This is a genomic window from Kineococcus haloalkalitolerans (assembly GCF_050871905.1).
In the GTDB taxonomy this organism is placed as follows: Bacteria; Actinomycetota; Actinomycetes; order Actinomycetales; family Kineococcaceae; genus Kineococcus.
Map to the genome: position 1 here is coordinate 1 of NZ_JBJLSH010000019.1, position 57,671 is coordinate 57,671.

Consider the following 57,671-nt stretch of genomic DNA (forward strand, 5'->3'; position numbering starts at 1 on the left):
GCCCCGACGCCGCCGGCGTCGGGGCGGGGGCCCGCTGCCGTTAGACTCGTCCAGGTTGCCTCGGCGAGGGACGGCGCACGCGCCTCCGTGATCGACGCGGTGGACGCGCCCGCGCGCCCCCCGGGGCCTGCCCGCGTCCACCACCACCCGAGGAGAACCCCGTGGCCGAGACCCAGATGACCGCCGAGAAGCGCACCGAGTTCGGCAAGGGCGCCGCCCGCCGCATCCGCCGCGCCGACAAGATCCCCGCCGTCGTGTACGGCCACGGCGAGGCCCCGATCCACGTCACCCTGCCCGGGCACCAGACGATGATGGCGCTCAAGCACGCCAACGCCCTGTTCGACATCGACCTGGACGGGCAGAAGCACCTGACCCTGCCCAAGGACGTCCAGCGCGACCCGATCAAGGGCTTCATCGAGCACGTCGACCTGCTCGTCGTGCGCCGCGGTGAGAAGGTCGTCGTCGACGTCCCGCTGCACCTGGCCGGCGAGGCCGCCGCGAACACGATCGTCAACCAGGAGCTGACGACCCTGTCTGTCGAGGCCGAGGCCACCCACCTGCCCGAGTCCCTCGAGGTGTCCGTCGAGGGCCTCGAGGCCGGTGGCCAGGTCGCCGCCGGCGACGTCACCCTGCCCGCGGGCGCCGCGCTGGCCGGCGACGCCGAGCAGCTGGTCGTCGTCGTGCAGGCCGCCGCCAGCGCCGCCCAGGTCGAGGCCGAGCTGGAGGCCGCCGAGGCCGAGGCCGGCATCGTCCGCGAGGAGTCCTCCGAGGAGTCGGCGGAGTCCGCGGACGCGACGGACGCTCCCGCGGCCTCCGACGAGTCCTGAGCCGGCTGGCGGGGATCGTCGAGCGGCTGCGGGCGCGGGAGGCAGCGGTGCCGGGCACCTGGCTCGTCGTCGGTCTCGGCAACCCCGGGACCGAGTACGAGCGCACCCGGCACAACGTCGGGCAGGTGGTGCTCGCCGAGCTGGCCTCCCGCGCGTCCGCGCCGCTGAAGCGGCACCGCACCGGGGCCCGGGTCGCCGAGGTGCGCCTCGGCACCGGCCCCGGCGGGGTGCCGGGGCCGAGGGCCGTCCTGGCCGCGCCGACGTCCTGGATGAACCTCTCCGGCGGCCCGGTCGCCGGGCTGGCGAAGTACTACGACGTCGACCTGGACCACCTCGTGCTCGTCCACGACGAGCTGGACGTGCCCTTCGGGGAGGTCCGGTTGAAGAAGGGCGGGGGAGAGGGCGGGCACAACGGCCTGCGCTCGACGTCGAAGTCCCTCGGCGGCAAGGACTACCTGCGCGTGCGGGTGGGCATCGGCCGCCCGCCGGGCCGGCAGGACCCGGCCGACTTCGTGCTCAAGGAGTTCTCCTCCACCGAGCGCAAGGAGCTGCCGTTCCTGGTCGACGACGCCGCCGACGCGGTCGAGCAGCTCGTGCTGGAGGGGCTGGAGGCGGCGCAGCAGCGCTTCCACGCACCGCGCTGAGGCCGGACCGCGGAGAACGACGAGGGGGCCGGTCGGGACAGCTGTCCCGACCGGCCCCCCTCGTCGTGCGGTGGGCGCCTCAGTGCTGGCGCGCGGGCTTGCGGCGGCCGGCCACGACCATGGCGGCGCCGCCGAGGACGAGCACCGAGCCGGCGGCGGCCCAGGGCAGGACGTCGGCGCCGGTGTAGGCCAGCTCGTCGCCGGAGGAGGCGACGGCGCCGGGGGTGGTGCCCCCGGTCGACGGGGCCACGGACGGAGTCACGGTCTGCGACACCGACGGGGTCGGCGTGGCGGGCGCGTAGTCGGTGACGTCGGCCGACGCAGCACCGGCGGTGCCGGCGAGTGCGGCGAGCGAGAGCGCCCCGGCAGCTGCCAGGCGAGCGGTGGTCTTGCGCACGGTGGGTCCCCCCCAGTCGTTCCGAGCCCGCGCCGACCACGGTGATCAGCGAGGCGGCCCCCAGGATGACGGAACGTCACCCGTGAGTCCAGCTGATCGACCACGTCCGGGGAGTTGTGTCACTCTCCGTGCCGTTCACCCCACGTTCGGCCGAACCGTCACGCGGCGTCACCTCACGGGACGAGGCACGACCCGGTCGTGACGACCGGCGCGGTGGCCGTCGCCGGCCCCGACACCTCGCGCGGCAGGTCCTGCGCGGGCCCGCGCAGCTGCCAGCGCACGACCACCGGGACGCCCGGCGGCAGGTCCACCGTCAGCCGCACCAGCCGCCAGCCGTGCTCGGTGTCCACGGCCGTCGGCACCGGCGCGCCGTCCACGCTGGCCCCGTCCAGCCCCAGCCACGGCGGCACCCACAGCGAGACGACGTCCTGGGCCGTGCGCTCGTCCGCGGCCGTGCGGGCGGTGGCGTTGCGCATGTACCCGGGCACCTCCTCCGGGACCGTGTTGACCAGCGTCAGCTGCAGCGCGCCGACGGCCTCGCCGGTCACGGACGCGCAGGGCGGCTGCACCTCGAGCGCCGGCTGCACCCAGTACTCCAGCTTCGAGGGCGCCGTGTTCGTCAGCGCCAGGTGCGCGCGGCCGCCCGCCAGCGCCGGGTCGCCCAGCACGTGCGCCACCCCGGCCGCCACGAGGGCCTCCTGCTCGGCGGGCACCGAGCTCCACACCGCCAGGTGGCCGCTGGCGACGGCCTCGCGCGCGCCCGCCGCCGCGCTCGTGGACAGCCCGTCGGCCAGCACCGCCTCGAACGCCGCCGCCGAGGTCACGGCCAGGAACGCCTTGCGGGCGTCCTGGTCGCCCTCGTAGCGCACGTACGCCTCGCGCATCAGCACGTCCGGCAGGTCCGCCGTCGCCACCTGCCCGAAGGGACCGAGGTCCAGCGGCTCGTGGTCCGGCCCCAGCAGCTGCGACAGGCCCACCGGGTCGACGAAGACGACCGCGTCCGGGCGCGGCAGGCCCGCGTCCACGACCAGGTCGGCGGCCAGCCGCCCGGCGTCGTCGGCCTGCGCGCCCAGGGTGACGTTCTGCACCCGCCCGGCGTCGGCGCCGTAGAGGGCCACGTACTCCTCGCCCAGCACCGACGGGTCCGCGCGCGCGGCGTACAGGTCGTTGTCCGAGCCCGTGCTCATCAGGTCGATGCGGCCGCCGTCCACGCGCAGGTAGGCGTAGGCGCCGAAGATCCCCTGCACGGGCCGCGGCTCGGCGGGGTTGGTGAAGGCGACCAGGTAGGTGCGCGGGCCGTCCGCGCCCAGCATCGACGGCAGCTGCGGCACCACGTCGGCGGCCGTCGTCAGCGGACCCTCGACCTGGCCGAGCATCCGCTCCACCGGCTCCAGCCGGCTGCTGATGGAGCGCAGCACGTCCTCGCCGGTCCCGGCGGCCAGCACGGCGCGGGCCCGCTGCACGCGCTCGGCGTAGTCGGTGACGAGGGGGGACAGCTCGCGCACCGCGTCCACGTCGACCGTGCGGTCCGCCGAGACCAGCCCCTCGCCCAGCACGTCGTGGGCCAGGTCCAGCCCGTCCGGCAGCGGCTCGGTCAGCAGGGCCGCGGCCCGCGACCCGGCGCCCACGGCGCTCAGCTGCTCGCCCACCCACGGCACCGCCTGCGCCGCCCGCCACGGCCACTGGCCGGTGGCGCGCGCGGCCGTCCGGGCGTCCGCGGCGACGTCCCCGGCCACCACCGAGGCGCCCGCGAAGTCCTGGGCGCGCACGGCGTCCTCCAGCTGCGGTGCCGCCGCGGCCACCCGCTGCAGGGCGCGGCCGGCCTGCACGCCGCTGACCGCGACGGCGGCCACCCAGGCGGCGAGGAGCAGCAGGAGCAGGAGCAGGAGCAGGCGCAGCGGGGCGAGCCGGCGGCGGCGCAGGCGGCGCCGGCGCGCGCCCGGGCTCTCCTCCCACTCGCCGTCGGTGCCGCGGGCGTCGTCGCCCGCGGCGCCGGGCAGGTACGGGACGGGCACGGGGCGACCCTACGGAGTCGGCGACCGGACCGGGCGCACCCGGCGCCACCCGCGCGAGGCGTCCACCGCACCCGCCCGGGGCGTCCACCGGGCCCGCCCGCGCCGCCGGCGTCCCGCGAGCGGGCGACCGTGTCGGGGGCCGGACGTAGGCTGGACGCCGTCCTCGTGGCGCCCCGCGCCGGGCCCCGCACCCTGCACGTCCTCCCCGGAGAACCCGTGAGCCTGACCGGCCTGCTCGACGCCCTGCGCCCCGAACCCGCCGTCTCCGCGGCCGTCGAGGCCGCGCGCGAGGGCGCCACGAGCGCGCTCGACGTCGTCGCCCCGCTCGGGGTGCGCCCCGCGCTGCTGGCCGCGCTGGCCGCCGAGCGCCCGCTGCTCGTGGTCACCGCCACCGGCCGCGAGTGCGAGGACCTGGCCACCTGGCTGCGCTGCTACCTGCCGCAGGCCTCCGTGGCGGAGTTCCCCGCCTGGGAGACGCTGCCGCACGAGCGGCTGTCCCCGCGCAGCGACACCGTCGCCCAGCGCCTGTCCGTGCTGCGCCGCCTGGTCCACCCCGCGCCCGGGGACCCGGGGGCGGGCGAGGTCCGCGTCGTCGTCGCGCCCGTGCGCGCCGTGCTGCAGCCGCTGGTCAAGGGGCTGGCCGACCTGGAGCCGGTGCGGCTGCGCGCCGGGGACGAGGTCGGCCTGGACGCGTGCGTCGAGGCGCTGGCCGCTGCCGCCTACGCGCGCGTGGACATGGTCGAGCGCCGCGGCGAGTTCGCCGTGCGCGGCGGCATCCTCGACGTCTTCCCGCCCACCCGCCCGCACCCGGTGCGCGTGGAGTTCTTCGGCGACGAGGTCGAGGAGGTCCGCTCCTTCTCCGTGGCCGACCAGCGCTCGCTGGAGGTCGAGCCGGACGGCGTGTGGGCCCCGCCGTGCCGCGAGCTGCTGCTGACCGACGCCGTGCGCGAGCGCGCCCGCGCCCTGGCCGGTGAGCTGCCGGGGGTGGCCGACGTCCTGGCCAAGCTGGCCGAGGGCATCGCCGTGGAGGGCATGGAGTCGCTGGCCCCCGTCCTCGTGGACGGCGTGGAGCCGCTGCTGGACGTCCTGCCGCGCGGCACCCACGTCGTGCTCGCCGAGCCGGAGAAGGTCCGCGCCCGCGCCCACGACCTCGTCGCCACCGGCGCGGAGTTCCTCGACGCCGCCTGGGGCAGCGCCGCCGCCGGCGGGCAGACGCCCGTGGACCTGGGCGCCTCCTCCTTCTGGACGCTGGCGCAGGTGCGCGCGCACGCCGAGTCCACCGGCCGGCCGTGGTGGTCGGTCACCAGCCTGGTGCCCGACGACGACCTGCGGGACCTGGAGGACGTGCGCGTGCTGCGCGTCGGCGCGCGCGACGTGGTCAGCTACCGCGGGGAGACCGAGAAGGCGCTGGCCGACCTGCGCGCGCTGGCCGGCGACGGCTGGCGCATCGTCGTGACCACCGAGGGGCACGGCCCCGCCAAGCGGCTCGTCGAGGTCCTCTCCGGCGAGGACGTGCCCACCCGCCTCGTCGACGACCTCGTCGAGGCTCCCGAGCAGGCCCTCGTGCAGGTCACCACGGCCGGCGTCGAGCACGGCTTCGTCCACGAGGGCCTGCGCCTGGCGCTGGTCACCGAGGCCGACATCACCGGTGTGGGCGGGCAGTCCACCAAGGACATGCGCCGGATGGCCCCGCGCCGGCGGCGCAACGCCGTCGACCCGCTGTCCCTGCGCCCGGGCGACTTCGTCGTGCACGAGCAGCACGGCATCGGCCGGTTCGTGGAGATGGTGCAGCGCACCATCGGCGGCGCGACCCGCGAGTACCTCGTCCTGGAGTACGCCTCCAGCAAGCGCGGCCAGCCCGGCGACCGGCTCTTCGTGCCCACCGACACCCTCGACCAGGTCACCCGCTACACCGGCGGGGAGACCCCGACGCTGTCGAAGATGGGCGGCGCGGACTGGGCGAAGACGAAGTCCAAGGCCCGCCGGGCGGTCAAGCAGATCGCCGGCGACCTCATCAAGCTGTACTCCGCGCGGATGGCGACCAAGGGCCACGCCTTCGGGCAGGACACCCCCTGGCAGCGGGAGCTGGAGGACGCCTTCCCCTACGTGGAGACGCCCGACCAGCTGGCCAGCATCGACGAGGTGAAGGCCGACATGATGAAGCCGGTCCCCATGGACCGGCTCGTGTGCGGCGACGTCGGCTACGGCAAGACGGAGATCGCGCTGCGGGCGGCGTTCAAGGCCGTGCAGGACGGCAAGCAGGTCGCGGTCCTCGTGCCCACGACGCTGCTCGTGCAGCAGCACTACAAGACGTTCGCCGAGCGGTACGCCCAGTTCCCCGTCGCGGTGAAGCCGCTGTCGCGGTTCACGCCGGCCGCGGAGGCGAAGGAGACGATCGCCGGGCTGGCCGACGGCTCCGTCGACGTCGTCATCGGCACCCACCGCCTCATCAGCGGCGAGGTGAAGTTCAAGGACCTCGGTCTCGTCGTCGTCGACGAGGAGCAGCGCTTCGGCGTGGAGCACAAGGAGTCCCTGAAGACGCTGCGCACCAACGTCGACGTCCTCGCGATGAGCGCCACCCCCATCCCGCGCACCCTGGAGATGGCCGTCACCGGCATCCGCGAGATGTCGACCCTGGCGACCCCGCCGGAGGAGCGCCACCCCGTGCTGACCTACGTGGGCGGGCAGGAGGACAAGCAGATCGCCGCCGCGATCCGCCGCGAGCTGCTGCGCGAGGGGCAGGTCTTCTACATCCACAACCGCGTGCAGTCCATCGAGCGGACCGCCGCGCGGCTGAAGGAGCTCGTGCCCGAGGCGCGCATCGCCACCGCCCACGGGCAGATGGGCGAGCACCGCCTGGAGCAGGTCGTCGTGGACTTCTGGGAGAAGCGGTTCGACGTCCTGGTCTGCACCACGATCGTCGAGACCGGCCTGGACATCTCCAACGCCAACACCCTGATCGTCGAGCGCGCCGACACGATGGGCCTGTCGCAGCTGCACCAGCTGCGCGGGCGCGTGGGCCGCGGCCGCGAGCGCGCCTACGCCTACTTCCTGTTCCCGCCGGAGAAGCCGCTCACCGAGACCGCCCACGACCGCCTGGCCACCATCGCCCAGCACACCGACCTCGGCTCCGGCATGGCCGTGGCGATGAAGGACCTGGAGATCCGCGGCGCGGGCAACATGCTCGGCGGCGAGCAGTCCGGGCACATCGCCGGGGTCGGCTTCGACCTGTACATGCGGATGGTGGCCGACGCCGTGGCCGACGTGCGCCGGCAGGTGCCGGGCGCCGAGGACGACAGCGAGCCCGAGCCCACCGAGGTGAAGATCGAGCTGCCCGTCGACGCGCACCTGCCGCACGACTACGTGCCCAGCGAGCGCCTGCGCCTGGAGGCCTACCGCCGGCTGGCGGCCGTGGACTCCGACGCCGACCTCGACGAGCTGCGCGCCGAGCTCGTCGACCGCTACGGCGAGCTCCCGCAGCCGGTGCTCAACCTCTTCGAGGTCGCCCGGTTCCGGATCGTCGCCCGCGCCGGCGGGCTGCGCGAGGTCAGCCTGCAGGGCAAGCAGGTGCGCTTCGCGCCGATCGACCTGCCCGAGTCGCGCGAGCTGCGCCTCAAGCGCCTGTACCCGGGCACGGTCCTCAAGCCGCAGCTGTCCGTGGCGCTGGTGCCCGCGCCGATGACCGCCCGGATCGGCGGCCAGCCGCTGCGCGACGCCGCGGTGCTGGCGTGGGCGCGCGAGTTCGTCGCCGCCGTGCTGCTGGAGCAGCCGGCGGCCGTCGCGGCGGCGGGGGCGCGCTGACGTGGCTGCCCCCGTCCCCGAGGGTCCCGGCGCGCCCGCCGGCTCGGCGCTGCTGGAGCTCGTCGCCGTCATGGACCGGCTGCGCTCCCCGGGCGGGTGCCCGTGGGACGCGCGGCAGACCCACACCTCGCTGCTGCGGTACCTCGTGGAGGAGACCTACGAGGTCGTCGACGCCGTCGAGGGCGGCGACCGCGACGAGCTGCGCGAGGAGCTGGGCGACCTGCTGCTGCAGGTGGTCTTCCACGCGCGCGTCGCCGCCGAGGCCCCCGACGGCTTCGACATCGACGACGTGGCCGCCGGGATCGTCGCCAAGCTCGTGCGCCGGCACCCGCACGTCTTCGCCGGCGAGGCGGCCGCCGAGGACCTGCAGGCGCGCTGGGACGCCATCAAGGCGACCGAGAAGGCGCGCGCCAGCGTCCTGGACGGCGTGCCCCTGCACCTGCCGGCGCTCGCCCGCGCCGACAAGGTCCTCGGCCGCCTGGAGCGCGCCGGGCTCGAGCAGCCCGCCGCCCCGGGACCGGGAGCCGACGAGCGCGCGGTGGGCCGGGACCTGCTGGACCTCGTGCGCCGCGCCCGCGCCGCCGGCGTCGACCCGGAGGCCGCGCTGCGCACCACCGTCCGCGAGCTGGAGGCGGACGCCCGCGCCCGCGAGGCCGACGGCGGCTGACGGCGGTCCCGCGCTGGGCCCACCCCGGGGCTCGTCCCGCTAGGGTCGCCGCCCGTGACGACGACGCACGTGCTGGGCATCGACATCGGCGGCACCAAGATCGCCGCCGGGCTGGTCGGGGAGGACGGCGAGCTGACCGCCGCCCGCGAGGTGCCCACCGACGCGGGCGACCCGGCCGCCGTCGCGCGGGCGCTGGACGGGCTCGTCGACGACGTCCTCGCGCAGGCGCGCGAGCAGGGCCTCGAGGTCGCCGACGTCGTCGGCATCGGCTCGGCCGGGCCCGTGGACACCCGCCGCGGCACCGTGCACCCGGTCAACATCCCCTCCCTGCGCGGCTTCGGCCTCGTCGAGGCCGTCGCCGGCCGCGCCGGCGCCGTCCTCGGGCGGCCCGTGCGCGCCGAGCTGGCCCAGGACGGGCAGTGCTTCGCCGCCGCCGAGCAGTGGCGCGGCGCCGCCGCCGGCGCGCCCGCCGTCCTGGGCGTCGTCGTCTCCACCGGCATCGGCGCCGGCGTCGTCCTCGACGGCCGCGTCCTGGCCGGCAAGAGCGGCAACGCCGGGTTCCTCAGCCACGTCGGGGTGCAGCTCGACGGTGCCGTCCTGGAGGGCTCGGGCGCCCGCGGCGTCGTGGAGGCCTACGCCTCCGGCCCCTCGATGGTGGCGGCCGCGCGCCGGCGCGGCTGGCGGCCCGGCGAGGACGCCGACGCGAAGCGGCTGACCGCCGACGCCGCCGGCGGCGACCCGCTGGCGCTCGCCGTCATCGCCGACGGCACCCGGGCGCTGGCCTCGTCGTTCCTGTCCGCCGCGGCGCTGCTGGACCTCACCGACGTCGTCGTCGGCGGCGGTGTCGCCAGCGCCGGGGAGGTGGTGATGGCGCCGCTGCGCGCCGCCTACGCCGAGCTGGCCGTGTACCCGCACCTGGCCGACGTGCGGATCAGCGCCTCCCGCCTGCCGCGCACCAGCGGGCTGGTCGGCGCCGGCCGCCTGGGCTGGTCGGCGCTGGCGGGCGACGGGGCGCTGGGGCGCTGAGCGGGCGACGCTAGGCTCGGGCGCGAAGAACCGTCGTCGAGTGCGAGGAGCGCACGTGGCCACCATCGAGGCCGTCGGAGCTCGCGAGATCCTGGATTCCCGCGGCAACCCCACCGTCGAGGTCGAGGTCCTCCTCGACGACGGGACCTTCGCCCGCGCCGCCGTCCCCTCGGGCGCGTCGACCGGGGCGTACGAGGCCGTCGAGCGCCGGGACGGCGACTCCGGCCGCTACCTCGGCAAGGGCGTGGAGCAGGCCGTCGAGGCCGTCATCGAGGAGGTCGGGCCCGCGCTGGTGGGGCACGACGCGCACGAGCAGCGCCTCGTCGACCAGGCGATGCTCGACCTGGACGGCACCCCCAACAAGGGCCGTCTGGGCGCCAACGCCGTCCTCGGCGTCTCGCTGGCCGTCGCCAAGGCCGCCGCGGCGTCCGCGGACCTGCCGCTGTTCCGCTACCTGGGCGGCCCCAACGCCCACGTGCTGCCGGTGCCGATGATGAACATCGTCAACGGCGGCGCCCACGCCGACACCGGCGTCGCGATCCAGGAGTTCATGATCGCCCCCGTCGGCGCGTCCTCCTTCCGCGAGGCGCTGCGCTGGGGCACCGAGACGTACCACGCGCTGAAGTCGGTGCTGAAGTCCCGCGGCCTGGCCACCGGCCTGGGCGACGAGGGCGGTTTCGCCCCCGACCTGCCCAGCAACCGCGACGCGCTGGACCTCATCGCCAGCGCCGTGGAGAAGGCCGGGTTCTCCCTGGGCACCGACATCGCGCTCGCGCTCGACGTCGCGGCCACCGAGTTCCACTCCGAGGCCGGCTACGCCTTCGAGGGCGAGACCCGCAGCGCCGAGTGGCTCACCGAGTACTACACGGGCCTGGCGGGCGACTACCCGCTGGTGTCCATCGAGGACCCGCTGTCCGAGGACGACTGGGCCGGCTGGACCGCGCTCACCGCCGCGATCGGCGACCGCGTGCAGATCGTCGGCGACGACCTGTTCGTCACCAACCCCGAGCGCCTGCAGCGCGGCATCGACGAGCGCGCCGGCAACGCGCTGCTCGTGAAGGTGAACCAGATCGGCTCGCTCACCGAGACGCTGGACGCCGTGGACCTGGCGCACCGCAACGGGTTCCGCACGATGATGAGCCACCGCTCGGGCGAGACCGAGGACACCACGATCGCCGACCTCGCGGTCGCGGTGGGCTCCGGGCAGATCAAGACCGGCGCCCCCGCGCGCTCCGAGCGCGTGGCCAAGTACAACCAGCTGCTGCGCATCGAGGAGGAGCTGGACGACGCCGCGCGCTACGCGGGCGCCGGCGCCTTCCCCCGCGCCGGGCGCGCCTGACGCGCTGACGCCGCAGGTCGAGGGAGTCTGGTCGTCATGGCGACGCGACGACCCACCGCGCCCCGCAGCTCCGCCGCGTCCCGCACCGCCGCCCGCCCCGGCGGCGGTGCGGGACGCGGCGGCGGGGGCCCCGCCCCGGCCCCGCGCGCCCCCCCCCCCGCCCGCCCCCCCCCCGCCCCCACCCCCCCACCCCCCCCCGCCCCGCCCCCGCGCCCCCCCCCCCCGCCCTCAGCCGCCCCCCCCCTCGTCCCCGCCCCCGCGCCCCCGGGCCCCCCCCGCCCGCCCGGGGACGGGCCGCTCCGTCGTCCGGGGCACCGGGTTCAGGGCACCAGCACCAGGCGGGCCGCGGCGGCCCCCGCGGCCTGGCGGGCCCACGCGGTCGCCGCGTCCGCCAGCGGCACCGCCTCGTGCGGGACGGACAGCTCGCCGCGCGCGGACAGCGCCGCGACCTCGGCGACGCCCGCCGAGCGCTCGGCGGGCGTCAGCTCCAGGTTCGTCCAGCCCAGCACGCGCAGGGACCGCCCGCGCAGGACACCGGACTCCAGCGCGGCCGTCGGCGACGCGGAACCGCCCAGGTTCACCAGGCGCCCGCCCGGGGCGAGGGCGCGGCAGGCGGCCACCGCGGCCGGGCCGAACAGCGTGTCCACGACGAGGTCGACGTCCCCGCCGGCGGCGTCGCGGAACCGGCGGGCCAGCTCGTCGACCTCGCCGGTGTCCAGGGCCACGACGGCGTCGGCGCCCGCGGCCCGCGCCCGCTCGCGCGCCCCGGCCGAGCGGGCCGCGGCCACCACGGTCCCCGCCCCGGCCAGGCGCGCCAGCTGCACGGCCGCCTGGCCGACGGTGCCGCCCGCGCCCAGCACGAGCACCCGCTCGCCGGCCCCCAGGCCGCCGCGCCGGTGCAGAGCGGCCGAGGCGGCCACCGCCGACAGCCCGAGCGCCGCCACCCGCACCGGGTCGGCGCCGTCGGGCAGGTCGACGAGGTCGTCACGGGCGACCGCCGCGCGCTCGGCCATGCTGCCGTCGCCGGGCGCGGTGCCGGCGGGAGTGGGGAACCAGACGGTGCGCCCCTCCACCCGTCCCACCCCCTGCACACCCGGCACGTACGGGGTGGCGGGCACCCCCAGGTAGGAGGTGCCCGAGGCGCACAGCAGGTCCAGCGGGGTCACGGGCGCGGCCAGCACCTCCACGAGCACCTGGCCGGGACCGGGCACGGGGTCCGGGTGCTCCAGCGCGTCGGGCGCCTGGCCGGGCGCGCGCAGGACGACGGCGCGCATCACGTCGCGATGTCCGGGTACGGCAGGCTCAGGTGCGCCAGGGCCCGCGCGTACGCCAGCTGGTAGGCCAGGGGTTCGTCGTGGTCGCGCTCGAACATCGCGATGAACAGCGTCAGCGTGAGGAACGGGTGCGCGCCCATCTCGAACAGGGCGACGTGGTCGTGGGTGGCCAGCGCCTCCCGCTCGGCCGGCTCGAACGCCAGCCACGTCGTGCGCTCGGGGCCGGTGCAGCCCAGCAGCTCCCCGGCCCGCTCGGCCTCCCACCAGTCGACGGTGGCGCGGGGCTCCTCGCGGTAGCGCTCGACCAGCTCGGGGTCGCGGTCGACGGTGAACAGGAACTTGTCGACGAGGTAGCGGCTCACGACGGCTCCCCCTCCGGGTACCAGGTGAAGTACGCCTCCATGGTGTGGAAGAGGTCGACGGTGCCGACGTGCTGGGCCTTCGCGCCCTCGCCGGCCACACCCATCATGAGCATGAAGTCCATGAACCCGTGGGTGGCGTTGCCGGGGGCGTGCAGGCTGTCCAGCGTCACCTCCGACAGGCAGCCCTCGATGTCGCCGGTGGAGATCCACTCCACCGCACGGCGGTCGAACTCCGGGTCGGGCCCGTGCGGGCCGAACTGGCGGGGGCCGCCCAGCTCCAGCGACAGGTGCCCGGTGCCGATGACGGCGACCCGCTTGTCCGAGGGCCAGGACTCGACCATCTCGCGGATCGCCCGGCCCAGCTGCACGAACCGCTTCGGCTGCGGCAGCGGCGGGGCGAAGATGTTCGTGTAGACCGGCACGATCGGCAGGTCGTTCTGCGGGCGCAGCGTGATGATGGGGCAGGTGACGCTGTGGTCGACGCGCAGCTCGTTGCTGAACGCCAGGTCGAACCCGGCGTCCAGGCCGTTCCGCAGCAGGTGCCCGGACAGGTCGCGGTCGCCGCGCAACAGCATCCGCGGCATCCCGAACTCGCGCTCCTCGTTGTACCAGTTCGCGTCGTACTTCTCGGCGTGCCCGACGAGGAACTGGGGCATGTTGCCCAGCCACAGCTGGTGGAAGTGGTCGGAGCCGACCATGACGAGCACGTCGGGGCGGGCTCGGGTCAGCGTCTCGCGGAACGCCTCGACCTCGCGGATCCACTCCGCGGCGAAGGAGGGCCGCTGCTCCAGCGGCATCGTGCTCGTGCGGTAGTAGAAGGGGTGGTGGGTCGACGCGACGACGGCGACCAGTCGGGCCATCGGGACCTCCTCGTCCAGCGGGGCGGGTTCAGGGGTGCGGCAGCGGGTCGGGCGGGACGGCACGGGTGGCGCCGTCCACGGACAGGAACACCCGCTGCGCGACGGGGTTCCGCAGCTCCTCGGCGAGCTGGCCGACGAGGCCCGCGGTGCGGGCCAGCAGCGCGAAGCCCCGCAGCAGCTCCAGCGGCAGCCCCAGGTCGGCCAGCGCGGCGCCGCAGACGCCGGCGCCGTTCAGGGGCAGGGTGCGGCCCAGCACCCGCGGGTGGGCGCGGCCGACGGCGGCGAACAGCGCCAGGTGGGGACCGGCCACGCCCTCCTCGTCGGCGATCTGGAACATCCGCGGGGTGCGGGGGTCGCCCTCCTTGTGCAGGTGGTGGCCCAGCCCGGGCACGAACCGCCCGGCCTCGCGCTGCCGGCGCACGACGTCCTCCGCCAGGTCGTCCCAGGCGGCGTCGTCGCCGGGCAGCTCGTCCAGACCGGTCAGGACGTCGTGCAGGAACCGGCCGGTGTCCTCGGTGACGCCGAGGAACCGGGAACCGCCGCCGAGGAGCCCGGCGGCCAGCGCGCCCTGCACCGAGTCCGGCGCGGACAGGAACGTCAGCCGCGCCGTGATGGCGGTGGGGGTGAACCCGTGGTCGGCCAGCGCGGCCAGCACGGCCTCGAACACCCGCACCTCCCCGCGCGAGGGGCGGCGCTGGGCCGCCAGCCAGAACGCCAGCTCCCCGAAACCCACCTCGCCCATGACGTCGCGGGCCAGGTCGTGGCCCAGCAGCGTGATGGTGCGCAGGTCCGCGGCGCCCAGCGCGGTCGGGTAGCCGTCCGCCTCAGCCACGGCCGCTCCCCTCCCCCGCGGTACCGGCGGGGTTCCCCGACCGGTTGCCGGCGGGAGCGCTCAGCCAGCGGCGCAGCTCCTCGCCGTGCTCGTCCAGCCCGGGCGGGGGAAGCCGGTAGGAGGCCGGGGTGCCCGAGAACCGGATCGGGTGGCGGGTCGTGGGCACGGCCGCGTCCCCCTCGCCGACCTCGACGACGGGGTCGAGGCCGAACCGCTCGGCCATCGCGAAACCCCCGTCGATCGTGTTGATGGGCCCGCAGGGCACGCCGGCGGCCACCAGCAGGTCGAACCAGTCCAGCGCCGGGCGGGTGCGCAGCCGCTCCACCAACAGCGGGCGCAGCTCCTCGCGCCGCCGCGTCCGGTCGGCGTTGCGGGCGAAGCGCGGGTCGTCGGCCAGCTCCGGCACGCCGAGCACCTCGCACAGCCGGCGGAACTGCCGGTCGTTGGCGGCGGTGACGATCAGCTCGGTGTCCGCGGTCGGCAACGGCTCGTAGGGGAACACGCTGGGGTGGGCGTTGCCCATCCGCAGCGGCACGACGCCCCCGGCGACGTAGGCGGAGCTGTGGTTGACCAGCCCCGTCAGCGCCGAGGACAGCAGGTTCACCTCCACGTGCTGGCCGCGGCCGGTGATCTCGCGGTGGCGCAGGGCGGCGAGCACGCCGATGGTGGCGTGGTTGCCGGCCATCACGTCGAACACGGAGATCCCCGCGCGGAACGGCGGGCCCTCCGGGTCGCCCGTCAGGCTCATGAGGCCGGAGATCGCCTGCACCATGAGGTCGTAGCCGGGCACGTCGCGCCCGGCGCCGGTGCCGAACCCCGTGATGGAGGCGTACACGATCCCGGGGTTCTCCGCGCTGACCGTCTCGTGGTCGAGGCCGAACTTCGCCATCCCGCCGGGCTTGAAGTTCTCCACCAGCACGTCCGCGCGCCGGGCCAGCTCGCGGGCGGCAGCGGCGTCGTCCGGCTCGCGCAGGTCCAGCGCGATCGAGCGCTTGCCGCGGTTGACGCCCAGGTAGTACGTGGAGACCTCCCCGCGCTGCGGCGGCGTCCACGAGCGGGTCTCGTCACCGGCCGGGCCCTCCACCTTGACGACGTCGGCGCCCATGTCGGCCAGCAGCATCGTGGCGTAGGGGCCGGCCAGGACGCGGGAGAAGTCCGCGACCAGCAGGCCGGCCAGGGGGCCGGTCGGGACGCCGTCCCGGGGGTCCGTGGTGCTCACCGCGCCACCACCTCTCCGTGGTCCGCTGTACGGACGACTGTCCGCTCTCCGGCAGTGTGCGCCGGAGGGGGGCGGCGGTCAAGAGGGGCGCACGACCTCCGGCAGGCTGCCGCGGCGCGCGAAGTCCGCGCTGATGGCCTCCCCCGCCTCCCGCAGCACCGGCAGGTGCTCGGACAGCAGGCGCTCCAGCGACGTCTCCGCCGCGTGCGCGTTGACGTTCACGGCCGCCACGACCTCGCCGTCCGCGCCGCGCAGCGGCACCGCCACCGAGCGGATCCCCAGCGCCAGCTGCTCGTCGGTGACCGCCCAGCCGCGCTCGCGCACCTCGCGCAGCGCGGCGCGGCGCTCGGCGGCGTCCGGGTGCCAGCGCGGCTCGACGCCCGAGCGGCTCGGCTGCGCCAGCAGCGCCTCCACCTCCGCCTCGTCCAGCGCGGCCAGCAGCACCTTGCCCAGCGACGTCGCCAGCGCGGGGAAGCGGGTGCCCACGGTCGCGGCCAGCGTGACGATGCGCGGGACCGCCACCCGCGCGACGTAGACGACGTCCGGTCCGTCCAGCTGCGCGATCGAGCAGGACTCCCCCGTGCGCCGCGACAGCTCCTCCAGGTGCGGGCGGGCCACGTCCCACAGGCCCGTGGCCGCCACGTGCGCCACGCCCAGCTCGAGCACGCGCGGGGTCAGGGTGAAACCCCGCTCGAGCGCGCGCACGTACCCCAGCTCCTGCAGCGTCAGCAGGATCCGGCGCGCCGTCGGCCGGGCCAGCCCCGTCGCCGCCGCCACCTCGGTGAGCGACATGGCGGGGCGGTCCCGGCCGAACGCCGCGATGACCTCCAGCCCGCGGGCGAGCGCCTCGATGAAGTCGGGCCCGGTCCCCTCGCGCGGCACGGGCGCACGCTACACGCGCGCCCGCGCCAGGCGTGACGTCCGGTTCACGCGCCGTGCGTGGCCGCGGTGCGGAAGTCCGTGTACGTGTACGGGTTGTCCAGCACGTCCGTCGTCGGCACCTCGGGGTTCATCCCCCGCTCCCACGCCTCCGGACCCAGGGCCGAGCGCAGGTGCTCCACGGTCGCCTCCACGGTGCGGCGCACCGCCGGCAGGTCCACGCCCACCAGTTCGTGCTCGTGCTTGACCACCCGCCCGTCCACCAGGACGGTGTGCACGTCGCCGCGCTGGGCCTGGAACGCCACGTGCCCGTACGGGTGCAGCACCGGGAACATCACCGGCGAGCGGTCGTTCTTCAGCAGCACCAGGTCGGCCTTCTTGCCCGGCTCGACGCTGCCGACGACGTCCTGCAGGCCCAGGGCCCGCGCGCCGCCGAGGGTGGCCCACTCCACGACCTGGTCGGCGCGCAGGTGGCAGTTGGTCACGGTGTCGCCCTTGACGTGCGCCTCCAGGTGCTCGCGGGAGCGGTCGGCGCCCAGCGTGGCCCGCATCGCGCTGAACAGGTCACCGCTCCACCACACGCTGGTGTCCATCGACAGCGCCACCGGGATGCCGTGCGAGCGCAGCACCCACGTGGGCGGGTAGCCCTGCCCGCAGCTCTGCTCGCTCTCGGTGGACACCGACACCGTGCCGCCGGTGGCGGCGATGCGGTGGTAGGAGTCCTCGCTCAGCGTCGCCGCGTGGACCCACACGGTGCGCTCGTCGGCGAAGCCGTTCTCGTGGACCAGCCGCACCCCGTCGTCGCCCGTCGCGCCCCACACGCCGGCGTGCGTGGTGACGGCGGCGTCCAGCTCGCGGGCGACCTCGAAGGCGGCGCGCTCGGGGAAGGCCGGGTCGCCCGTGACGTCGAAGGCCATCTGGAAGCCGAGCATGTCGCTGCGGCGCAGGCGCCGCTCCACGAAGGAGCGGAAGCCCGCCGTGCGCGACCACTCCCACGGGCCGGCCTGGATGTTGCCGTAGGCCAGGACGAAGCGGCCGGGCACGGCCTCCAGGGCGTCGACGGCGGCCTCGGCGTGGTCGAGGGTCTGCAGGCCGTGCGACCAGTCGACCGTGGTGGTCACCCCGGCGTCCAGGGCCTCCACCGCCGACAGCAGGTTGCCGGCGTGCACGTCCTCGGGCCGGAAGGCCCTCCCGTGCTCGAGGTAGTACCAGACGAAGTACTGCGTGAGGGTCCAGTCGGCGCCGTAGCCGCGCATCGCGGTCTGCCACATGTGGCGGTGGGTGTCGACCATGCCGGGCATGACGATGCCGCCGGTGGCGTCGACCTCGGCGGTGCCCTCGGGCACGTCCAGGTGCGGGCCGACGGCCTCGATGCGCTGGCCGACGACGAGCACGTCGGTGTCGGGCAGCACGGAGCGGCGGGCGTCCACGGGCAGCACGGTCCCGCCGCGCAGGACGACGGGCTGCCCGGGGCGGGGGGCGGGGGTCGGGGCTGGTGCGCGCATGGGACTCCTTCGTCCACGAGCAGGGATCCGCTGGACGGTCAACCGTCCGACAGACGGACAGACCGTCGTCGCTGGCACTGTCCGCGCCCGCACCCGCCCTGTCAAGACCCCGCCGCCGACGGCCGCGTCCCCCCGCGGGACGACCCGCGCCGCCGCCCGGGTGGCGCCACCTCCGCCTGCCGGATGAGATCCGGTCCGGGCCCTGGGAGCTGTCGGGATCGCGACGTACCCTCGGGCCGTGCCCCTGCTCGCCGAGTTCTCAGCCGCGCTCCCCGCGCTGACGCCGGAGGCACTGTCCCCCGACAGCCTCCTGCAGTCCCTGGGCGGGTGGTCCCTGTGGGGCGCCGCCGCCATCGTCTTCGCCGAGTGCGGCCTGCTCGTCGGGTTCTTCCTGCCCGGTGACTCGCTCCTGTTCACCGTCGGCCTCTTCACCCACCAGGGGTTCGTCCCGCACAGCCTCTGGTTCGTCTGCCTCGTCCTGACGGTCGCCGCCTTCGCCGGCAACGTCACCGGGTACGAGATCGGCCGCGCCGCCGGCCCCGCGATCTTCGACCGGCCCGGCTCGCGGATCTTCAAGCGCGAGCACGTCGACAAGACGACCGCCTTCTTCGCCCGCTACGGCGCGCGCGCCATCGTCCTGGCCCGCTTCGTGCCGATCGTGCGGACCTTCATCACCGTCGCCGCCGGCGCCGGGAGGATGCCGCGGCGCACCTTCTTCGTCTTCTCCGCCGTCGGCGCCGTCGCCTGGGCCACCGGCGTCACCGTCCTCGGCTGGGCGCTGGGCACCATCCCCCTCATCCGGCACAACATCGAGCTGGGGCTGCTGGTCCTCGTCGTGCTGTGCGTCGTGCCGATCGGCGTGGAGCTGTGGCGCGGCCGGCGCCGCGAGCGCCGCGCCACCGCGAGCGCCCTGCCCCGCCAGGAGCGCGAGGCCGAGACCCCCCGCACCGTCCCCGGCGCCTGAACCGCACCCCGGCCCCGGCCCGCCCGGGGCGTGCCCCAGGATGACCCGGTGCCCCGCCAGCGCCAGCTCCTGACCCTGCGGTGGGCGGACATGGACGCCTACCGCCACGTCAACAACGTCGCGCTGATGCGGCTGCTGGAGGAGGCGCGCGTCCGCGCCTTCGGCGTCCCCGCCGACGACGGGTCCGCGCCGATGCTCGCCACCGGCATGGTCGTCGCCCGCCACGAGGTCGACTTCACCGCCCCCCTGGACTACCGCACCGAGCCCGTCGCCGTGGACCTGTGGGTCCACGCCGTCGGCGGCGCCAGCTTCCGCGTCGGCTACGAGGTCCTCGAACCCGACGGCAGCCGCGTCTACGCGCGCGCCTCCACCACCTGCGTCAGCTACGACTTCGCCACCGGCCGGCCCCGGCGCCTGCGCGAGGACGAGCGCGCCCGCCTCGACGCCCTGGCCGACGAGCCGCCCGCGCTGCGCAGCTGAGGAGCTCCGGGGAGCTGCTCGGCAGGAGGCACGCCCCGGCGGCTGCGAGGATCGGGGGGTGTCCGACTGGCTCGCGCAGCTCGCCGACCCGAACCTCGAGGGCCTGGGCGCGTTCGGCCTGTACGCGCTGGTCTTCGGCATCGTCTTCGCCGAGACCGGCACCCTCGTCGGCTTCTGGCTGCCCGGCAGCACCGTCCTGTTCACCGCCGGCCTCATCTCCGGGCGCGAGGGCTCACCCGTCTCGGTGACCGTCCTCGTCGTCGGCGTCTTCCTCGCCGCCGTCGCGGGCGACACCGTCGGCTACTGGTGCGGGCGGCGGCTGGGCCGGCCATGGCTGCAGCGCCGCGCCGGGAAGGCCGCCGCGCACCTGCCGCGCGCGGAGGCGTTCTACGAGCGCTACGGCTGGTTCGCCGTCGTCGCCTGCCGCTACATCCCGTGGCTGCGGGCGTTCGTGCCCGTCATCGCCGGCATCTCCGCGATGTCGTACCCGAAGTTCGCCAGCGCCAACGTCGTCGGCGCCCTCACGTGGGGCGCGGCGCTCGTGCTGGCCGGGTACGGCGCCGAGTCGCTGCCGTGGATCCGCACCGTCGCCTACAGCATCGCGATCACCGCGGTCGCCTTCTCCGTCGTCGCCCCCCTCGTGGCGTGGGTGCGACGGCGTCGCGGCGCGCGCACCCCGTGAGCGGCCCGCCGCGGCCCGTGCCCGCCCGGGCGGTGCGCACCACGACCGTCGTCGAGCGCTCCCGCTTCGTCTGCACGCTGCGCCCCGTCGCCGACGAGGCCGCGGCCGAGGCCGTCGTCGCGGGCGTGCGCCGCGAGTTCCCCGACGCCCGCCACCACTGCACGGCCGCGGTGCTCGGCGACGACGGGTCGCTGCGGCGCTCCAGCGACGACGGGGAGCCGGCGGGGACGGCGGGCGCGCCGATGCTCGGGGCCCTCGAGGGTGCCGGGGTGACCGGTGTCGTGGCCGTCGTCAGCCGCTGGTTCGGCGGGACGCTGCTGGGCACCGGCGGGCTCGTGCGCGCCTACGGCGGCGCCGTCTCCGGCGCGCTGGAGGAGGCCGGTCTCGCGCCGCGACGCTGGGTCGACCTCGTCGCGGTGCACGCCGGCCCGGCCGACGCCGGCCGCGTCGAGGCCGAGCTGCGCCGCCGCCACGACGTGGAGGACGTCGTGTGGTGCGGGGACGGTTGGCGGGCCGTGCTCGTGCTGCCGCCGGGCGCCGACGCGGCCGCCGAACTGGCTGCCGCGGGCCTGCCGGCCACCGCCACTCCCCTCGGCCGGGCCGTCCGGCCGGTGCGGGGCTGACAGCCGGTCGTCAGCCGGGGCGGCGGGCGGTGGTCAGGCGCACGGCGACGGTGACGGGGGTCGGGTCGGGCAGGCCCGCCACGCGGGCGGCGACCTCGTCCGCGGTGAGGTGGTGGGCGCTGGGCCCCATCCCCACCAGCGCGCGCAGGGCGGCGTGGTCCAGGTCGCGGCGCACGGTGACGTCCTCGTGCCCCAGCACCTCGAACGCGGCGAGGTCGGCGGCCAGCCGCTCGTCCTTGCGCGGGTCCACCGCCAGCGTGCCCAGCGGACCGCGCAGCTCCGCCAGGTGCTCCGGGCGCGGGGTCACCACGAGCCAGCGCCCGCCCGGGCGCAGGACCCGGGCCACCTCGGCGGCGCCGCGGGGCGCGAAGACGGTGAGGACCACGTCCGCGCAGGCGTCCGCCAGGGGCAGGCCGCGCCAGGCGTCAGCGCCGACGGCGGCGGCGCGAGGGTGGGCGCGGGCGGCGCGCCGCAGCGCCGGGACGGAGGTGTCCACGCACACGCCCGCGGCGCCCGGCAGCGCGTCCAGGACGACGGCCAGGTGGTGCCCGGTGCCGCCGCCGACGTCCACGACGAGCCCGGCGTCCGGCTCCGCGGCGGCCGCCGCGGCCAGCGCCGCCGACACGGGCGCGTAGTGGCTGGCGCCGAGGAACGCCTCGCGGGCCGCGACCATCGCCGGCCCGTCCCCGGGGTGCGCGCCGGCGCCCACGGCGAGGTTGACGTAGCCCTGCCGGGCCACGTCGACGGCGTGCCCGGACGGGCAGACCAGGGTCCGGTCCCGGGCGGTGAGCGGCTGCCCGCAGACGGGGCAGCGCAGCCGCGGCAGCACCGCGGTCAGGGCCGCCGGCAGCGGCCGGGGCCCCCCGGCGGTCGCCACGGGACCCGCGCTCAGGACCGGTCGGCCGCCGCGCCCAGCGGGTGCATGCCCGACAGGGCCGCCACCCACGAGGCCGGGGGCCGGGAGAGCCGGGCGTCGTAGGCGCGCACGGCCGCGGCGTGGAAGGCGACGTCCCCGGCCAGCCGGTGCTCGGCGTCGGTCACGGCGCGCTCGTCGGCGGCGCCGGCGGCGTGCAGCTCCGCCAGCCGCGAGCGCCGCCGCTCGGCCAGCGCCCCGGCCTCCACGGCCAGGTCGCGCAGCCGCACCAGCGCCGCGCGCGTGCTCAGCGCCCACACCACCGCCACGACGAGCAGCAGGACGACGAGGACGGTGACCACCGTGCCGGCGGTGCCCACGCTCAGTCCCCCAGCCCGATGTCGGCCGGCCCGAACGCGGCGCGGTAGGGCAGGCCGGCGGCCTCCACGCGCTCGCGCGCGCCGGTGTCCCGGTCGACGATGACGGCGACGCCGACGACCTCCGCGCCCGCCGCGCGCAGCGCCTCGACGGCCGTGAGCACCGACCCGCCGGTGGTGGAGGTGTCCTCCACGGCCAGCACCCGGCGCCCGGCGACGTCGGGGCCCTCGATGCGCCGCTGCAGGCCGTGCGTCTTCTCCGCCTTGCGGACCACGAAGGCGTCCAGGGCGGCGCCGTGGGCGTCGGCCCAGCCGGTGGCGTTGGCGGCGTGGACCATCGCCAGGGCCACCGGGTCGGCGCCCATCGTCAGCCCGCCGACGGCGGCGAAGTCCCAGTCGGCGACCAGGTCGAGCATGACCGGGCCGACGAGGGCGGAGGCCTCCCCGTCCAGGGTGGTGCGGCGCAGGTCGACGTAGTGGTCGGCCTCGGCGCCGCTGGACAGCGTCACGCGGCCGCGGACGACGGCGTCGGCGGCGATGAGGGCGGCGAGGCGCTCGCGCGCGGAGCTGGCGGCGGGGGGTGTCACGGGGCCCCAGCCTAGTCAGCGCCCGCGGGGGTGTCGGGCGCGGCGGGTAGCGTCCGGGGCGTGCGCCTGGCCACCTGGAACGTCAACTCCGTCCGCGCCCGCCTGGACCGCGTCCTCGCCTGGGTCGACCGCAGCGACGTCGACGTCGTCGCCCTGCAGGAGACCAAGTGCAAGGACGAGCAGTTCCCCGAGCAGGCGTTCCGCGACCTGGGCTACGAGGTCGCCCACCACGGCCTGTCGCAGTGGAACGGCGTGGCGATCGCCTCGCGGGTCGGGCTGGAGGACGTCGCGACGACCTTCGCGGCGGACGTGCCGGTCTTCGGGGACCCGGCGGTCGTCGAGGCCCGCGCGATCGGCGCCACGTGCGGCGGGGTGCGCGTGTGGAGCCTGTACGTGCCCAACGGCCGCGGCCTGGACGACCCGCACTACGCCTACAAGCTGGTGTGGATGGAGAGCCTGCGCGCGGCGGGGCGCCGCTGGCTGGCCGAGGACCCGGCCGCGCAGGTGGCGCTGGTCGGCGACTTCAACGTCGCCCCCACCGACGAGGACGTGTGGGACCCGGGGTTCTTCGCGGGCGCCACGCACGTGTCCGGTCCGGAGCGGGCGGCGTTCCGGGCGCTCGAGGACGCGGGGTACACCGACGTGGTGCGCCCGCACGCGCCCGGGCCGGGCGTCTACACGTACTGGGACTACACGCAGCTGCGCTTCCCCAAGCGGCAGGGCATGCGGATCGACTTCGTGCTCGGCTCCCCCGCCCTGGCGGCGCGGGTGAGCGGGGCGACGGTGGACCGCCAGGAGCGCAAGGGCAAGGGCGCCTCCGACCACGCGCCCGTCCTCGTGGAGCTGGACGGCACCGGGCCGCTGCCCCCGCTGTACTGAGAGCGCGCTGCGCGGGTTGCGCCGAACGGCTGAAGAGCGGCCGGACGGCCTGCGCGGAGCAGACGCGCCGGTGTCCGATCACTAGATTCGCGACGGTGCGAGCACCTGTCAGCACCACCGACCTCGAGGCCGTCGAGCTGAGCGCCGCGAACGACGCGCCGGGCCAGCGGGCCGTCGCCGAGCTGCTGGAGTCCTGGGCGCTGGGCGCCGTGCCGGGCGACTCCGTCTCGCGCGGGCGGCTGCTGGTCGCGGCCAGCGAGCACGCCGCGTTCGCCGGGGACGGGGCCCGCGCGCTGCGCCTGGCCCGGCAGGCCCTGGGCACCGGCGACCACGTCAGCCCGGACACCCGCTGCTACGTCGTGTCGGCGCTGCTGGTGTGCGGTCACCTCGGCGAGGCGGTCGCCCTGGCCGAGCAGGTGCTGCGCGAACGCGTCACCGACGTGGAGGCGTACCTGTTCCTCGGCGAGGAGTTCGCCTGGCACCGGCAGCCGGAGGAGGCCCAGCGCGTCTACACGCAGGGGCTGTTCCGCTGCAGCGGCGACGAGGAGGCCGTGGAGGCGCTGCTGGGCGCGTGGCGGCGTGGACGCGGCCGGCCCTCGGTGGTGGACCTGCGCGCCGGCGCGGGGCTGCCGGCGCCGTCGCTGCCCGTCGACTGAGACGGCGGCCCGTTCCCGGGCCCGACCGCGGGCGGCGCCGTCCGGCGGGTGACCGGCCGGCGCCGCCCCGGGCGGTCGCCCTCAGTGCTGGGAGCCGCCGCGCCCCTCGCTCTCGGCGATGCGCTCCTGCAGGGCGCTGTCGTCGAACTTCTCCGCCCCGGTCGCCCCGGTCGCCCCGGTCGCCCCGGGATCGGTGACCGGCGCGGTGGCCGGCGCGGTGGCCGGCGGGGTGACGGTCGTGGTGGTCGTCTCCGTCCGCAGGGACTCCTCCGCCGCCTCGCGCGCCTCGCCCTTGGCCTTCTCGTCGGCCACCTTCGAGGCGGCGGCCGCGGCCACGCCGACCGTGGCGGCCACGCCGGCGGCGATGCCCGCCGTCACGCCGGCGCTCCTGCCGCCCTCGACCTCGGTGGCGACACCGGACATCGCGATCCGCTCCGCCAGCGCCTTCACCTTGGAGCCGGCCGTCTGCTGCTGGGCGAGGCTGGAGCCCAGGAGGGTCGCCACCTCGCGGGCGCCGCGGGCCCGGGCGTGCACGGCGAGCGTCTCGTAGACGGCCTGCTCGTGGTACGAGGTCTCCAGGGCCGCGGCGAGGACGACGGCGTCGGCGAGGGAGTCGTCGGTCTTCTTCAGCGTGGCCTCGGCCTCGGCGGCCAGCGCCTTCGTCACCGGGCACGGGGAGTCGTCGACCTCCTCCCCGAGCAGGGAGAAGCACTGCTCGAGGGCCTCGACCTGCACGCTGGTCTCGGCGGCGCGCTCGCGCAGGAGCTGCTTCAGCTCGGGGCGCTGGGCGGCCTCCTCCAGACGGCCGAGCATCGCCAGGACGTCGCGCTCCATCGTCAGCGCGGCGCCCAGCTTGTAGCTGAAGATCTTCTCGGGGGTGTTCAGCCGTTCGAACATCGTTCCTCCTCGACGTCGTGGGGGCCTGCTGCTCGACCGCCCCCGACCCTGGCACGCGGGGGCCGGGACCGCACTCGGCGCGGGCGGCGCTCAGGGCGCCGCGAGCTCCCCGGCCACCACGGGCACGTCGACGACGTTCCCCGGCGGGGGCAGCGGGCACGCCCACGCCGGGTCGTGGGCGCAGCTGGGCGCGTAGGCGAAGTTCAGGTCGACGACGAGCCGGCCGTCGCGCCCGCCCAGGTCGGCGCCCTTGACGGTGTCCAGCAGGTAGCGGCCGCCGCCGTAGCCGGGGCCGGGGTCGCGCAGGGGCAGGAACAGCCCGCCGCCGTACTGGTCGAGCCACCACACGTCGAGGGTCCCCACGCCCGCGAGCTGGACGCGCCCGACGCGCTCGAGGTGCACGGTGCCGTCGGTGCCGGTCGCCACGTCGTGCCGCTGCGGCGGGGCGTCCTCGACGGCGACCTCGAAGCGCAGCGCCGGGTCGTGGGGCGCCACGGGCAGGCCGGTCCAGGCGGCGCGGCGCTCCGGGGGCAGCGGGGAGGCGGGGTGGGTGGCGAACAGCTCGTCGCGCCCGGCGCGCCACAGCCCGTGCCCGGTCGCGGGGTCGGGCGCGGCGCGCACCGCGGTGTACAGGGCCGCGGTGCGGCGGCGCCAGTCCAGGACGTCCAGTCGGCTCACCGGACCACCCTCGCGCAGCGCCCGCCGCGCGGCGCGTCAGCCGCAGAACACCTCGCCGAGCAGCTCCTGGCCGCCGCGGAACTCGCCGGGGTCGGGTGCCGTGGTGAGCGACAGGACGAGCCGCTCGCGGGTGTCGGGGGTGCTGTAGGCGACGCTGAGGTACCCGTCGATGCCGCCGTCGTGGCCGTACAGGGCGCCACCGCACGGCAGGGGCACCACGGCGATCCCCAGCCCGTACGCCGGTGAGGTCGCGGTGGGGCGCACCATCTCCGCCAGCAGCTCGGGGGGCAGCAGCTCCCCTCCCAGCAGCGCGGCGAGGAAGCGGTCGACGTCCGCGGTCGTGGACACGAGCGCGCCGGCCGCGTCCGCGACGGACGGGTCGAGCCAGGTCGCGTTCACGACCTGCCCCTCGATCCGCAGGTACCCGTGCGCGTGCGGCGGCGGCAGGAGCGCCGTGCCGGGCACGGCGGTGTCGCGCAGCCCGAGCGGTGCGAGGACCCGCTCCTGCACGGCGCGCTCCCACGGTGCGCCGGTGACGGCCTCCACGACCATCCCCGCGACGACGTAACCGGTGTTGGAGTAGCTCCACGCCGTCCCCGGCTCGAAGTCCAGGGGGCGGGCGGTGGCGAGCGCGACGAGGTCGCGGTCCTCCCAGCGCTGCCAGCGGGCCTCCTCGTAGGCCTCCCGGTCGTCGTAGCCGTCGGCGCGCACCGGCAGCAGCCCGGTGTACTCCGCCAGGCCGCTGGTGTGCTGCAGCAGCATCCGCACGGTGATCCGGTCCCCGTCGGGCAGCAGACCGGGCAGGTAGCGCTCCACGGGGGCGTCGAGCTCGACGCGCCCCTCGCCGACGAGCTGCAGGACGACCGCGGCCACGACCGGTTTGGTGATGCTGCCGACGCGGAAGCGGCCGTCGAGCGGGACGGGCCGCACCCCGCCGTGGTCGGCGGTGCCGCTGCGCAGCAGCAGCTCGCGCCCGTCCTCGGTGACGCGCACCTGGGCGCCCTGCGCCCCGGAGCTGGTCAGCGCGTCCAGGGCCGCCTGCACCGCGGCGGGGTCGGCGGGCGCCGCCGCCGGGAGCGGTGGGGGTGCCGGGGGTGCCGCGGTCGCCGCCGAGGTGGGGGCGACCAGCAGCACGGCGGACAGCACCGCCGCCGGGAGGACGCGTCGTCGGGCGTTCGTCGTGGTGGTCATCGTCGTCCCCTCACGTGGTGGTCGCCTCGCGCCGAGGGTGGCGCAGGTCGCCACCCCGGACAAGGTCCGGGACGTGAACACCTCCCGCCGGGTCGCGGACCGCTGTGGCGGCGTCCGCGGGCCGCGGACGGGCGGGTCAGTCCGCTAGCGGGCCGGCCCGCCGGCGCACCCACGCCAGCAGCGCCTCCCCCTGCACGCGCTGGAACTCCCGCAGCGTCGGCAGGCCCGGCGGCGCCGGCCGGCGGGCGCCGTCCAGGAAGTGGGCGGCGAACCCGGCCAGGACCGCGGTCAGCTCGCCGGGGTCGGCGTCGCGGGTCGTGGGCGAGGTCGCGCAGCTCGTCCAGCCCGGCCAGCCGGACGCCGTCGGCGGCCAGGCGCTCGAACCCGGCGAAGTCCTCGCGCAGCGCGTCCGCGGCCGCGGGCAGGTCCGGCACCGGGCAGGGGGTCGCTCCGGCGGCGAGCGCGGCGAGCGCGTCCAGCACCGCGGCCACGTCGGCCGGCCGCCACGGCAGGGCGGGCTGGTGCCCGTCGACCTCCTCCAGGACGAGGGCGACCCAGCCGCCGTCGTCGACCGTCCCCAGCAGCCGCGGCACCGGCAGGGACGGCGGCAGCGCCGCGCTGATCCGTCCCTCGCGCCGGTGCAGCTGCGGGCTGTGCGCGTTCGGCTCCGGCCCGACCGCCTTGACGAACGCGCGGCGGCCGGTGGCGGTGACGACCCGGTCGGCGGACCCCGGGGAGAAACCCCCGGCCTGGCTGTCGGCGCGAACGACCGGGGCGCCGAGGACGTCACCGACCCCGGCGCGCACGTGCGGCGGGAGCTCCTGCCACCGCAGCCGGGTCCCTCCCCCACCGCGCACGCGGGTCAGCCCGGCAGCACCGGCCGCGGACCTCCACGGGGTTCCGCCCGCCTCACGGGTGCAGGCGGGCACCCTTGACGACCTTGTCGACGGCGCCCCGCGCGCCGTGGACGGCCAGGCCGACGAGGTCCAGGTCGGCGCCGGCGACGCGGGCGACGACGGCGCGGTTGGCGGCGTCGTGGCCGGTGGCGAACATGTCCGCGGTGAAGACCGCGACGTCCACGCCGCGGGTCAGCGCACGCTCCCGGGCGGTCGCCAGGAGCGCGCCGGTGGCCTCGAACACGAGGACCGGCTGACCGAGGAGCGGCAGGTAGGCCTGGCCGTCGGCGTCCGCGTACGGCAGCCCCACCAGGTCGGGGTGGCGGGCGGTGACCCCCGAGGCGAGGAACGCGGTGACGTTCAGGCGCTGCCAGGGGGCGAGGTCGTCGCGCAGCAGGACGGCGGTCTTGGTGGCCGGGCGCGGCGGGGCGTCACCGGCCGCGGCGTCGACGATCCCGGTGGCGGTGGTCTGGGTGCTCACCCGTCCAGCGTGCGGACCGCGCGCGGGGCCGTCTTGTACGTTCTTGCGGTGGCTGCGAACTCCGCTGCGGCGGGTCCGGGGCCGGGCGAGTTCGTCCGCAGCCGGCGCCCGGGCGTGCCGGGGGTCGCCGAGGTCCTGCGGGCGCGCTTCACCCGGCACGCCTACCCGATGCACACCCACGACACGTGGACGGTCCTGCTCGTCGACGAGGGCGCCGTGGACTACGGGCTGGAGCGCCACCGGCACGCCGGCGACCGGAGCGCGGTGACGGTCCTGCCCCCGCACGTCGCGCACGACGGGCGGGCCGCGACGCCGGAGGGTTTCCGCAAGCGCGTGGTGTACCTGGAACCGGACGCGCTGCCGGCCGCGGCGGCGGGGTTCTTCGCCGGCGCGCCGGCGCTGGGCGACCCGCGCGCGTGGACCGCGGTCTCCGCGCTGCACGAGGCGGCCAGCCGGCCCGGGGAGGAGTTCGAGGCGGCCGGGCGGGCGGCGCTCGTCGTCGACGCGCTGCGCTCGCGCGCGGCCGGCGGGCCGGAGCCCGCCCGGCACGAGGACAGCCCGCTGGCCCGCCGGCTGCGCGAGCTGCTCGACGAGCACGTGGTGGACGGGATCGCGCTGGCCGACGCCGCCGCCCTCCTCGGCGCGAGCACCGCGCACCTGGTGCGCGCGTTCGGCCACCACCACGGCCTGCCGCCGCACGCCTACCTGACGGCGCGGCGCGTCGACCTGGCCCGGCGGCTGCTGCTGGCCGGGACCCGGCCCGCCGAAGCCGCCGCGCGGGCGGGCTTCCACGACCAGTCGCACCTGACGCGGCACTTCCGGCGGGTGCTGGGCACGACGCCCGCGCGGTTCGCCGGGGTGGTGCGGGCGGGCGCGTGAGGCCCGCGGACGCGGGCGGGCCCGCCGGACCGGGTGGTCCGGCGGGCCCGTCCGCGAAGGTCAGCGCGCGCTGACGCCGCTCTCCGCCCGGCGCACGACGAGCCCGGAGGACCCGGCGCCCTGCCCGGGGGCGTCGAGGTCGACGGAGAAACCGCCGTCCTCCACGTCCACCTCGACGGTGTCGCCGTCGCGGACGTCGCCGGCGAGGATCGCGCGGGCCAGCCGGTCGCCGATCTCGCGCTGCACCAGCCGGCGCAGCGGCCGCGCCCCGTAGGCGGGGTCGTATCCGGTGATGGCCAGCCAGTCCTTCGCCGCGTCGCTGACGTCCAGGCTCAGGCGGCGGTCGGCCAGGCGGCCGGCCAGCCGCTGCACCTGCAGCTCCACGATCCGGCTGAGCTCCTGCGTCGACAGCGGGTCGAAGACCACGACGTCGTCGAGGCGGTTGAGGAACTCCGGCTTGAAGTTCCCCCGCACGGCGCTCATCACCGCGTCGCGCTTGGTGGCCTGCGACAGCTCCGGGTCGACGAGGAACTGCGACCCGAGGTTCGAGGTGAGCACGAGGATGACGTTGCGGAAGTCCACCGTGCGGCCCTGCCCGTCGGTCAGGCGACCGTCGTCGAGGACCTGCAGGAGGATGTCGAACACCTCCGGGTGGGCCTTCTCCACCTCGTCCAGCAGCACCACCGAGTACGGCCGGCGGCGCACGGCCTCGGTGAGCTGGCCGCCCTCCTCGTAGCCGACGTACCCGGGCGGGGCGCCGACGAGGCGGGCCACCGCGTGCTTCTCCGAGTACTCGCTCATGTCGATGCGGACCATCGCCCGCTCGTCGTCGAAGAGGAAGTCCGCGAGCGCCTTCGCCAGTTCCGTCTTGCCGACGCCGGTCGGGCCGAGGAACAGGAAGGAACCCGTCGGGCGGTCGGGGTCGTCGACCCCGGCGCGGCTGCGGCGCACCGCGTCCGAGACCGCGCGCACGGCCTCGGCCTGGCCGATGAGCCGGGCTCCGAGGAACTCCTCCATGCGCAGCAGCTTCTCCGTCTCGCCCTCGAGGATCCGGCCGGCGGGGATGCCGGTCCAGCCGGCGATGACCTCGGCGATGTCGTCGGGGCCCACCTCGTCGGCGACCATCGGCTTGTGCTCGGCGGCCTGGCTCTCGGCGGCCTGCGCCTGCTCCAGCTCGCGCTCCAGCGCGGGGATGCGCCCGTACAGGACCTCGCTGGCCCCGCCCAGGTCGCCCTCGCGCTGCAGCCGCTCGGCCTGCGAGCGCAGCTCATCGATGCGCTGCTTCAGCTCGCCGACGCGGTTCAGGCCGGCCTTCTCCTGCTCCCAGCGGGCGGTCAGCGCGGTCAGCTGCTCCTGCCGGTCGGCCAGCTGCGCGCGCAGCGCGTCCAGGCGCTCGCGGGAGGCGGCGTCGTCCTCCTTGGACAGCGCCAGCTCCTCCATCCGCAGCCGGTCCACGGCGCGGCGCAGCTCGTCGATCTCCACGGGCGAGGAGTCGATCTCCATGCGCAGCCGGGACGCGGCCTCGTCGACGAGGTCGATGGCCTTGTCGGGCAGCTGGCGGCCGGAGATGTACCGGTCGGACAGCGTGGCGGCGGCCACGAGGGCGGCGTCGGAGATGGCGACCTTGTGGTGCGCCTCGTACCGCTCGCGCAGGCCGCGCAGGATGCCGATGGTGTCGGGCACGCTCGGCTCGCCGACGAACACCTGCTGGAAGCGGCGCTCCAGCGCGGGGTCCTTCTCGATCCGCTCGCGGTACTCGTCGAGGGTGGTGGCGCCCACCAGGCGCAGCTGCCCGCGGGCGAGCATCGGCTTCAGCATGTTCCCGGCGTCCATGGAGCCCTCAGCGGCGCCGGCGCCGACGACGGTGTGCAGCTCGTCGATGAAGGTGACGACCTGCCCCTCGCTGCGCCGGATCTCCTCCAGGACGGCCTTCAGGCGCTCCTCGAACTCCCCGCGGTACTTCGCGCCGGCGACCATGCTCGCCAGGTCCAGGGCGATGAGGCGCTTGCCGCGCAGCGACTCCGGCACGTCGCCGGCGACGATGCGCTGGGCCAGCCCTTCCACGACGGCGGTCTTGCCGACGCCGGGCTCGCCGATGAGGACGGGGTTGTTCTTGGTGCGCCGGGACAGCACCTGCACGACGCGGCGGATCTCGGCGTCGCGGCCGATGACCGGGTCGAGCTTGCCCTCGCGCGCCTGCGCGGTCAGGTCGACGCCGTACTTCTCCAGCGCCTGGTAGGTGCCCTCGGGGTCGGGCGAGGTGACCTTCGCGCCGCCGCGGACGGTCGGCAGCGCGTCGAGCAGCGCGTCGCGGGTGGCGCCGACGGCGCGCAGGGCCTCCCCGGCCGCGGACCGGCCGGCGGCGGCACCGAGCAGCAGGTGCTCGGTGGAGACGTAGGCGTCGTCGAGGGCGCGCGCCTCGTCGCCGGCGGCCTGCATGAGCTGCAGGGCGGGGCGCGACAGCTGCGGCTGCGCGACGGCGCTGCCGGAGGCGCTGGGCAGCGAGGCGAGCGCGCCGTCGACGCGGCGGGCGAGCGTCGCCCGGTCGGCGCCGACGGCGGTGAGCAGGTGGCCGGCCACGCCGTTCTCCTGCCCCAGCAGGGCGGCGAGGACGTGCAGCGGCTCGACCTGCGGGTGGCCCGCCGTGGTGGCGCGGCCGACGGCGTCGGCCAGGGCCTCCTGCGCGCGGGTCGTGAGCTTGAGGTCCACGGGCTACCTCCTGGCGAGTGCGTGTGCGGGGTCGCTGAGCACAACACTGCCAGAGTTGAGCTTGTTCCGCTCAACTCACAGGGTCGAAGGTCCTCTCGCCGTGATCACGGACGGCTGAGCGCCCCACCGTCCACGATCACCGCGAGCGCGGCCCACCCCCGCCGTGATCTTGCTGGGACCCCCTGCGAGATCACGGCGGGGGTGGAGGCGGGAGCTGGGAGGGGTGGGGGCAGTCCGGAGGTGGACGTCGGGCGGCGGACGTCAGGGGGCGGTGGGGACCTCGCCGCACTTGGCGGGGTCGGCGTACCGCTCGGCGTCCAGGACCACGGCGTCCGACACCACGGCCGCACCGCCCGCGACGACGACGAAGCACGGCTCCAGGCGCACCAGCTCCGCGCGCGTCACCTCCGGCAGCCGGTCGCGCTCGGTCAGCAGCAGCGGCCCGGCCAGCATCGTGGAGGGGCCCAGGGACAGAGCGTCGGCGCTGGAGGTGCCCGAGGCGAGGTAGACGATCGCGGTCGTCTCGGCGTCCCAGAACGTGCCCGCCACGTCCGCGGCGGTCTCGTAGCGGTCCCGGCCGGACAGGCGGACGGCGCCGGCGCCCACGTCGGTCGCAGCGGTGGTGGCCTCCGAGCTCGCCCCGGCGGTCACGGTGCCGCCCGCCCGCAGGGCCTGCACGGCGGCCGAGGACCGGGCCGTCTCGGACTTGCCGGCGCCGGCGGCGACCGCGCTGCCGGCGGTGGCCAGTCCCGCGGTCACGGCGACGGCGGCGGACACGGCGAAGATCTTCTTGCGCTGCACGGTGACTCCCGTCTCGAGGAGCCCACCGCCGGAGCCGGCGGGCCGTCCACCGACTGTGCGCGCTGCGTGAGGTCGCTGCCCCGAGCACCCGTCCGCGGGAGGGCCGGGCGGGTGACGGCGTCACCCGGGCGCCACCGGGCGTCACCCGGACGCGCCAGCGCTGGCAGAGTGGGCGCCGTGTCCGCGCGGGAGCTGGTCGTCCTCGGCACCGCCAGCCAGGCCCCCACCCGAACGCGCAACCACAACGGCTACCTGCTGCGCTGGGACGGCACCTCCGTCCTCTTCGAGGCCGGCGAGGGCACCCAGCGCCAGATGGTCCTGGCCGGCGTCGCCTCCCCCCGGGTCGAGCGGATCTGCGTCAGCCACCGGCACGGCGACCACTGCCTCGGCGTGCCCGGCGTCCTGGCCCGCATGGCGCTGGACGCCCCCGGCCGCACCGTCACCGTCCACGGCCCCCGCGACGCCGAGGCCCACCTGCGGGCGCTGGCCTCCGTCGCCGACGCGGACGTCCACGCCCTCGTCGAAGCCGTCGACGCGACCCACGACGCCGACGTCCCCGTCGCCGGGGTCGCCGGCGCGCGCCTGAGCGCCCGCCTGCTCGACCACCGCGTCCCCGCCGTCGGCTACCGCCTCGCCGAACCCGACGGGCGCCGCTTCGTCCCCGGCGCGCTGGCCGCCGCCGGCATCGCCGGACCCGACGTCGGGCGCCTGCAGCGCGAGGGCGTCCTGCGCGGCGTCCGGCTCGCCGACGTCACCGAGCCGCGCCCCGGGCAGGTGTTCGCCATCGCCATGGACACCCGCGACCACCCCGCCCTCGACGCCGTCCTGCGCGGCGCCGACCTGGCCGTCGTCGAGGCCACCTTCCTGGACCGCGACCGCGACCTGGCCGAGCGCTACGCCCACCTGACCGCCCGCCAGGCCGCCACCGCCGCCGCGCGCGCCGGCGTGCGCCGCCTCGTCCTGACCCACTTCTCCCAGCGCTACACCGACCCCGGCGAGTTCGCCGCCGAGGCCCGGGCGGCCCTCGCCGACGTCGGCGCCGACGTCGAGGTGCACGTGGCCGCCGACCTCGACGTGGTGCCCGTGCCCGCGCGGCGCTGACCGGCGCCCACCACCGGACGGGTGAGATCCCTCCCCGGGGGGTCAAGGCGGGTCCCGCGGGCCCCGACACCTGCAGGACCCGTCGACGACGTCGAGGCCGGCAGCCGCGGGTGCCCACCCGCGCTCCCGGAGACCCGGAGGACCCGATGTTCAGCAAGCGACGCGACCCCGCCCCGCAGACCCTCAAGCAGCTCGCCGAGCAGCAGGCCGACGTCGAGGCCGTCACCGCCGTCGTCGTCGCCCTCGCCGCGGCCACCACCGTCGACCAGGCCGTCGGCACCGCCCTGGACGTCGTGCGCGACCGCTTCGACTGGGCCTACGGCTCCTACTGGCGCCTGGACCCCACCACCCGCGTCCTGCGCTTCGCCGTCGAGCGCGGCGACGCCGGCGCGGAGTTCCGGCAGGTCACCCTGGAGGCCAGCTTCGCCGAAGGTGTGGGGCTGTCGGGGCGCGCCTGGCGCCAGCGCGACCTCGTCTTCGTCCCCGACCTCGGCGAGCTCGCCGACTGCGTGCGCGCCCCCGCCGCCGTGCGCGCCGGCGTGCGCAGCGGCATCTGCTTCCCCGTCGTCGAGGGCGGGCAGGTCGTCGGGACGATGGACTTCTTCACCACCGAGCGGATCGAGCCCTCCCCCGGCCGCCTGGCCGTCCTGCGCACCGTCGGCGTCCTCGTCTCCGAGGCCATCACCCGCGTCGCCGACGCGGTGCGCCGGGAGAAGGCCGCGCAGGACACCGAGGCCGTGTCCACCGTCATCCGCGAGCTCGTCACCGCCCGCGACGAGCAGCAGGCCCTGACGACCGCGCTGGAGACCATCCGCCGCGACTTCGACTGGCAGTACGGCTCGTTCTGGCGCCTGGACGAGGACGCGCAGGTCCTGCGGTTCGTGCAGGAGTCCGGCGACGCCGGCGAGGAGTTCCGCCGCGTCACCCGCAGCGCCTCCTTCGCCAAGGGTGTCGGGCTGTCCGGGCGCACCTGGGCCCGCCAGGACCTCGTGTTCGTCGAGGACCTCGGCGAGCTCACCGACTGCGTGCGCCGCCCCGCCGCCCAGGCCGTGGGCGTGAAGTCCGGCGTGTGCCTGCCCATCACCGTCGGCGGCAGGTTCATCGGCACGATGGACTTCTTCGCCACCCGCACGCTGATCATGCACCCGAGCCGGCAGAGCGCCCTGCGCAACACCGCCTTCCTCGTCGGCCAGGCGCTGGAGCGCTTCGCGTCCGAGGCGCGCCTGCGCGAGGCCGGCGGGCAGCTGATGGCCTCCATCGACGAGGTCGGCGCCAACGTGTCCTCCGCCTCCGCCGTCGCCGCGCGCGGCGAGCAGCTCGCCGACGAGGCCAACGCGCAGGTCGCCGCCCTCGGCGAGGCCAGCCGACAGATCGACCAGGTCGTGCGGGCCATCCAGGCCATCGCGGCGCAGACCAACCTGCTCGCCCTCAACGCGACCATCGAGGCCGCGCGCGCCGGGGACGCCGGCCGCGGGTTCGCCGTCGTGGCCGGCGAGGTCAAGGAGCTGTCGACCGAGACGGCGCGCGCCACGGCCGACGTCAGCGCGACGGTGGAGGCGATCCAGTCGCGCGTCGAGGCGGTCGTCGCCTCCCTCAGCGACATCCACGGGGCGGTCGCGGAGATCAACCGCACCCAGGAGCTCATCAGCGGCGTCCTGACGGAGCAGCGCTCGACCACCCGGGCGATCCTCGACTGACCCCGCCCCGGCCCTCGCGCTCCTCCCCGCCCCCGACCGCCCCACCTCTCCGTGATCTTGCTGGTAGACCCAGCAAGATCACGATGATCATGGACGGGTGAGTGTTCACCCGCGCATGATCACGGCAGGTGGGGAGAGGCGCGGAGGTCGGCAGGTCGCAGGGGTTGGACGGGCGCGGGACGGGCGGGGGCGGGTCAGCGCTTGCGCAGGTCGCGGGCCTCCTCGGCGCGGGTGACCACCTCGGCCAGGTCCGCGCCGGTGGCGGCGGTGACCGCGGCCGCCACCGCACCCTCCAGGAACGGCGCGTCCACCAGCGCCACCCGCTCCAGCTCGTCGTCGTCCAGGTCCGCCAGCCACGCCTTCGCCGTCAGCACCGCGCTGCCCAGGTCCACCAGCACCGCGACGTCGTCGCCGGCGTCCAGGCCGCGGCGGGCGGCGGCCTCCAGCGCGCCGGCGTCCGTGCCCAGCCGGCCGTCCGCCGTGCCGCCCACCGCCTCCAGCACCGCGCCGCCGGCGACCTGACCGGCCAGCTCCGCCACCCCCGCCGCCGCGGTCGCGCTGTGCGAGAGCAGGACCAGCCGCACGCTCACGCGGGCTCCCCCAGCGCGTCCGCCAGCGCCCGCAGCAGCAGCACCGACGACGCCGCACCCGGGTCGCGGTGCCCGGCGCTGCGCTCGCCCAGGTAGCTGGCCCGGCCCTTGCGCGCCACCAGCGCGTCGGTGGACTCCGCGCCCTCCTGCGCCGCGCGCACCGCGGCCCCCACCGCCTCCCGCAGCGCCGTCCCGGCCGCCACCTCCCGCTCCAGCGCCTCCACGGCCGGCAGCAGCGCGTCGACCATCGTCGCGTCGCCGACCTCCGCACCGCCCAGGCGCACCACCGCGTCCACGCCCGCGCGCAGCGCCCGCGCCAGCTCCGGCCCGCCCGCGGCGTCCACCCCCACCAGCGCCTTGCCCACCCGGCGCAGCGCCGTCCCGTACAGCGGTCCGCTGGCCCCGCCGACCGTGCTCACCAGCGTCGTGCCCGCCGCGCGCAGCACGTCGGCGGCCGTCGCCGGCGCGTCCGGGCCCTCCAGGGCCGCCAGCACCGCCACCGCGCCCCGGCGCAGGTTCACGCCGTGGTCGGAGTCGCCGATCGGGCGGTCCAGGTCCGTCAGCGCCACCGCGTCCTCCTGCACCAGCTGCGCGAACCGGCGCACCCAGGCGGTGGCCGCCGCCGCGTCCAGGACGCTCCCCCCCGCAGCGCTCTCCGGGCTCACGCGGATCACCGGCCCCAGCGCAGCGCCGGCGTCTGCACCGGCGCGTCCCACCAGCGGGTCAGCCGCTCGTCCAGCCGGCACACGCTGACCATGCTGCCCGCCATCTCCAGGCTCGTGACGTAGTTCCCGACCAGGGCGCGCACCACCCGGCCACCGCGCTCCTCCACCGCCGCGCGCACGTCCGCGGCCAGCACGTACAGCTCCAGCAGCGGCGTGCCGCCCATCCCGTTGACCATCAGCAGCACCTCCCCGTCCAGGGGCATGTCGTCGGCGATCGCCGCCACGCTCGTGCGCGCCACCTCGCGCGCCGGCGCCAGCGGGGCCCGCTCGCGGCCCGGCTCGCCGTGGATGCCGATGCCGACCTCCATCTCGCCGGCCGCCAGGTCGAAGCCCGGCCGGTCCGAGCCCGGGGTCGTGCACGCCGTCAGCGCCACCCCGAAGCTGCGGCTGCGCGAGACCACCTCGCGGCCCAGCGCCGCCAGCTCCCCCAGCTCCAGCCCCTCCTCCGCGGCCGCGCCCACGACCTTCTCCACGAACAGGGTGGCGCCCGTGCCGCGCCGGCCCGCCGTCCACGTGCTGTCGGTGACGGCCACGTCGTCGTCGACGAGCACCGTCTCCACCCGCACGTCCTCCTCGTCCGCCTCCTCCGCCGCCATCCGGAAGTTCAGGACGTCCCCGGTGTAGTTCTTCACCACGTGCAGGACGCCCGCGCCGGAGTCCACGGCCCGCGTGGCGGCCAGCACCTGGTCGGGCACGGGCGAGGTGAACACCGCCCCGCAGCAGGCGGCGTCGAGCATCCCGTGGCCGACGAACCCCGCGTGCAGGGGCTCGTGGCCCGACCCGCCCCCGGAGACGAGGCCGACCTTGCCCGGCCGGGGCCCGCCCGCGCGGCGCACCACCCGGTTCTCCAGGTCCACGTGCAGGTCGGGGTGGCACGCGGCCATACCGCGCAGCGCGTCGGGGACGGCTTCGGCGGGGTCGTTGAGCAGCTGGGCCACGGTTCCTCCAGGAGGCGCGACGCCGCGGCCGCCGGGAGCGTCCGCGCTGACGTGATCGGCAAGCTAGGCACGCGGTCAGCGGGTGTCAACGGACCCCCGGCACCACCCCGGGGCGGGTGCCGGGACGCTCGCGCGGGGGTGTCCTCAGCGCTCGCGCGGGCGAAGCTGCAGGGCCATCGCCTCCACCGCCAGCAGCGGGGCGACGTTCTGCGCCAGGCGCTCGCGGGCCAGCTGCACCGCCTCCGTGCGGCGCACCGTCTCCTCCGGGGAGCACTCCGCGGCCGCCCGGCGCAGCGCCGCGGCCACGTCGCCGTTGACGAGCTCCACCGGCGCGCCCAGCTGCACCACGAGCACGTCGCGGTAGAAGCCCAGCAGGTCCACCAGCGCGCGGTCCAGCACGTCGTTCTGCGCGCGCCGCGCCCGCCGCTTCTGGTCCTCCTCCAGCGCCCGCACCTGCGCGCGCACCGCCGGCGGCACCGGGGACGGACCGTCGGCGCCCAGCGAGCGCATCAGCTCGGCCTTCTCCCGGGCGTCGCGCTCGGCCGTGGACGCGCTCGCCTCCTCCGCGGCGACCTCCACCAGCTCCCCGGCCGCCACGACCGCGTCGCCCACCCCGCGCAGCCGCTCCGGCAGCCGCAGGACCTCCCGGCGGCGGATGCGCGCGCCCTCGTCGCGGGCCAGGCGCCGGGCCAGGCCGACGTGGCTCTGCGCCGCGCGGGCCGCGAACGCCGCCATCGCCGGGTCCACGCCGTCGCGGCGCACCAGCAGCTCGGCCACCGCGTCGGCCGGCGGCACCCGCAGCGGCACGTGCCGGGCGCGCGAGCGGATCGTCGGCAGCACGTCGTCGACGGCCGGCGCGCACAGCAGCCACACCGTCTGCGGCGGCGGCTCCTCGATGGTCTTCAGCAGCACGTTGCCGGACGTCTCGTTGAGCCGGTCGGCGTCCTCCACGACGACCACCCGCCAGCGGCCCACCGACGGGCGCCGCTGGGCGGTGGCGATGAGCGGCTCGACGTCCTGGCGACGGATCCACGTGTGCTCGGTGGCGAACACCGTGACGTCGGCGTGCGCGCCCGTCAGGGCTGTGCGGCAGCCCGCGCACGTCCCGCAGCCCACCCGCGCCGGGTCCTCGCACGCCAGGGCCGCGGCGAACGCGCGGGCGGCCACGGACCGCCCCGAGCCCGGCGGGCCCGTCAGCAGCCAGGCGTGCGTCATGCCCGCCGCGGCCACCCCGGCCACGGCCGCGGCACCCGCGGTCGTCGCGGCGGCCGCGGCCCGGGCCGCCGCGGCCGCGCGCGACAGCACCGCCACGGCCGGCTCCTGGCCGACGACCTGCGACCACACGCCCCCGGGGGCCCCCGACGGCGCGGCCGGGGCCGCCGCGGTGCTCACGCCCGGCCCGCCGCGGTGGCCGTCCCCAGCAGGACCGCGACCCGCTCGCGCACCGCGGCCGCCACCACCTCCGCCGGAGCCGTCGCGTCCACCACCAGGTAGCGGCCGGGGTCGCGGCGGGCCAGCAGCACGAACTGCTCGCGCACCCGCGCGTGGAAGGCCCGCGACTCCGCCTCCAGCCGGTCCTCGCCCGCCCGGGCGGCGTCGCGCCCGCGCCGGGCCGCCGCCGTGACCGGGTCCACGTCCAGGACCACCGTCAGGTCCGGGCGCAGCCCGGCCGTCGCCCACGCCGACAGGCGCTCCACCTCGTCCACCGCCAGCGCGCGGCCGGCGCCCTGGTAGGCCAGCGAGGAGTCCACGTACCGGTCCGTGACCACCACGGCGCCGCGCTCCAGCGCCGGGCGCACCACCTGCGCGACGTGCTGGGCGCGGTCGGCGGCGAACAGCAGCGCCTCCGCGCGCGGGTCCAGCACCGGCCCGCCCGGGGCGGCCAGCACCAGCGCGCGGACCTCGCGGCCCAGCTCCGTGCCCCCCGGCTCCCGCGTGACGACCACCTCGCGGCCGGTGCCGGCGAGGTGCTCGGCCAGCAGGCGCACCTGCGTGGACTTGCCCGAGCCGTCCCCGCCCTCCAGGGCGACGAAGGACCCCGGGAGGGCGGTGTCGGTCACGGGCGCCAGGGTAGGACCCCCCACCCACACCGCCCCGGACGCGCTCAGCCCTCCGCCGGAGCCGCCGCCTTCTTCGCCGCCGTCTTCTTCGCGGCGGCCTTCTTCGCCGGAGCCGTCTTCTTCGCGGCCGTCTTCTTCGCCGCCGCCTTCTTCGGCGCCGGGCCCTTGGCGCGCTTGTCCGCCAGCAGCTCCGCGGCCCGCTCCAGCGTCAGCGTCTCCGGGTCGTCGTCCTTGCGCAGCGTCGCGTTCGTCGTCCCGTCCGTCGCGTACGGGCCGAACCGGCCGTCCTTGACGACGATCGGCTGCCCCGTCTCCGGGTCCGGGCCCAGCTCCTTCAGCGGCGGCCGCGCCACCTGCCCGCGCCGGGTCTTCGGCTGCGCGTACACCGCCAGCGCCTCCGCCAGCGTGATGTCGAAGATCTGGTCCTCGCTCGCCAGCGACCGCGAGTCCGTGCCGCGCTTGAGGTACGGCCCGTACCGGCCGTTCTGCGCGGTGATCTCCTCACCGGACTCCGGGTCGGTGCCGACCACGCGCGGCAGCGACAGCAGCGCCAGCGCCTGCTCCAGCGTGACGGTCTCCACGGACATGTCCTTGAACAGCGACGACGTCCGCGGCTTGACCTTCGCCGCCTTCTTCGCGGTCTTCTTCGCCGCGGCGCGCTCCTCGACGGCCGTGGCCGGGGCGTCGTCCTCGAGCAGCTCGGTGACGTACGGGCCGTAGCGGCCCACGCGCGCCACCACCGTGCGGCCCGTCGCCGGGTCCTGCCCCAGCACGCGGTCGTCGTCGGACTGGGAGACCAGCAGCTCGCGCGCCTTCTCCACCGTCATCTCGTCCGGGGCGACGTCCTCGGGCACCGAGGCCTTCAGCAGCTCCCCGGTGTCGGCGTCCGGGCCCTCCAGGTACGGGCCGTAGCGGCCCACCCGCAGCACGATGCCCTCGCCGATCGGCACCGTGGAGATCTCCCGGGCGTCGATCGAACCGAGGTCGTCGGCCAGGCCCTTGATGCCCTCCGCGGCACCGCCGGACGGGCCGCCGCCGGGCGCCGGCGCCGCACCCGCGGGCCCCGCCGGGCCGCCCGCGCCGAAGTAGAAGCGCGTGAGCCAGTCCACCCGCTCGGCCTCGCCGCGGCTGATCGCGTCGAGGTCGTTCTCCATCGCGGCCGTGAAGTCGTAGTCCACCAGCCGCGGGAAGTGCTCCTCCAGCAGCCGCGTCACCGCGAACGCCAGCCAGGTCGGCACCAGCGCGGACCCCTTGTAGCGCACGTACCCGCGGTCGACGATCGTGGAGATGATCGAGGCGAAGGTCGACGGACGCCCGATCCCCTTCTCCTCCAGCGTCTTCACCAGCGTCGCCTCGGTGTAGCGCGGCGGCGGGGACGTCTCGTGCACGTCGGCGGCCAGGTCCGCCGCGCTCAGGGCGCTCCCCCGCTCCAGGGGCGGCAGCCGGCGCTCGGTGTCGGCCGCGTCCGCCCCGGCGTCGCGGACCTCGTCGCGGCCCTCCTCGTAGGCGGCGAGGAAACCGCGGAACGAGATGATCGTGCCGCTCGCGGAGAACTCCGCGTCGCGCCCGTCGGCCGACGTCGCGCCCAGGCGCACCGTCGCCGTCGTGCCCCGCGCGTCGTGCATCTGCGAGGCGACCGTGCGCTTCCAGATGAGGTCGTACAGGCGGAACTCGTCCCCGCGCAGCTCCCCCGACACCTGCGCCGGGGTGCGGAACACCTCGCCGGCGGGGCGGATCGCCTCGTGCGCCTCCTGCGCGTTCTTCGACTTCGAGGAGTACGCGCGCGGGCCGTCCGGCACGTACTCGGGCCCGTACAGCTCCCGGGCCTGCGCCCGCGCCGCCGCCAGCGCCTGCGCCGACAGCTGGATCGAGTCGGTGCGCATGTAGGTGATGTAGCCGCCCTCGTACAGCCGCTGCGCCGCGCGCATCGTGGCGCGCGCGTTCAGCCGCAGCTTGCGCGAGGCCTCCTGCTGCAGGGAGGAGGTGATGAACGGCGCCGCCGGGCGCCGCGAGTACGGCTTCTCCTCCACCGAGCGCACCGCGAACGCCGCGTCGTCCAGCGAGCGCGCCAGCGCCTCCGCCGCCGCCGCGTCCAGGTGCGCGACACCCGCGGACGCCGAGGAACGCTTGAGCTCCCCGGAGTCCTCGAAGTCGCGGCCCGTGGCCACGCGCGCGCCGTCCAGCTGCACCAGGCGCGCCGAGAACTCGCCCGCCTCCCCCCGCGGGGCGAAGCGGCCCGTCACGTCCGCGTACGTCGCCGCCCGGAACGCCATCCGCTCGCGCTCGCGCTCCACGCACAGGCGGGTCGCCACCGACTGCACGCGCCCGGCGGACAGGCCGGCGCGCACCTTGCGCCACAGCACCGGCGACAGCTCGTAGCCGTACAGGCGGTCCAGGATGCGGCGGGTCTCCTGCGCGTCGACGAGCCGGTCGTCGATGTCGCGCATCTCCTGCGCGGCCTGGCGGATCGCCTCGCGGGTGATCTCGCCGAACACCATCCGGCGGTACGGCACGCGCGGCTGCAGCGCCTGCACCAGGTGCCAGGCGATGGCCTCGCCCTCGCGGTCGCGGTCGGTGGCCAGGACGAGCTCGTCGACCTCCTTGAGCGCGCGCTTGAGCTCGGCGACCGTCTTGCGCTTGTCCGCGTCGACGACGTAGTAGGGGTCGAAGCCGTTCTCCACGTCCACGGCGAACTTGCCGTAGGGGCCCTTCTTGACGTCCTCGGGCAGCTGCGAGGGCTGCGGCAGGTCGCGGATGTGGCCGGCGCTGGCCTCGACGCGGTACCCCGGGCCCAGGTAGTCGGCGATCTTGGCGATCTTGCTCGCCGACTCCACGATCACGAGCCGGCGCAGGCCGTCGCTCGTGCCCGCGCTGGTCTGGGACTTCCCCGCCACCGACTGCCGTCCTCCCCGCGCCCTCCGGCGCACCCCCCGCCCGGCGCACCGCCGGCCGTCTCGTCCACGTCGTCCGCCCGCCAGCCTCGCACGCCGTCGCGGTACCGGGCGAACGCCCCGCGACGCCCCGGCGTGCCCCGGACCCCGACCGGGAGCCCCTCAGGAGGGGGGCAGGAGCAGCAGGCCGTCGCGCACCAGGTCGCGCACCCGCGGCAGCAGGCGGGCCCGCAGCGCCGGCGCGTCCTCCTCCAGCAGCACCGCCAGACCGGCCGCGACCTGCCCCACCGTCAGCTCCCCGTCGCACGCCCCGACCAGGCCCGCGAGGTCCCCGTCGGCCTGCACGACGCGGCGCAGACCGCCGCCCTGGCGCAGCAGCACCACGCGCGGGTCCGGCTCCCCCGGCGCGTGGTAGCGCTCGTCGCTGACGTCCGGCGCCACCCGCAGCGCCGTGCCCGCCAGCGCCTCGTCGTCCAGCACCGCCAGCCGGTCGTGCGCGACCAGCCCCGCGGCGAACACCCCGCCCAGCGGGTCGTCCACCCCCGACAGGACCTCCTCGAAGCGGCGCAGCGTCGGCGGACCGGCCACCGGCCGGCGCAGCGTCACCACCCCGAAGCCGACGCCCGTGACGCCGCGCGCCTCGAAGTCGTCCAGCCACGCCGCGTACAGCTCGTCGAACGCCGCCCCCGGCTTCTGCCCCCCGTCGCGGATCCACGTCTCGGCGTACAGCGCCGGGTCGGCGACCTCGCGCTGCACGACCCACGCGTCCAGGCCCGTGCCCTCCAGCCAGCCCTCCAGGCGCTGGGCCCAGTCGTCCTCGCCGTGGTACTCCCAGTTGCCCAGCAGCTGCGCTACCCCGCCGGGCGCCAGGACGCCGCCCACCTCGGCGAACAGGCGGCGCACCAGGCTGTCGCCGGACATCCCGCCGTCGCGGTACTCGTACTGCGGCACCCCCTCCCGGCGCGGGGTGATGACGAACGGCGGGTTCGAGACCACCAGGTCGAACAGCTCGCCGTCGGCGACCGGCTCCAGCAGGGAGCCCTGCCGCAGGTCCAGCGCCACGCCGTTGAGGGCGGCGTTGACGGCCGCCAGGTCCAGTGCGCGCTCGGAGGTGTCGGTGGCCACGACGCGGCGCGCGTGCCGGGCCGCGTGCAGGGCCTGCACGCCGCAGCCGGTGCCCACGTCCAGCACCGAGCCCACCGGCGTGCGGACCGTCGCCCGCGCCAGCGTCAGGGACGCCCCGCCGACCCCCAGGACGTGGTCGGGGGCCAGCGCCCGCCCGGTGGCCAGCTCCCCCAGGTCCGAGACCAGCCACCAGTCCGCCGGGCTGCCGTCCCCGGCGCCGTCGTCGACGCGGTACGGGCGCAGGTCCACCAGCGGGCGCACCGCGTCGCCCGGGGCCGCGCCCGCGGCGGCGAGCAGACCCAGCGCGGCGGCGCCGTCGGTGCCGGTGCGCGGCAGCGCCGCGTCCACCTCGGCCCGCGTCACCTCCCGGCCCAGCGTGCAGCAGCGCAGCAGCACCGACGCCGGCCCGCCCGCCCGCTCGGCGGCCCGCAGCGCCGGCAGCGCCTGCTCGCGGTCCAGCGCGCGGGAGGCGACGTCGCCCACCAGCTCCTGCACGCCGTCGACGGTGTAGCCGGCCTCGGCGAGGTCCTCGCGCAGCCGGGCCAGCAGTTCCCTGGGGTCCACGCCGCGATCCTGCCAAGGCGCCCGCCGCTCGCCCGCGGTCGGGTCAGTCGCGCTCGCTGCGGCGCGCGCGGCGCTCGCGGCCCGTCAGGTCCACCGAGCCGTCGGTCAGCGCGTCCTCCTCGCCGGCGACCGCCCGCCCCGGACCGGTCGTGGGCGCCGACATGTCCACGCGGCGGCTGCGGCTGAGCGCCACCGCGGCGACGATGACGGCCGTGGCCGCGGCGGCGATGCCGTACCGCAGCCAGTTGTTCGCGTCGGGGCCGATGCTCAGCGTCACCACGGCGGGCGCCACGAGCAGCGCGACGAGGTTCATCACCTTCAGCAGCGGGTTGATCGCCGGGCCCGCGGTGTCCTTGAACGGGTCGCCGACCGTGTCGCCGATGACCGTCGCCGCGTGCGCCTCCGACCCCTTGCCGCCGTGCAGGCCGTCCTCGACGAGCTTCTTCGCGTTGTCCCACGCACCGCCGGAGTTGGCCAGGAACACGGCCATGAGGACGCCCGCGGCGATCGCCCCGCCCAGGAACCCGGCCAGCGGGCCGACCCCCAGGCCGAAGCCCACCGCGATGGGTGCGAACGCCGCCAGCAGACCCGGGGTCGCCAGCTCGCGCAGCGCGTCGCGCGTGCACAGGTCCACGACCCGGCCGTGGTCGGGGCGCTCCTCGCCGGTCATGATCCCCGGGCGCTCGGCGAACTGCCGGCGGACCTCGACGACCACCGCGCCGGCCGAGCGGCCCACCGCGTTGATCGCCAGGCCCGAGAACAGGAAGACCACCGCCGCGCCCAGCAGCACGCCCACCAGCGTCGTCGGCGTCGTGATGCTGACGTCGCCGATGGTGCGGCTCAGGTACGCCGACGGCGCCTCCTGCAGCGTGGCCTGCACCTCCTGGATGCGGGAGAGCACCGCCTCCTGGTAGGAGCCGAACAGCGCGGTGGCCGCCAGCACGGCCGTGGCGATCGCGATGCCCTTGGTGACGGCCTTCGTGGTGTTGCCGACGGCGTCCAGCTCGGTGAGGACGGCGGCGCCGTCGCCGTCGACGTCGCCGCTCATCTCCGCGATGCCCTGCGCGTTGTCGCTGACCGGGCCGAAGGTGTCCATCGCGACGATGACGCCGACGGTGGTCAGCAGGCCGCAGCCGGCCAGCGCGATGAGGAACATCGCCAGCGTGAGGACGCCGCCGGCCAGCAGGAACACCGCGAACACGGCACCGGCCAGCACGAGCGTCGTGTAGACCGCCGACTCCAGGCCCAGGCCGATGCCGGAGAGCACGACCGTGGCCGCGCCCGTGCGCGAGGAGTCCGCCACGTCGCGGGTCGGGGTCGCCTCGGTGCCCGTGAAGTGGCCGGTGATCCACAGGATGAGCACGGCCAGCAGCACGCCGAGGAAGACCGCCGCCAGCGCCACCATCCGCGGGTCGCCGTCGAGGACCGCGACGTCGTCGGCGGCGCCGGGCAGCTCCGCGAACGTGCCGGGCAGGTAGAGGAAGCAGGCCACGGCCGTGCCGACGAGCGCGATGACCGCGGAGACGTAGAAGCCGTTCTGGATGGACGTCAGGCCCGAGACCCCGGGCCGGGCGCGCACCAGCACCACCCCCAGCGCCGCGGTGACCGCGCCGATCGCCGGCACCAGCAGCGGCAGCACCAGACCGGCCTCGCCGAAGGCGATCTGGCCGAGGATGACGCCGGCGACGATGGTGACGGCGTAGCTCTCGAACAGGTCGGCGGCCATGCCGGCGCAGTCGCCGACGTTGTCGCCGACGTTGTCGGCGATGGTCGCCGGGTTGCGCGGGTCGTCCTCGGGGATGCCCTGCTCGATCTTGCCGACGAGGTCGGCGCCGACGTCGGCGGCCTTGGTGAAGATGCCGCCGCCCACCCGCATGAACATCGCCAGCAGCGCGGCGCCGAAGCCGAAGCCCTCCAGCACGGTGGGCGCGTCGGAGCGGAACACCAACACGGTGACCGCGGCACCCAGCAGGCCCAGGCCCACGGTCGTCATGCCCACCACGCCGCCGGTGCGGAAGGCGATGCGCATGCCCGTCTCCCGGCCGCCCGCCCCGTCCCGCGCGGCCGCGGCCACGCGCACGTTGGCGCGCACCGCCAAGGACATGCCGAGGTAGCCGATCGCGGCGGAGAACACGGCGCCCACGAGGAACGCGGCGCTGCGGGCCGCGCGCAGGTCCCAGCCCTCCGCGGGCAGCGCCAGCAGCAGCACCATGACGGCCGCCGCGAACCACACCAGGGTGCGGAACTGGCGGCGCAGGTACGCCGAGGCGCCCTCCTGCACGGCCGCGGCGATGGTGCGCATCCCCTCGGTGCCCTCGCCGTGGGCGAGGACCTGCCGGCGGAAGACCACCGCGGCGAGGAGGGAGGCGAGCGCGACCACCGCCACACCGGCCACGACCACCTGGCCGGTGCCGGTGAGGTCCGTACCGCCGGCGGGAGCCGGTGCGACAGCGGGGAGAGCGGTCAGGGTGGCGAGAGGCATCCGGTCCTCCTCGACGCGGGGCGGTGCCCGGCGCCGTCAGGACGCCATGATCACCGAGGTCGGACCAGAGTAGGGCCGCCCGCCGCCGACTGCTACGCGGCGCGCGGCCTCGTCACCGCGCGTACCGCGAGGCGCGGGCCAGGGGTGCGCCCGGCACGTCGGCGGGCTCCTCCGGGGGCAGCTGCCACGACAGCAGGACACCCCCCTCACCACCGGCCTCCCGCGGGTCCTCCGTGGTCCCCGGGACGGCGACCAGGTCGGCCATGCCCTCCAGCAGGGCCAGGGCCAGCGGGTCCTCCGGCTCGGTCTCCGGCGGCAGGGGCGCGCCGTCGTGGCGCCGCTCCAGGACGGTCACCTCGAGGCGGCGGTCGTCGTCGCACAGGCGCATGTCGACGATGCCGTCGGCGGGGCTGCGCCCGACGGCGCGGGCGCACGCCTCACCGATGGCGATGCGGATCTCGTCCAGCTGACCCTCGCCGAAGCCGGCGCGACGGGCGACCGAGACGGCCACCAGTCGCGCCGTGCGCACGTGCTCGGCCAGCGGCGAGAACCGCAGGGCGACGGTCGGCACGTCCTCAGGAGGCCGCGCCGGCCCCGTCCACGGACGCCGAGGCCGCGATCGCGTCGGCGACGGTGTCGTGGATGGGGAAGACCTTCGTCAGGCCCGTGATGCGGAAGACCTTGAGGATCTTCTCGCGCTGGCACACCAGGTGCAGGGAGCCGTCGTGCGAGCGGACGCGCTTGAGACCGCCGACGAGCACACCGAGCCCGGTGGAGTCGAGGAACTCCACGCCCTCCATGTCCACCACGAGGTGGTGGTGCCCGGCGCCCACGAGTTCGTTGAGCCGCTCGCGCAGGGTCGGTGCCGTGTAGACGTCGATCTCACCGGACACCTCGACGACGGTCCGGCCGCTCTCCTCGCGGCTGGTCACCGACAGGTCCACGCAGACCCCTCCTCGCTGCTGGCCGTTCTCCGGCGCGCCGATCGGCGCGCCCCTGGCATTCAACCATCGCGCTGCGTGAGGGGCGCGTCGTGGAGCGCAGCCGCGGTCCGGCGCGGGCCGCGGCGGGGGCAGACTCCAGGGGTGAGCGCGCGCACGGGCACCGGGGAACCGGGAGGCCCCGGCGCCCCGGCCGGGCCCGCCCGGGCGCTGCTGCGGCGGGGGGCGGACACGGGCCGGTTGCGGCACGTGGAGGTGCTGCCGGCGCGCGCGGGCGAGCGCGCGCCGTGGCCGGGGTGGGCGGACCCGGAGGTCGTGGCGGCGCTGGCGCGCAGCACCGGCGGGCTGCCCTGGCGGCACCAGGTCGAGGCGGCCGGGCACGTGCGCGCGGGCCGCTCCACCGTGCTGGCCGCGGGGACCGCCTCGGGCAAGTCGCTGGCCTTCCAGCTGCCCGTGCTGACCGCGCTGCGCGGCGGGGACCGCGACGAGGCTCCGGGCGGGGGTCGGGGCGGGGGTCCGGCCCGGTGGGGCGGGCGGGTGTGCACGGCGCTGTACCTGTCGCCGACGAAGGCGCTGGCCGCCGACCAGGAGTCGCGGCTGCGGGCGCTGGACGTGCCCGGGGTGGTGGCGGCCACCTACGACGGGGACACCCCGCCGGAGGTGCGCCGCTGGGTGCGCGAGCACGCCGGCCTGGTGCTGACGAACGTCGACATGCTGCACCGCTCGGTCCTGCCCGGGCACGAGCACTGGGCGTCCTTCCTGCGCCGGCTGCGCTACGTGGTGGTCGACGAGCTGCACGGCTACCGCGGGGTGTTCGGCTCGCACGCCGCGGCCGTCCTGCGCCGGCTGCGGCGCCTGGCGCGCCGCTACGGCGCCGACCCGGTGTTCGTCCTGGCCTCCGCCACGGTCGCCGACCCCGCCACCACGGCCCGCCGGCTGACGGGCGTGGACGTCGTGGCGGTCACGGAGGACACCTCGCAGCGGCCGGAGCTGACCGTGGCGCTGTGGGAGCCGCCGATGGTGCAGCCACCCGTGGACGACCCGCGCGGGAGCCCGTCCGTGGACCCGCCGGGCCCGGCGGCGGGGCGGGTGCCGGCGGCGCAGCGGCGCAGCGCGACGGCGGAGACGGCCGACCTGCTCGCCGACCTCGTCGAGGACGGGGTGCGGACGCTGGCCTTCGTGCGCAGCCGCACGGCGGCCGAGTCCGTCGCGGCGGGCGCGCGCCGGCGCCTGGCGGAGGTGGGCCCGGACCTGCCGGAGCAGGTCGTCGCCTACCGCGGCGGGTACCTGCCGGAGGAGCGGCGGGCGCTGGAGCAGGACCTGCGCACGGGCCGGGTGCGGGGCATGGCGGCGACGCGCGCGCTGGAGCTGGGCGTGGACGTGGCCGGGCTGGACGCCGTGCTGGTGGCCGGGTGGCCGGGCACCCGGGCGTCCTTCTGGCAGCAGCTGGGCCGGGCCGGCCGGCGCGGCACGCCCGCGCTGGGGGTGTTCGTGGCGCGCGACGACCCGCTGGACACCTTCCTGGTGCACCACCCGGAGGCGCTGCTGGGGGCGGGGGTGGAGGCCACCGTCCTGGACCCCGACAACCCGTACGTCCTGGCGCCGCACCTGTGCGCGGCGGCGCAGGAGCTGCCGCTGACCGAGGAGGACCTGCCCGCGTTCGGGCCGGCGGCGGCCGACGTGGTGGAGCTGCTCGTGCAGCGGCGCCTGCTGCGCCGGCGCAGCACCGGCTGGTACTGGACGCGCCGGGACCGGGCCAGCGACCTGACCGACCTGCGCGGCGCCGGGGGCACCGTGCGGGTGCTGGAGGCCGGCACGGGGCGGGTGCTGGGCACGGTGGAGGCCGGGTCGGCGGACGCGCAGGTGCACCGCGGGGCCGTGCACGTGCACCGCGGGGAGACCTGGGTCGTCGACGAGCTGGACCTGGAGGAGTCGCTGGCGCTGGTGCACCGCGAGGAGCCCGGCTGGACGACGCACGCCCGCACCTCGCACGACGTGCGGGTGCTGCAGGAGGACTCCCGCGCCGAGCACGGGCCGGTGACGGTGTCGCGGGGCGTGGTGGAGGTGACGTCGCAGGTCACCGGCTTCCTGCGCCGGCGCGCCGGGACGGGGCAGGTGCTCGGCGAGGAGCCGCTGGACCTGCCGGTGCGGCGGCTGCGCACCCGGTCGGTGTGGTGGACCCTCGACGAGGAGGTCGCGCTGACCGCGCTGGGCGCGGAGGGCCACGGCGGGGCGGCGGCCCGGCTGCCCGGCGCCCTGCACGCGGCCGAGCACGCCTCGATCGGGCTGCTGCCGCTGCTGGCCACGTGCGACCGCGGTGATCTCGGCGGGCTGTCCACCGCGGCGCACCCGCACACCGGCCGGCCCACCGTCTTCGTGCACGACAGCGTCCCGGGCGGCGCCGGCTTCGCCGACCGCGGCGCGGACCGGCTGCGCGGGTGGCTGGCCGCCACCCGCGACGCCGTGCGCTCGTGCCGCTGCGAGGACGGCTGCCCCGCCTGCGTGCAGTCGCCCAAGTGCGGCAACGGCAACGAGCCGCTCGACAAGGCCGGTGCCGTGGCCGTCCTCGACGTGCTGCTGGCGGCGCTGCCGCCGGAGGTCACGGACGGCGCGGGCGGCGTGGACGGCGCGGCTCACCCGCCGGTCCCCTGAGCGCTGCCGGCGGGCGGAGCGGCGGCACCGGCGCGCGCCGCGGCGCGGGCGGGCCCGAGAGCGCCCAGCGGGCCGGTCACCGGCACCGCGACGCGCACGAGCACCGACCCGTCGGCCGCGGGGGCGCACTCCACGAACGCGGGGACCGCGGCGCCCGGTGCGGCGGCGCCGTGGGCGGCGACCACCCGCCCCGCCCGCTCGCAGGGCACCCCGCCCGCGCGGCCTAGGAGGACGTCGGCGGCCGCGAGCGCCGCGAGGTCGGCGGCCGACGCGGCGCGGTGCCGGGCCAGGACGGCGCCGCCCAGGGCGAGCACCAGGAGCAACGCCGTCAGCGCGACGCACCCCAGGGCCAGGACGAGGACCGTCCCGCTGCCGCGGTCGGGACCGCCGGCGCTGCGCGGAGGTGCCGGGACCCTCAGCACGGGCGCCTCACCCCGTCCCCACCGGCTGCTCCAGCGCCGCGGTGGCCGAGGCGCGAGCGAGGACCCGGCCGCCGAGCGGACCCGCGAGGGACTGCGGGCTGGCCACGTCCACCACGACGAGGCCAGCGGTGCGCCGCACGGTTACCCGCGCCCCGGGCGGAGCCAGGGCGGCCGCGCTGGCGCGGACGACGTCACCGGGCTCACCGCGGGCCGCGGCGCGCGCGCCGGCGCGGGCCGCGTCGACGCAGTCGAGCTGCACCACGACGAGCCGGGCGGCGGTGAGGAGCACCACCAGCAGCACGAGCACCGCCGGCAGCGCCGCGGCCAGCTCGACGGTGGCCGACCCGCGGTCGGCGGCGCCCCGCCGCGGACGGCGGCCTCGGCGGCCGGTGGGGCGGCCGCCCGGGGCGGGACGCGGCGCGCTCACGCCAGGGTCAGGGCCTGGCGCACGACGCCGAGGAGGAGCTCGCGCACCTCGTCGCTGCGCAGCAGCGCGACGAGCAGACCGGCGAAGCCGACGGCCGCGAGCGTGGCCATCGCGTACTCGGCCGTGGCCATGCCCGCGTCGCGGGGTGCGCCGGCGTCGGTCGGAGGGGTCGTCGCGGGGGTCGCCGCGGGGGTCGCCGCGGGGGTCGCCGCGGGGGTCGCCGCGGGGGTCGTGGTGGTGGGGGCGGTGCGGGTCATGTCTCCTCCTGGGGTGGGGCGGCCGGGCGCTGCCGGCGGGACGGCTCACGGTGTCCGCGGCGGGGCCGGGGCGGGCGGGCCGCGGGAGCGCGCTGTGGACGACGGGGCCCGGAGCCGCCTGTGGTCCCCGGGGCGGCGCGACCGGCTCACGGCAGCACCCCGCGCAGCAGCGGCCCGGCGATCGACAGGACGACGGGGACGACGCCGAGGGCGAGGAACGCCGGCAGCGTGCACAGGCCCAGGGGCAGCACCAGCAGGGCGCCGAGCCGGGCGGCGCGCTCCTCGGCCGCGCGGCGTCGCTCGCGCCGCAGCCGCACGGCCGCCGAGCGCAGCAGGCGCGCCGGCGGTGCACCGGTCCGGGCGGCGAGCACGAGGGGGTCGGCCAGCTCGGTGAGGTGGGCGGGCAGCAGCGTCCACGCGGCGACCGGGTCCGCGCCCCCGGCAGCCCGCGCGCACACGGCGTCGAGGGTGGGCTCCAGGGCTTCGCCGGTCGCCTCGCGCAGCACCGCGACGGCCTCCTGGACGGCCGTCGCGGGCGGCAGGCCCGCGTCCAGGGCCGTGGCGACGAGCTCCAGCAGGAGGGAGACGTCGGCGCGCGCGCCGTCCGCGCCCTCCGCCGGGTCAGGCGGGCCGGTGTCGGCGGCCCCGGTGCGCCCGGGACGGCGGTGCGGTCCGTCCTGGAGGCCCCGGCCCCGGCCCCGGCGCTCCCCGACGCGCGGGCCGGGCGCTCCCGCTCGGCCCGCGAGGACGGCCGCCAGGAGCAGCGCGGCGACGGCCAGCGCCGCCAGGCTCCCCGCCGGGCCCCCCGCCGGAGCGCCCACGAGGGCGGCCACCGCGGCGCCCGTCACCAGGCACGCGCCGACCGGACGAGCCGGGCGCTCCACGCCCGGCCGGCCCACAGCAGGGCGCCGCCCGCGGCGGCGCAGAGCAGGCCGGCGGGCGAGCCGAGCAGGACCTGCCACGGCGGGGCGCCCAGCGCGGCCGCCAGGGCGAGGCCCAGCAGGGGCAGCAGCGAGACGGTGCGGGTGCTGACGGCGGCCCCGGACAGCGCCACCCGCACCGCGGCGCGGGCGTCGGCCTCGTCGTGCAGCCCGGCGGCGCAGACCTCGAGCACCGCGGCCGGCGCGGCGCCGCAGCGCCGGGCGAGCAGCCACGCCGCCCGCACGGCGTGCGGCGCGTGGGCCGGCGGGCCGCTCGCCGCCCCTGCGGCGACCTGCCCACCGCTGTCTCCGGCCGGCCCGCCCGCGGCGTGCGCCCACGCCTCGGCGGGAGCCGCGCCGGCGGCCAGGAGCGCGGCCGCCCGCTCGGCGAGCCGGGCACCGGCGCGCAGGTCACCGTCGTGCCCGGCTGCCCCGGGGTCCCGCCGAGCCGAGCCGCTCCGCCCGACCCGCCACGCCCGCCGCGCCCACCACGGCCGCCACGCCCGCCACGCCCACCGCGGCGCCCGCACCGGTCGCGGCCCGCGCCGCGGCCGGGTGCGCGGCCGTGCCCCGGCGGCCCCGGCGGCCCCGGCGGCCGCCGCGAGGAGGAGGGCGACGCCCAGCGCGGCCGGGACCGCACCCGCGCCGCTCACGCCCGCCCCCGTCCAGCGGCCAGCGGGCCGGTGACCGCGGCGGGCAGCCGGGCGGCCAGCCGCGGCCAGCCGGGACCGGTCCGCCAGGCGTCCCCGCCGTCCTCGTCCGGGCGGCGCGTCAGCGCGGGGACGGCGCGGGCACCCCGCCCGGCACCCGTGCCGGCGTCCTCCAGGACGGCGACCTCCAGCAGCGCACGGGCACCGCCCGCCCGGCCGGTGTGCAGGACGACGTCCACGCCGGCCAGCAGCTGGGCGTCGACGGCCGCGGCCGGGGCACCGACGGCGGCGGCGAGGGCGTGCACGCGCGCCACGACGTCGGCGGCGGAGTTGGCGTGCAGGGTGCCGGCGCTGCCCGCGTGGCCGGTGTTCAGCGCCGCCAGCAGCTCCAGGACCTCCGCGCCGCGGCACTCGCCGACGACGAGGCGGTCCGGGCGCATCCGCAGGGCCTGGCGCACGAGGACGTCCAGCCCGACGGCACCGCGGCCCTCGACGTTGCCGTGGCGGGCCTCCAGGCGGACCACGTGCGGGTGGTCGGGCCGCAGCTCGCCGGCGTCCTCGACAAGGACGAGCCGCTCCCGCCCGTCCACCTCGCCGAGCAGCGCCTGCAGCAGCGTCGTCTTGCCGGTGCCGGTGCCGCCGCTGACGAGGTAGGACAGCCGGCCGGCGACGACGGCGCGCAGCAGCGGACCCCAGGCCGCCGGCACGCTGCCGGCGGCCTCCAGCTGGGTCAGCGACCAGCGCCGCCGGGCGGGCACGCGCAGGCTCAGGTGGGTGCCCTCGGGGGTCAGCGGCGGCAGCACCGCGTGCAGGCGGGTGCCGTCGGGCAGGCGCGCGTCCACCCAGGGGCTCGCGTCGTCCAGGCGCCGGCCGGCGGTGGCGGCCAGGCGCACCGCCAGCTCGCGCACCTCCTCCTCCCCGCTCAGCGCCGTCGCGGCCGCGCGCAGCCCACCACCGTCGTCCACCCAGACGCGGCCGCCGCCGTTGACGAGGACGTCGGTGGTGCCGGGGGCCTCGACGAGGGGCTGCAGACGGCCGCAGCCGGTGAGCTCGGCGCGCACGGCGTCGACGAGCCGCAGCAGGCCGGGCGCGCCCAGGACGAGGCCCTCGGCGCGCGCGGCGACGGCCACCCGCTCGGTCAGGGCGGGGTCGCCGCCGGGCCCGGTCGGCCCGGCGGCTCCGGCGAGGAGGCGGTCGCGGACGCGCGCGACCACGCCGGGGTCGAGCACGGCTGCGGCGGTGCCGGCGCTCACCGGGACACCGGGGCGGCGCGCCGCGACGGAGCACCGGCGTCCGCGGCGGCGAGGCCGCGCGCCCACCTGTCGGCGAAGGCGGCCAGCGGGCTGCGGCGCCCGCGCGGCAGGCCCTCCCCGCGCTCGACCGAGGTGTCGAGGTCGCGCTCGGTGCGCAGCCAGGCGCTCACGGGCGCGCCGACGACCTCGGCGAGGGTGTCCGCGTCCAGGCCGGCGGCGCCCGCGGGCGCCGCGCGGCCGACGAGCGCCACGGCGGTGCCGGCACCGGGTGCGAGCGCGTCGACGACGGCGCAGGCCGCGGCGGCGCCGCGCGCGGTGCCGGGGACGACGACGAGCAGCTCCTCGCAGCCGGCCGCGGCCTCCGCCGCGAGCGGTGCCGCGCGGGGCAGGTCGAGCACCGCCAGGTCGAAGCCGCGGCGGGCGGCGTCGAGCACCGACGGCAGCGCGGCGGCCAGCGGCGCGGCCGGCCGGTGGCGGTCGGCGGCCAGCAGGTGCAGGCCCGGGCTCACCTCGACGGCGCCCAGGAGGACGTCGGGGCGCAGCCGTCCGGTGACCCCGGCCAGGTCGCCCCAGCGCAGGCCCGGCAGCTCGTCGGCGCCGAGCAGGAGGTCCAGGCCGCCCGAGACCGGGTCGGCGTCCAGCAGGAGGGTGCCGAGCCCGTGCCCGGCCGCGGCCAGCGCGAGCGCGGCGGCCACGACGCTGGCGCCGGCGCCCCCGGTGCCGCCGACCACCCCCACGACGCGCCCGGGCGCCCCGCGGCCGGCGGCGGCCTCGGCCAGCCGGTCCAGCAGCCACTCCTCGGCCTCGGGCAGCAGGGCCGCGTGGTCGGCGCCCAGGGCGGTGACCGCCCGCCACCACGAGGCGGCCGCCGGCGCGGTGCCCACGACGACGACGTCGGCGCCACCGGCGCGGGCGGCCGCGACCTGCGCGGCGGTGGCGTCGGAGCCGGCGAGCACGAGCGCCGCCGGGACGTCCGGGACGTCCGGGACGGGGCCGTGCCGGACCGGGCAGCCGGCGGCGCCGGCCAGCCGGGTGACGGCGGCCGCGAGGGCCTCGTCGCGGGTGAGCAGGACGGCCTCGCGCGCGGGCGGCGGGCCGCCGGGACGCGGGGGTCGGGCGTGGGGCACGGGTCACCTCCGAGGACGGGGAGGGACACCGTGGACGTCGCCGGGCCCGGCGCACGGGCGCCGGTCGGCGGGGGTGTGGACGACGGCGGACGGGCGGAGCTGTGGACCCCGCGGGCACGGCGCGGCAGACCACGACCAGGAGCGGGGGAGGTGGCCGGGACCGTCACGGCCGGGAAAGACGACGGCCCCCGCTGGGGGGGAGCGGGGGCCGTCCACGGTCCGGCTCGGGGGGGATGAGCCGGGCCCGTCTGTAGCCCACAGGGCGTACTCCAGCATCTTCACCCCAACCCGGCCTCCGTGGCAATTCCCCACGGCCACCGCGCGGACGTGTCGTCGCGCGCGGCGCGCCCCCCGGCGGGGGCCACGGAGTCCCGACCGGCGCGCGCCCCGCTCCCGGCTCGCTCCCAGCTCGCCGCCGCGACGTCTCAGAGGGCGACGGAGGCGCTGCGGCGCAGGAAGTCCGCCGCCACGGGGGCGGCGACGCCCCCGCCGCTGGCGCCGTCGGCGACGAAGACGGCGAAGGCGAGCGGGCCCTGCCAGCCCGTCGTCCACGCGTGGGTGGGCGGCGGGTCCCCGCTGCCGTGCTCGGCGGTGCCGGTCTTGGCGTGCACCGGCTCCCCGGGCACGCCCGCCAGGACGGTGGCCGTGCCGCCGGTCACCACGTCGCGCATGAGGTCCGCCAGGACGGCCAGCGCGGCGGGGTCGGGCGCGGGCGCGGCGGGGCCCGCAGGGACCTCCGGCGCCGGGTCGAGCACCACCCGCGGCAGCCGCGGCTCCCCCGCCGCGACGCCCGCCGCCATCACCGCGACGGCCAGCGGGCTGACGAGGGTGCGGCCCTGCCCGAAGCTCGCGGCGGCCTGGTCGACGGCGGACTCCGTGACGGGCACGTCCCCGGCGAAGGCGTCCACACCGGTGGCCCACGGCGCGCCGACGCCCAGCTGGGCGGCGACGTCGCGCAGCTCGCCCTCGCCGAGCCGGCCGCTGAGGGAGGCGAAGGCCGTGTTGCACGAGAGCGCGAAGTCGGTGCGGAACGGCACGTCGCCCAGCACCTCGCCCTCGAAGTTGCGGAAGGAGCGGCCGTCGACCGTGAACGTCGCCGGGCAGGACACCGTCTCGGCCGGGTCGAGCCCCTGGGCGAGCAGCGCCAGCGTGGTGACGACCTTGAACGTGGACCCGGGCGGGTAGCGGCCGGTCAGGGCCCGGTCCCCGCCGTCGGCGGGGCCGTTGGCGACGGCCACGACGTCGCCGGTGCGGGTGTCCACGGCCACCAGCGCGCACTCGGAGCCCACGGCGGCCAGCGCCTCGTCCGCGGCCCGCTGCAGGTCCGCCTCCAGGCCGGTGCGCACCGGTTCGCCCGGCTGGGCGGCGACGGCGAACAGCTCCCGCGACGCGGCGAGGTCGCCGCCGGTGACCCGCACGGCGACGCCCGCGCGGCCGGCGAGCCGCTCGTCGTAGCGGGCCTGCAGGCCCGAGCGCCCCCCGACGTCACCGGGCAGGTAGCGCCCGCCGGAGGCCCCGACGACCTCGGCGGTGACCTCGCCCACCCCGCCCAGCAGGGCGCGGGCGAAGGCGCGGGTGGGCGCCAGCGGCAGCGTGGACTCGCGGAAGACCGCCCCGGGCACGGCCTGCAGGTCCTCGCGCTGGGCGTCGTAGTCGGTGCGGCGCAGGGTGATGACCGTGACGAAGGCGTCCGGGGCCGCCTCGCGCACGCGGGCGGCGAGGGCGGCCGCGTCGACGTCCAGCAGCTGCCCGAGCCGGTCGGCGGTGGCGGTGGCGTCGGGGGTGCGCGAGGGCTGCACGCCGACGATCACCACGTCGGTGGCGGTGACGACGGGGCTGCCGTCGCGGGCGAGGACGTCGGCGCGGGGCGGCAGGGCGCGCTCGAGGGCGAGGACGGCGCCGCCGGCGAGGTCGGGGTGGACGAGCGCGGGCTCCCAGACCACGCGCCAGCCGCCGGTCGCGTCCCCGTCCGCCGCGTCGGGCAGGCGGGTCAGGCGGGCGGTCGTGCTGTGGGCGAACACGGAGCCCTCGGGGGCGCCGAGGCCAGCGGTGAGGTCGTAAGCGACCTCGAGGCGGGCGCTGGCGCTGCCGTCTGCGGTCCGCTCGGTGTCGACCCCGGCGACGGTGACGACGGGGGCGGGCAGACCGCCGCTGAGCCGCGCCAGCTCGGCGTCGGGGTCGGCGGGGGCGCCGTCGAGCGGCGCGTCCGCCAGGCGACCGTCCCGCCACGCGCGGGCCAGCGCGTCGGCGGCCGCGCGCGCCCCCTCGCCGCCGTCCCCGCCGCGGCTCAGCGCCCACGCCGCGGCGCCCCCGGCGGCGACCGCGGCCGCTCCGCCGACCACCACGGCGCGGCGGCCGGGACCGCGTCCCGCTCCCCCGCGCCGTCCCCGTCCCGCGCCCCCCGGCGCACCGTCGACCACGCCGCGATGCTGGCACGCCGGTCGGCGCGGGCGCGGAGGGCGCTCGGGCGGGGTCCGGGGAGGACCTGCGCAGGACCTCGGGGGGACCCGTGACCGGCAGCGGGTCGGGCGGACCGGCGTGGCCGTCCGGGGTGGTGCGGGGCTGCTAG

General features: G+C 77.4%; 52 protein-coding genes. 16 read left to right on the plus strand and 36 right to left on the minus strand.

Annotation, left to right across the window (positions count from 1 at the left end; translation table 11 throughout):
• The first annotated feature begins 161 nt into the window (after positions 1-161).
• Positions 162-827 carry a 50S ribosomal protein L25/general stress protein Ctc gene (locus tag ACRYMY_RS09320; protein WP_432546988.1) on the plus strand — a complete coding sequence of 222 codons (666 nt, stop codon included), beginning with the start codon at positions 162-164 and terminating at the stop codon, positions 825-827.
• A gap of 47 nt (positions 828-874) precedes the next feature.
• On the plus strand, positions 875-1,471 hold the full coding sequence (gene pth / locus ACRYMY_RS09325) for an aminoacyl-tRNA hydrolase (RefSeq protein WP_432546989.1): 597 nt from the start codon (positions 875-877) through the stop codon (positions 1,469-1,471).
• Between the two features lie 79 nt (positions 1,472-1,550).
• On the opposite strand, the gene ACRYMY_RS09330 is transcribed toward pth, so the two are convergent.
• Together ACRYMY_RS09330 and ACRYMY_RS09335 are read right to left on the minus strand one after the other, a co-directional pair.
• Positions 1,551-1,868: a hypothetical protein gene (locus ACRYMY_RS09330; RefSeq protein ID WP_369056391.1), complete on the minus strand. Its 318-nt coding sequence runs from the start codon at positions 1,866-1,868 to the stop codon at positions 1,551-1,553.
• 173 nt (positions 1,869-2,041) lie between these two features.
• Positions 2,042-3,883, minus strand: coding sequence for a DUF4012 domain-containing protein (locus ACRYMY_RS09335; protein ID WP_432546990.1), 1,842 nt, complete (start codon positions 3,881-3,883; stop codon positions 2,042-2,044).
• A 216-nt stretch (positions 3,884-4,099) separates the two neighbouring features.
• Between ACRYMY_RS09335 and mfd the strand changes: the two genes are divergently transcribed.
• Genes mfd through eno form a run of 4 tightly spaced genes read left to right on the plus strand, consistent with a single transcriptional unit; the run spans position 4,100 to position 10,716 of the window.
• Entirely contained in the window at positions 4,100-7,684 is a 3,585-nt protein-coding gene (gene mfd, locus ACRYMY_RS09340) for a transcription-repair coupling factor (protein WP_432546991.1), read from the plus strand.
• A gap of 1 nt (position 7,685) precedes the next feature.
• Complete coding sequence (locus ACRYMY_RS09345) at positions 7,686-8,351, plus strand: nucleoside triphosphate pyrophosphohydrolase (protein ID WP_432546992.1); 666 nt, start codon at positions 7,686-7,688, stop codon at positions 8,349-8,351.
• Between the two features lie 54 nt (positions 8,352-8,405).
• Positions 8,406-9,377 (plus strand): ROK family protein, encoded by a 972-nt coding sequence (locus tag ACRYMY_RS09350; RefSeq protein ID WP_432546993.1) that lies wholly within the window; start codon positions 8,406-8,408, stop codon positions 9,375-9,377.
• Between the two features lie 55 nt (positions 9,378-9,432).
• Complete coding sequence (gene eno, locus ACRYMY_RS09355) at positions 9,433-10,716, plus strand: phosphopyruvate hydratase (protein WP_432546994.1); 1,284 nt, start codon at positions 9,433-9,435, stop codon at positions 10,714-10,716.
• A gap of 320 nt (positions 10,717-11,036) precedes the next feature.
• Here the strand turns inward: eno and ACRYMY_RS09360 are convergent, their stop codons facing one another.
• The 7 genes from ACRYMY_RS09360 to ACRYMY_RS09390 all read right to left on the minus strand — a co-directional run bounded on the left by ACRYMY_RS09360 (position 11,037) and on the right by ACRYMY_RS09390 (position 17,647).
• Positions 11,037-11,990 (minus strand): zinc-binding dehydrogenase, encoded by a 954-nt coding sequence (locus tag ACRYMY_RS09360; protein WP_432546995.1) that lies wholly within the window; start codon positions 11,988-11,990, stop codon positions 11,037-11,039.
• Positions 11,990-12,352, minus strand: a complete 363-nt coding sequence (locus ACRYMY_RS09365; RefSeq protein ID WP_432546996.1) for a hypothetical protein — start codon at positions 12,350-12,352, stop codon at positions 11,990-11,992. Before ACRYMY_RS09365 ends, ACRYMY_RS09360 begins: the two co-directional genes overlap by 1 nt.
• Positions 12,349-13,212 carry a DODA-type extradiol aromatic ring-opening family dioxygenase gene (locus ACRYMY_RS09370; RefSeq protein ID WP_432546997.1) on the minus strand — a complete coding sequence of 288 codons (864 nt, stop codon included), beginning with the start codon at positions 13,210-13,212 and terminating at the stop codon, positions 12,349-12,351. The genes ACRYMY_RS09365 and ACRYMY_RS09370 overlap by 4 nt, the downstream gene beginning before the upstream one ends.
• 28 nt (positions 13,213-13,240) lie before the next feature.
• Positions 13,241-14,044, minus strand: coding sequence for a citryl-CoA lyase (locus ACRYMY_RS09375; protein WP_432546998.1), 804 nt, complete (start codon positions 14,042-14,044; stop codon positions 13,241-13,243).
• Complete coding sequence (locus ACRYMY_RS09380; protein ID WP_432546999.1) at positions 14,037-15,263, minus strand: CaiB/BaiF CoA transferase family protein; 1,227 nt, start codon at positions 15,261-15,263, stop codon at positions 14,037-14,039. Before ACRYMY_RS09380 ends, ACRYMY_RS09375 begins: the two co-directional genes overlap by 8 nt.
• A gap of 78 nt (positions 15,264-15,341) precedes the next feature.
• Positions 15,342-16,145: an IclR family transcriptional regulator domain-containing protein gene (locus ACRYMY_RS09385; protein ID WP_432547000.1), complete on the minus strand. Its 804-nt coding sequence runs from the start codon at positions 16,143-16,145 to the stop codon at positions 15,342-15,344.
• A 44-nt stretch (positions 16,146-16,189) separates the two neighbouring features.
• Positions 16,190-17,647 (minus strand): amidohydrolase family protein, encoded by a 1,458-nt coding sequence (locus ACRYMY_RS09390; RefSeq protein WP_432547001.1) that lies wholly within the window; start codon positions 17,645-17,647, stop codon positions 16,190-16,192.
• Positions 17,648-17,885: 238 nt separating this feature from the next.
• On the opposite strand from ACRYMY_RS09390, the gene ACRYMY_RS09395 reads away from it, so the two are divergent.
• The 4 genes from ACRYMY_RS09395 to ACRYMY_RS09410 are packed head-to-tail and all read left to right on the plus strand — an operon-like array spanning position 17,886 to position 20,396.
• Entirely contained in the window at positions 17,886-18,611 is a 726-nt protein-coding gene (locus tag ACRYMY_RS09395; protein WP_432547002.1) for a DedA family protein, read from the plus strand.
• A 48-nt stretch (positions 18,612-18,659) separates the two neighbouring features.
• Positions 18,660-19,091 (plus strand): acyl-CoA thioesterase, encoded by a 432-nt coding sequence (locus ACRYMY_RS09400; protein ID WP_369056051.1) that lies wholly within the window; start codon positions 18,660-18,662, stop codon positions 19,089-19,091.
• A 58-nt stretch (positions 19,092-19,149) separates the two neighbouring features.
• Complete coding sequence (locus ACRYMY_RS09405) at positions 19,150-19,773, plus strand: DedA family protein (protein WP_432547003.1); 624 nt, start codon at positions 19,150-19,152, stop codon at positions 19,771-19,773.
• Entirely contained in the window at positions 19,770-20,396 is a 627-nt protein-coding gene (locus ACRYMY_RS09410; protein ID WP_432547004.1) for a YigZ family protein, read from the plus strand. The genes ACRYMY_RS09405 and ACRYMY_RS09410 overlap by 4 nt, the downstream gene beginning before the upstream one ends.
• Before the next feature lie 10 nt (positions 20,397-20,406).
• Here ACRYMY_RS09410 and ACRYMY_RS09415 read toward each other — a convergent pair whose 3' ends face one another.
• From ACRYMY_RS09415 to pyrE, 3 genes are read right to left on the minus strand one after another with little or no spacing between them, the layout of a single operon-like run.
• On the minus strand, positions 20,407-21,234 hold the full coding sequence (locus tag ACRYMY_RS09415; RefSeq protein ID WP_432547047.1) for a putative RNA methyltransferase: 828 nt from the start codon (positions 21,232-21,234) through the stop codon (positions 20,407-20,409).
• A 50-nt stretch (positions 21,235-21,284) separates the two neighbouring features.
• Entirely contained in the window at positions 21,285-21,629 is a 345-nt protein-coding gene (locus ACRYMY_RS09420) for a hypothetical protein (protein ID WP_432547005.1), read from the minus strand.
• Between the two features lie 2 nt (positions 21,630-21,631).
• Positions 21,632-22,213: an orotate phosphoribosyltransferase gene (gene pyrE / locus ACRYMY_RS09425; RefSeq protein WP_432547006.1), complete on the minus strand. Its 582-nt coding sequence runs from the start codon at positions 22,211-22,213 to the stop codon at positions 21,632-21,634.
• A gap of 60 nt (positions 22,214-22,273) precedes the next feature.
• Here pyrE and ACRYMY_RS09430 point away from each other — a divergent pair, with 60 nt between their 5' ends.
• Positions 22,274-23,092: an exodeoxyribonuclease III gene (locus tag ACRYMY_RS09430; protein ID WP_432547007.1), complete on the plus strand. Its 819-nt coding sequence runs from the start codon at positions 22,274-22,276 to the stop codon at positions 23,090-23,092.
• Positions 23,093-23,187: 95 nt separating this feature from the next.
• The gene (locus ACRYMY_RS09435) at positions 23,188-23,748 is read left to right on the plus strand and encodes a tetratricopeptide repeat protein (protein ID WP_432547008.1); all 561 of its coding nucleotides are present in this window, start codon (positions 23,188-23,190) and stop codon (positions 23,746-23,748) included.
• An 81-nt stretch (positions 23,749-23,829) separates the two neighbouring features.
• Here the strand turns inward: ACRYMY_RS09435 and ACRYMY_RS09440 are convergent, their stop codons facing one another.
• From ACRYMY_RS09440 to ACRYMY_RS09455, 4 genes are all read right to left on the minus strand, one after another.
• Positions 23,830-24,645 carry a DUF892 family protein gene (locus ACRYMY_RS09440; RefSeq protein ID WP_432547009.1) on the minus strand — a complete coding sequence of 272 codons (816 nt, stop codon included), beginning with the start codon at positions 24,643-24,645 and terminating at the stop codon, positions 23,830-23,832.
• A gap of 90 nt (positions 24,646-24,735) precedes the next feature.
• Complete coding sequence (locus tag ACRYMY_RS09445; RefSeq protein ID WP_432547010.1) at positions 24,736-25,323, minus strand: DUF1684 domain-containing protein; 588 nt, start codon at positions 25,321-25,323, stop codon at positions 24,736-24,738.
• A 36-nt stretch (positions 25,324-25,359) separates the two neighbouring features.
• Complete coding sequence (locus tag ACRYMY_RS09450; protein WP_432547011.1) at positions 25,360-26,514, minus strand: serine hydrolase domain-containing protein; 1,155 nt, start codon at positions 26,512-26,514, stop codon at positions 25,360-25,362.
• Positions 26,515-27,423: 909 nt separating this feature from the next.
• On the minus strand, positions 27,424-27,891 hold the full coding sequence (locus ACRYMY_RS09455) for a DUF2000 family protein (protein ID WP_432547012.1): 468 nt from the start codon (positions 27,889-27,891) through the stop codon (positions 27,424-27,426).
• Positions 27,892-27,939: 48 nt separating this feature from the next.
• On the opposite strand from ACRYMY_RS09455, the gene ACRYMY_RS09460 reads away from it, so the two are divergent.
• Positions 27,940-28,770, plus strand: a complete 831-nt coding sequence (locus ACRYMY_RS09460) for an AraC family transcriptional regulator (protein WP_432547013.1) — start codon at positions 27,940-27,942, stop codon at positions 28,768-28,770.
• Between the two features lie 60 nt (positions 28,771-28,830).
• Here the strand turns inward: ACRYMY_RS09460 and clpB are convergent, their stop codons facing one another.
• Together clpB and ACRYMY_RS09470 are read right to left on the minus strand one after the other, a co-directional pair.
• A complete protein-coding gene (clpB, locus tag ACRYMY_RS09465; protein ID WP_432547014.1) occupies positions 28,831-31,479 on the minus strand; it encodes an ATP-dependent chaperone ClpB in 2,649 nt (882 codons plus the stop codon).
• Between the two features lie 261 nt (positions 31,480-31,740).
• Positions 31,741-32,280 carry a cell wall-binding repeat-containing protein gene (locus ACRYMY_RS09470; RefSeq protein ID WP_432547015.1) on the minus strand — a complete coding sequence of 180 codons (540 nt, stop codon included), beginning with the start codon at positions 32,278-32,280 and terminating at the stop codon, positions 31,741-31,743.
• 177 nt (positions 32,281-32,457) lie between these two features.
• Between ACRYMY_RS09470 and ACRYMY_RS09475 the strand changes: the two genes are divergently transcribed.
• Together ACRYMY_RS09475 and ACRYMY_RS09480 are read left to right on the plus strand one after the other, a co-directional pair.
• Entirely contained in the window at positions 32,458-33,381 is a 924-nt protein-coding gene (locus tag ACRYMY_RS09475; RefSeq protein WP_432547016.1) for an MBL fold metallo-hydrolase, read from the plus strand.
• A 146-nt stretch (positions 33,382-33,527) separates the two neighbouring features.
• Complete coding sequence (locus ACRYMY_RS09480) at positions 33,528-35,078, plus strand: GAF domain-containing protein (protein WP_432547017.1); 1,551 nt, start codon at positions 33,528-33,530, stop codon at positions 35,076-35,078.
• A 194-nt stretch (positions 35,079-35,272) separates the two neighbouring features.
• Here ACRYMY_RS09480 and ACRYMY_RS09485 read toward each other — a convergent pair whose 3' ends face one another.
• The 10 genes from ACRYMY_RS09485 to ACRYMY_RS09530 form a co-directional block, all read right to left on the minus strand.
• On the minus strand, positions 35,273-35,662 hold the full coding sequence (locus tag ACRYMY_RS09485; RefSeq protein WP_432547048.1) for a PTS-dependent dihydroxyacetone kinase phosphotransferase subunit DhaM: 390 nt from the start codon (positions 35,660-35,662) through the stop codon (positions 35,273-35,275).
• Between the two features lie 2 nt (positions 35,663-35,664).
• Positions 35,665-36,333 (minus strand): dihydroxyacetone kinase subunit DhaL, encoded by a 669-nt coding sequence (gene dhaL / locus ACRYMY_RS09490; RefSeq protein ID WP_432547018.1) that lies wholly within the window; start codon positions 36,331-36,333, stop codon positions 35,665-35,667.
• Positions 36,334-36,338: 5 nt separating this feature from the next.
• A complete protein-coding gene (gene dhaK, locus ACRYMY_RS09495; protein WP_432547019.1) occupies positions 36,339-37,331 on the minus strand; it encodes a dihydroxyacetone kinase subunit DhaK in 993 nt (330 codons plus the stop codon).
• A 144-nt stretch (positions 37,332-37,475) separates the two neighbouring features.
• A complete protein-coding gene (locus ACRYMY_RS09500; RefSeq protein WP_432547020.1) occupies positions 37,476-38,723 on the minus strand; it encodes a DNA polymerase III subunit delta' in 1,248 nt (415 codons plus the stop codon).
• Entirely contained in the window at positions 38,720-39,391 is a 672-nt protein-coding gene (gene tmk / locus ACRYMY_RS09505; protein WP_432547021.1) for a dTMP kinase, read from the minus strand. The genes ACRYMY_RS09500 and tmk overlap by 4 nt, the downstream gene beginning before the upstream one ends.
• Positions 39,392-39,435: 44 nt before the next feature.
• A complete protein-coding gene (gene topA / locus ACRYMY_RS09510; protein WP_432547022.1) occupies positions 39,436-42,285 on the minus strand; it encodes a type I DNA topoisomerase in 2,850 nt (949 codons plus the stop codon).
• A 159-nt stretch (positions 42,286-42,444) separates the two neighbouring features.
• Positions 42,445-43,971 carry a DUF7059 domain-containing protein gene (locus ACRYMY_RS09515; protein WP_432547023.1) on the minus strand — a complete coding sequence of 509 codons (1,527 nt, stop codon included), beginning with the start codon at positions 43,969-43,971 and terminating at the stop codon, positions 42,445-42,447.
• 43 nt (positions 43,972-44,014) lie between these two features.
• Positions 44,015-46,453, minus strand: a complete 2,439-nt coding sequence (locus ACRYMY_RS09520) for a sodium-translocating pyrophosphatase (protein WP_432547024.1) — start codon at positions 46,451-46,453, stop codon at positions 44,015-44,017.
• Between the two features lie 112 nt (positions 46,454-46,565).
• A complete protein-coding gene (locus ACRYMY_RS09525; protein ID WP_432547025.1) occupies positions 46,566-47,024 on the minus strand; it encodes an ATP-binding protein in 459 nt (152 codons plus the stop codon).
• Positions 47,025-47,028: 4 nt separating this feature from the next.
• On the minus strand, positions 47,029-47,397 hold the full coding sequence (locus ACRYMY_RS09530) for an STAS domain-containing protein (RefSeq protein ID WP_432547026.1): 369 nt from the start codon (positions 47,395-47,397) through the stop codon (positions 47,029-47,031).
• Between the two features lie 141 nt (positions 47,398-47,538).
• On the opposite strand from ACRYMY_RS09530, the gene ACRYMY_RS09535 reads away from it, so the two are divergent.
• Complete coding sequence (locus tag ACRYMY_RS09535) at positions 47,539-50,046, plus strand: DEAD/DEAH box helicase (protein ID WP_432547027.1); 2,508 nt, start codon at positions 47,539-47,541, stop codon at positions 50,044-50,046.
• On the opposite strand, the gene ACRYMY_RS09540 is transcribed toward ACRYMY_RS09535, so the two are convergent.
• The 8 genes from ACRYMY_RS09540 to ACRYMY_RS09575 all read right to left on the minus strand — a co-directional run bounded on the left by ACRYMY_RS09540 (position 50,028) and on the right by ACRYMY_RS09575 (position 57,522).
• Complete coding sequence (locus ACRYMY_RS09540; RefSeq protein ID WP_432547028.1) at positions 50,028-50,468, minus strand: Rv3654c family TadE-like protein; 441 nt, start codon at positions 50,466-50,468, stop codon at positions 50,028-50,030. The two genes, ACRYMY_RS09535 and ACRYMY_RS09540, sit on opposite strands and share 19 nt — an antisense overlap.
• 7 nt (positions 50,469-50,475) lie before the next feature.
• Entirely contained in the window at positions 50,476-50,895 is a 420-nt protein-coding gene (locus ACRYMY_RS09545; protein WP_432547029.1) for a TadE family type IV pilus minor pilin, read from the minus strand.
• Positions 50,892-51,152 (minus strand): DUF4244 domain-containing protein, encoded by a 261-nt coding sequence (locus tag ACRYMY_RS09550; protein ID WP_432547030.1) that lies wholly within the window; start codon positions 51,150-51,152, stop codon positions 50,892-50,894. Before ACRYMY_RS09550 ends, ACRYMY_RS09545 begins: the two co-directional genes overlap by 4 nt.
• Before the next feature lie 146 nt (positions 51,153-51,298).
• Positions 51,299-51,985: a type II secretion system F family protein gene (locus ACRYMY_RS09555; protein ID WP_432547031.1), complete on the minus strand. Its 687-nt coding sequence runs from the start codon at positions 51,983-51,985 to the stop codon at positions 51,299-51,301.
• A gap of 11 nt (positions 51,986-51,996) precedes the next feature.
• Positions 51,997-52,725, minus strand: coding sequence for a hypothetical protein (locus tag ACRYMY_RS09560; protein WP_432547032.1), 729 nt, complete (start codon positions 52,723-52,725; stop codon positions 51,997-51,999).
• The gene (locus ACRYMY_RS09565) at positions 52,722-53,975 is read right to left on the minus strand and encodes a TadA family conjugal transfer-associated ATPase (protein ID WP_432547033.1); all 1,254 of its coding nucleotides are present in this window, start codon (positions 53,973-53,975) and stop codon (positions 52,722-52,724) included. The genes ACRYMY_RS09560 and ACRYMY_RS09565 overlap by 4 nt, the downstream gene beginning before the upstream one ends.
• Positions 53,972-55,102, minus strand: coding sequence for a septum site-determining protein Ssd (ssd, locus tag ACRYMY_RS09570; protein ID WP_432547034.1), 1,131 nt, complete (start codon positions 55,100-55,102; stop codon positions 53,972-53,974). Before ssd ends, ACRYMY_RS09565 begins: the two co-directional genes overlap by 4 nt.
• A gap of 425 nt (positions 55,103-55,527) precedes the next feature.
• Entirely contained in the window at positions 55,528-57,522 is a 1,995-nt protein-coding gene (locus ACRYMY_RS09575; RefSeq protein WP_432547035.1) for a penicillin-binding transpeptidase domain-containing protein, read from the minus strand.
• Between the last annotated feature and the right edge of the window lie 149 nt (positions 57,523-57,671).

Bases quoted from the DNA above. Each gene is read 5' to 3' on its own strand.
- ACRYMY_RS09360 (WP_432546995.1), bottom strand. From the start codon at position 11,990: ATGCGCGCCGTCGTCCTGCGCGCGCCCGGCCAGGCGCCCGACGCGCTG.
- ACRYMY_RS09370 (WP_432546997.1), bottom strand. From the start codon at position 13,212: ATGGCCCGACTGGTCGCCGTCGTCGCGTCGACCCACCACCCCTTCTAC.
- ACRYMY_RS09390 (WP_432547001.1), bottom strand. From the start codon at position 17,647: ATGCGCGCACCAGCCCCGACCCCCGCCCCCCGCCCCGGGCAGCCCGTC.
- ACRYMY_RS09440 (WP_432547009.1), bottom strand. From the start codon at position 24,645: ATGTTCGAACGGCTGAACACCCCCGAGAAGATCTTCAGCTACAAGCTG.
- ACRYMY_RS09450 (WP_432547011.1), bottom strand. From the start codon at position 26,514: ATGACCACCACGACGAACGCCCGACGACGCGTCCTCCCGGCGGCGGTG.
- ACRYMY_RS09480 (WP_432547017.1), top strand. From the start codon at position 33,528: ATGTTCAGCAAGCGACGCGACCCCGCCCCGCAGACCCTCAAGCAGCTC.
- ACRYMY_RS09520 (WP_432547024.1), bottom strand. From the start codon at position 46,453: ATGCCTCTCGCCACCCTGACCGCTCTCCCCGCTGTCGCACCGGCTCCC.
- ACRYMY_RS09550 (WP_432547030.1), bottom strand. From the start codon at position 51,152: ATGACCCGCACCGCCCCCACCACCACGACCCCCGCGGCGACCCCCGCG.